Origin of the sequence: Paraflavitalea sp. CAU 1676, assembly GCF_029223285.1 — a bacterium.
In the GTDB taxonomy this organism is placed as follows: Bacteria; Bacteroidota; Bacteroidia; order Chitinophagales; family Chitinophagaceae; genus Paraflavitalea.
Window position 1 is genome coordinate 1 of record NZ_JARHUJ010000013.1, and the last position, 57,671, is coordinate 57,671.

Here is a 57,671-nt window from a genome sequence, read left to right on the forward strand (position 1 = left end):
CCGTGATCTTCAAACTGCTGTCATAAATCGAATCCCGGCCTTCTTTCTTTAGATTCATACTTGGGTAAATTTAAGTTACAGACTTACTACCCAAAACTGTAAAGCGATTTCAGGACGTGACAGAATGTACCAATAAAGTAACAATGTTCCGAAATACGACAAGCCGTATCTGCCACCTTCGTAATCTTGTATCCAACACCCGTCACAATAGCATTTATTCATTCATCTAAAAAAAAACTTGCAATGATGGTACGTCAAAAAGGTGACCGCCGCCTAAAGATGGCCGGTTACATCGCTGTCACTGGCGCAGCCGACACCTGTTCACCACTTTTCCGGTTACCAGGCGCTTCGCCAACTGGTTCATGGAAGTGAACAGTCTTTTTGGCGAAAAGTTCCCCGCCAGCGAAGGCTACAAGGTCAAAATAAAGATAAGGGCCGTAACAGTCGGCGAAGTGGACTACGAAGAACTGTTTCCCGATCCCGACTGGTGGAAAGCCACTGGCCCGGAAATGTAATGGGTGCACAGCCCCTCACCCCACTTTTATCACTACCTCAACAAGTAAACCATATGCACAACAACAAAGTACAACTAACAGGTCACCTGTTCGGTAAGCCCATCATCCACAAAAGCAAGAAGGGCGACACCTGCGTGCAATGCACGGTTATGCTCGATTCCGTTCATCGCAACGCCGCATGCAATCAGCATTTGGGCACCATGGCCATCAACGTAGTCGCTTACGACGATGTAGCCGACATGTGCGAAAAACACTGTAAGCATCGCGGCGCAGTCGTCATCGAAGGGATGCTTTCCCTGTACAACACGATCGGCGAATGCGGACAAAATGTAGCGGCCATCGAATTACCGCCACCAAATTCTCCCTGATTGGAGATAAGGTGAACCGCCGGTAAGCCTCCGCACACACGAAACCCCGCGTGAATACGCAGGGCTATTTTTCATCAAATGCGTTAACCGTAAACCTTATCCTTTCCTATAGAAACAACAAAACCGCGTTGGTGTACTAAAGGGATCTCAACTTTTTATTTTCACTTAAGATCACAAATTGTGATCTTAAGATTTTAGGGGTGCAGTTGGTGCCATACGGGGTGAGGTATCCCGTTGATCCTTAGTGAGTTGGAGCATGAGGCCGCTAGTCGAATGGCATAGCTTTTAAGCGTTGTGGGCGGCTGGTGCCTGCCCCGTGTTGCCTTTAAGGTCACAATTTGTGACCTTAAAGGTCGAGTGACAAGGTTAGCACACACCCTCCCATTGGGCCAACTTGTTTTCAATTGTGCTACAAACTAGTGTCACATTGGTAAATGAGCATCCTTACACATTGTTTTTCTAAAAACTCCACTACCCGTTCGGAGCACAACTTTAAACCCGGCCAATCTGTTTCCAGAAAGTCAAAATTGTCAAATCCCTTTTTTACGCGAAAGATTTTATCCTTTATTTCAACCCTGCCCTGCAGTAATTCGAGCTGATCATAATCAAGAAGAGAACTATTAGCTGCTTTTTTGTTATCTCTGTCGGGTGTCTTTTTTAATAAGTAATACTTATTCATGAAAATCATTTATTAATAACCCGTTATACCCTTTGGATATCACTGACGCATTTCAATTAGATAGTAAAGTTCTATATTTTTTGTGGAATGTCATGATGGGCTGAGCTGCTCTTCCAGGACATGACCATTCTGCTTTATCAACTTCTTCCGATAGTTACTTTGAAACAAAAAAACGCCTGGGTGTACTAAAGGGACTCATTAGTGGAAAGCCGGATTATTGCTTTATCAATGTGTCGGCCAGCTGAATTACTTTATCCTGTTCCTTCTCAAAACCTACGATCGGCCTGGTGGAGGGACGGTTTTCACGTTGATAACGTTCGATCAATGGAAGTGTCTTTACAATTTTGAGGACGGTATGAAGATCGGCAATGGATTTGTTTTTTTGGTCGACACTTGCCAGAAACACCTGGTGACGAGCAATTGAAACATTGTACTTATTCAAATTGGCTGTAATCAGCGCTTCCATTTTTTTCCGCAAAAGCGAATCCCCAATGGTTTCTATATGGTTGTTGGCAGCCTTTATGTAAGCATCATTCTTTTCCTTGAATTGGTTGAATGAAGCGATTGAGTCCGGCCAACTCTCCCGAATGGCCGTCAGTTTGTCTTCTAACTCTTTTAAGTCTTTGTCTTTGCTGATCAGTTCGCTGTAAAGGCTTTCGACCAAATCGTCCCCTCTGCTCTTTGAGACCAATTCGTACGAAGAACTTTTGGCTTCCAAAGCTTTGGGCGTTTCTTGTTTGGATTTGTCCTGGTGGCCGTTATTGTTGCAGGCTGCAAATGCACAGGCCGCGATGATGGGCAGGTATGTTTTGAGGGTCATAATGTAACGCTATAATACGTTGCTATTTGCACAAATCTATGCCATTAAGGTTTTTTTAACGTCGGGTGTATGGGGCCGTGATCGGGACCTGAGTTCGGGCAGCTGATGTACCTACCTGGTCAACCTCAGGCAAGCTGCACTTCGTCAGAGAGATGCGTTAATCATAGGACTATTCGGTTCTTCGTCAGATGCCTGCGGTACTGGATGGCAGCTAAGGCTAACTTGGTGCTTTGATTAAATTCCTTATGAAGTGTATGTTAGCCGCATTATTAACCTGTTTCGTTTTATGCAGCTGTTCTAAACCATCCAACGATCCTTCAACCGGCAAAGTATTGGTGACTGAGCAGGGCCAGCCCTATGGCCTGCTGGCTGAACAGGTGATCGGACCGCAAGGGGGCAGCCTCGCTTCGGCAGACAGCCGGCTACAAGTGATCATCCCTGCCGGTGCATTGACCGGCAATACGACTATCAGGGTGCAGGCGATCCAAAATACCAACCCAGCCGGCGTGGGCCTGAGCTACCGGATAAGCCCTTCCCTGTCATTTGCCAAACCGGTCACTATAAAAGTAGACTACAGTGGAGTGGATTCATTAGATATCGACCCCTGCAACCTGAGTTTGGGTTACCAGGATTCTTCCGGAGCCTGGAAGATGAAAATGAACCGGGTGATCGATGCCGTGAATCGTATATTAAGCATCGAGGCATCGAAGGGCGGCGACTGGTGCCTTTTATCACCCATCCGCCTCGTGCCCCTGGAAAGTTATATCAAAAAGAACGAACAGGTGAAACTACAGGTATTGAGTTTCGTGGGAGGAATAGGTTCGGAAGGATTGTGCGGCCTCTGGAATCCCTCTAATGATCATCATGGCGAACAGGCGTTGGTGTTTGGCGCCCCCGTGCTGCCGGCCCTGATAGATAAGTGGGAATTGCTTGCCACTGGGTATGGTGTGGGTACGCTGACCCCACAAGGAGCTACGGCTATTTATAAGGCTTCGGACAAGGACAATCCCATCATGAACCCCGCTTCCATTGCTGTGACCTTAAAAGGGTTCCCCCGCAACATGCTGGCACGCGTGTATGTAGAGCCGGAAGAAACGTATATTATGATCACCCTGGGTTCCAAAACCTATATTTATGCAGCGGCAGAAGCCGAGAGGATTGTCAGCAGCAACACGTACAGTATTTCCTGGGAAGAAAGACCTTCCCGTATCGAGCGCGGTTACATCGTCTGGGGAGGCAATGCTATAGGAAATCATGTTTGGGATATGAAGTTTAACCAGTTCCATTTTTCGCCGGAGGATTTTCCCAATGACGGCTTCCTGATCAGTCATGCCGGCGAATTAGGAAAATTCCCCAGTGACGGCTATGTGAAGATAGACCAGTTTGGGGCCGTTGGCCAGTTCGTAACTGGCACTTTTGTGGTTACCAATGCCGCACGTCATGATCCGGATCAGGGGTACCTGGGAAGCTCTTCGGTCTCCGGACGCTTTAAGGCAAGAAGGACGGAATAGCTCAAGTCTAATAAATATTGGCATTCTTATTTTTTTTCACCCCGTATTCAAGATCACAATTTGTGATCTTAAGATTTCGGCGTTGCTGTCGCTGCTTTGCAAGTTAATAGTATACCATTCATACTTAGTAAGTTGGATGTTAGACAGCAAAGTCGAGTGGCGTTGCTTTTAAACGTTACGGGCGGCTGATTCCTCTTCATGTCGTGTTCAAGGTCACAAATTGTGACCTTGAAGGTTCAGGGCTTCATACTAGTCCACTCTCCCCGCATACAATAGTAAAAGCCCCGCATTGAAATGCAGGGCGTACACTAATCAAATTCGTTAACCATTAAACCTTATCCTTTATTATAGAAACAACAAAACCGCATCTGTGTACTAAACGAAAGCAAACTTTATTTTGGGGAAATCTTTTCTGCAGCTGTCAAGATAGTAATTGGTGCCTGGGCGGCTTGGGTAAGGTTGATGCTAGAGGTGCCGCTTCGATAATAAAAAAAGCCACCATAAGGTGGCTCGATATCATTATTGTTTACAGGCTCATTTTACATGCCTGAACTTAGTTTTGGACAATATCCTATTGGCCTGCTCTAACTTTTCTGGGAAGTATACCTTTTCGGATTTCTCCTTAACTACCGTAAGGGTCATCCCCAGAGATGCTGCCAATTTAGAGGCCCGTTTTTTATTACTTGCCTTTACCTTCATATTACAAATATACTATTTTTTACTTACTAGAAAACCTAGATATTCAAGTCCTTTTTCGAAAGCAACTTCAATGTAATTATCCTTTTCGGTTAAAAGGCCAAGTATTTCAAACTCAATCGATAGTTCCTCATAATTCAGGCATATTGCCATTCGATACAATCTTGTCCTTTCAGGCGTGCTCCCTGAAAAAAATAACCTTTTTTCAGGATGTGTTATAAAGAAGTATCTAACCGCGGAGACGACCGTAGAAAGAATTTTATTTCGGTCTTTGTTATCATCCCTTGCAAGGTCATCTATGGTGCCATCTGCCTTTTTATTGCCGAATGCAAGCATCAAGGTTGACTCGTCAAGGGTTTTGGTAAACTGTATTATCTTAGGTATCTCGCCCTTGGGGCCCTTACTTGTGAATTCGTATTCCAGGTAATCGTCGCTGATCGATAGGTTGTCATACCTTTCATGTTTCATAGGATTCTTCTTTCTGCATCTGTGGCTCGACATACATCCTCATGCACGGATATTGAGGTGTATGATTCTTCCGCAAGGTCGTTTGATTAATTAAGTTCCTTTTTATTAGAAACAACTAATTGAAGCTTACGTACCAAAGAGGGTTCAACTTTTTTTCTGTCAAGGCATGTGCCTGGGTAACGGAATCGGCGCACGGTGTTTTTTTCTGGCACTCACCGCGTCGCCCATGCTTCCACCCTCCCCCAAAAAATGTCGCACTTTCAATTCATCATCTTAACAGTCAATTAAAGCATTTTACCACACCAGCTATCCATACATAGGGCCTGGCCAATAGTTTTGGCCGCAATAAGTTCAGGCTTCCTGGCATTTGCCGGGAAGCTGATCTTTAAAAGACCGTTTTATGAAGAAAACAGTAAAGGCATGTTGCTTATTCATATTGATAAGCTGTCTGTGGAATGTCGCTGGTGCACAGGATAAGAAACAAACCAGTGCAGAATATCAAAAGATGCGGGAAGAGCTATTGAAGAAGATGAAAGACCTGCCACCGGATGAAGCCAAGAAGGTGATGGACATGCTGGAGCAGGGCGAAAAGAACATGGCGAAAGCCGGGCCGGAAATGAGAGAGCGGGAAAAGGACACTGCTTTGTTTCCTGGCAGAAGCGGCAAGCTTTCTTCTATACCGGCTAAGGTCATGACGAAGGCGGAAGTACAAAAATACGTCGGTGCTGTGTATACCACCATCGTTACGAAAGTTCCGGCGGCACACAAAAAGGAGATTGACAAGATCATAACTACCACCGCACCCGGTAAACTATCGCAACTCGCGATAGCGGGCTGGTATTATAGAAAGGCGCCGGTTACCGCCGTTGCCCTGGCTGCCAAAGCGAGCGAACAAAATGTAGATGATGGACTGGCTTTGAATAATCTTTCGGCCTTGCTGAACATGGGTAATGTACCGGAGAAAGCCATTCCCATTTTGCTGTATCTCGTTCAGAAGCTGCCCAATGATCCGCTCGTATTAAATAACCTGGGGCAATGTTATGCAGCATTGGGCGACAAAGCCAATGCTAGATTATACCTGCTGCGTTGCGTAAAGATAAACCCCAAACATCCGGAAGCCAATAATACCCTTGGCCATATCGAGGCTGCAGAAGGCAATAATGCCAGGGCGACGGATTTTGCTAAAAACTCCCTGGAGGGAGGCTTTACCGAGGCCGCCAGCAACCTGTTGAAACGGGTAGAACCCAAAAAAGTATATGAAGCAACTATCCCCAAAGTAGAGTTGCCCGACGGGTTTAATGAATATAAAATTAAATTACCCCAGCTGCAGCTGTTGGTGACGGAGGCTGAAGCGGTCAAGGCAGATACGAGGGCTTTTGGTGATGCATTGGTGGCTACTTCCGGCAAGTTAAATAATCTGTACGGTCCGTTAGAAAAGGAAGGCCTCGCGCTGATGCAAAAAGAACAGCAGAAACTATTTGCCAATCCCGACAGGCTAAGCAACTTTGGCCGTACCTTCTCTTCGCTCGCCACTTTTAAATTAAGGCATTTCTCGAAAAATGTGCGGGCCGATACCGATGTGCTGAAGAAGATTGATGAAGATCATAGACTACAGGTAACACGACTGGACAGTAATTATAAAAAGAAGGCCCTGTCTATAGAGGCAGAGTATACTGAAAAGATAAAAGGGCTGAAATGTGCAGACGGCCGGCCGGGCGATTGTGCTCAATTGGAAAGGTTGACGAAGGAACGCTGCATCAAGCTCAATGATGCCGCCAATATTTACCTGAAAGACCGGGCCGGGGCTACGGAAAACTACCGCCGGAAGCGGCAGCACTTTTCATTAAGCGTGTTTTACGTTACTTCCTACTGGGGTTATCTTTCTGCCCAAAACAAGCAATTGGCCCAGGCTGCCTATTATAAGGCTGCACAGGAATATATAAACAGCCTTAAGATCTTCAACAACTCATTTACAATTAATCCCGCCTGCGGCTACCAGGACAGAAAGCCTGTAAAGCAGGAAATCGCTCCTGAATGGAAACTGGAATGTCCTGTTGATATTAAGATTCCTTTTGTTGTGGGCGAGCTATCTGTGAATTGTGAGGAGGCAGGTTTTAGTATGGGAGAAGGTGCTCAATTCAGCTTTACGCAGAACTTCATAACCCGTCAATCTACGTTTTCTATAGGCATTGGTGCCAGTGCCTCTACAGGTGCCTCCCTGCCGGGCGTTGAAGGCAGTTTGGCAGCAAGTGTTAGTCAGACCTTATACATCACCTACGATGGCATCAATCATATTTCCGACCTGGGCATGAAATTCGGCGCCGGTGTTTCTGCCGGGTATGAATTTTCCGGTAGCGTATCGAAAGGTGGCTTCGAAATAGAAGCGAGTAAAGAAGGAGGCAGTGTAAAAGCAGGAGTAGGTTACACGATCGGCATTAGTAGTGGTTATGGACCTCATATAGATTTTGAAGAAGGCCCCTTCAAGCAGCTGTTTGCCGGCGAAAAGCAGGTAAATCCGCAGGTGAACATTTATAAGAAATAACTTACTGTTTAATCCGCTGGTGAATTTCTACGTTGATAACCTGAATTCAACGGCATTTTCGAACACCTCAGCACGCTATTCGCGCACACCGGCCGTCAAAGCCTTATTCCAGGTTACCAGGCAGCGTTCTACCAACAACATAATGAATTTTGATGTCGTTTGTTTGCTCACGCGAACCCCTGCAATTCAGTCATCATAAACGACTTGTATGGACATCCAACTTATGTCCTGTACCGGTAAAAAAACGAAATCTGTATCTATGCAAATCAAATCCATTTTACGGCCACGTGCCAGACTGTTGTTTACCCTGCCAGTTATTGGCCTCCTGCTGGCCCTCGTAATAGGGTGCCACAAAAAAGACAAACCAGCGCAGGATCCTGGAATAACTTCATTTTCACCGGCTGAGGCAGCCGAAGGTGCTACCATTGTGATAAAAGGTGTTGCTTTTTCGTCCGACAAATCACAGAATACGGTTAAGTTCAATGGCACGCCGGCAACCATAAACACGGCCACCGCCACAGAGCTTTCGGTGACTGTTCCTGAAGACGCAACAACGGGAAAGATCACGGTAACCATAGGTGACAAGGTTGTTGCTTCTGCTACCGATTTTAAAGTAAACCCCACGGCTCCCATTATTTCGAACCTGATACCCGAAAAAGGCGATATTGGCCTGCTGGTGGAAATTACCGGCAACCGCTTCACCGTAAACAGCAAGGTGTATTTTGGCGGCATAGCAGCCACGGAAGTAACTTTCGTAAGTAAAACAAAACTTACTGCCAAAGTTCCTGCAGGAGCCTTGAACGGAAAGGTGAAGGTAACGGCTAGCAGCCTCGAAGCATTGAGCATGGCCGACTTCTGGGTGAAGCCAACCATCACTGGGTTTACCCCCGATAAGGCAACAGAAGGAGATGTCATTGAGATCAGTGGGACCAACTTCAGTACGGTATTAACAGATAACGCTGTACGCTTTGGTTCTATAGCGGCCACTGAAATTACAGAAGCTACCGCTACTAAATTAAAAGTGAAAGTGCCGGCGGCTGCCCCCTTCGATAAGATCAGCGTAACCATAAAAGGCCAGGAAGCTATCAGTGCTGAAAAGTTCACCATACTTCCTTCTATTACTGCCTTTTCACCCGACCACGGCCCAAGAGGATCGCAGGTATCGCTGACGGGGAAGAATTTTCTGGCGACTGCGGAAGTTTGGTTTGGGCCTTTGCAAATTACCAGCTTTACAGAGCGAACCCCTACAAGTATTAAGTTCGATGTGCCGCCGACAGCTTTAACTGGTAAAGTAGTGATAAAACAGGTGGGTAACACTGTAGAGGGGGGCTGGTTTACGGTGACCAATCTAATGGAGTTGCGCAACAACATGGAATATGGTCATTACCGGGATAACATTTCATTCGTGCATAATAACAAGATATATGTGGGCTTGGGTTATGGCAACGGTAGCAATACCAACCACAATCCTGGCTTCAGGGTATTTGATCCGGCTAGTAATACCTGGTCGGCCGGACCGGTACTGCCCTCCACTATGCTCCCACGCAACAATGGCACAGCTGCGGTTTTAAACGGAAAACTGTATGTTGGCGCCGGCAGCAATTGGATGGGGAGTACGCTTAACTATCTGAACGACTGGTGGCAGTATGATCCGGCCCAAACCGGAGATGCAGCCTGGAAAAAAATGAATGACGCGCCTTATCAACTGGACGCTACCGGTACATTTACCATTAACGGGGTATTATACACTGCCAGGAGCCAAAGCATTTACCAGTTTGACCCTGCCGCTGCTGCTGGCATGGGCACTTTTACCAACAAAGCGGTTGCAGGGGTACCCTATATCGAGAAGGCAACTACGGTTGTAATCGGTAATGATCTGTATTGGTTTGGTGGCTATTCCAAAACTACGTTTAGCTGGACCAATAAATTGTATAAGTATAGTCCGGCAACCAACAGCATCACCAGCAACCTGGCTGATTGCCCGGTAAGTCCGTATACGGAATCGCCTGGCTTTACGATAAACGGAAAATTATACGTGCTGGTGGCAGAAATTGTCGGAACCATTTCCCAGGTGAATTTGTATGAATATGATCCCGCCACCAATAGCTGGAGCAAGATGCTTACCCTGCCCAATACGTTTATGTCTGGAAATTACAACGCAGCCGTAGTGGCCGGGAAAATCTATGCCTGGACACCTGAGGGCATCGTGTATAGGTATAATCCCAATTATTAACAGCCAATCCATTATCTATTCTTTGTTCAAGGTCACAATTTGTGACCTTGAATTTTTAATGCCAGTTATGCCCGCACTACCTGCATCGCTTTGAGCGAGGTGCTACGATTTATTAGCGCAAAGACACAAGGACAGGAACTGGTAGCGCCGACAAGAGGTGTCCGCTGACCATTAGCGGCCTATTGCCTGGAAATTTTATCTATTGAGAATAAAACTCGTCCAGCCACTGGTTCCTATCTGAAAGCCATCTTTCACAATGGTAGTGTAATACTTGTAAGAAGTACTTCGGTATAAGACTGGGAAAAAGTTGTAGGATACATTCAACAGGAGATCGCTATAGTAGCCATAGTTATAGGTAGTGTTATCAAAGCCCGGAATAAAGTTGTAACTGATTGCGAGATTCTGAATCCTTCCGTAAGCGTCGTAGTAGGTGACAGGCGTCCCATTTTCAAAATAGAAATGGGCAACCAGTGACAATTGATTTAGTCTGGCGTTTTGTATGGTAAACTTTGGCATCACCTTAATGTTGAAATTGTCAAAGCTTTGTATGTTTATTATGGGAGATATGACCGGGCCATTACGGTACGTAAAATAGGCAGCTCCGGCTTGAGCAATTTCTCGTACCTGATCATCAAACACGGAAATAATTACTTTTAGATTGTGATTACCGGTTGCCAGATGCAATTCCTCATAAGGAATGAAAAGCTGGGTATTAAATAGTGTTGAAGCGTAGTTCGCAGTTACTTCCTCACCTACTACAACATTACCATTGTTCGAATAGTATTGCTGGTTAAAGTCTTTAAGCGGGGTGCCGTTTGCATTATAAAAAAAAGCGACAAACTTGCATTTCTTGCCTTGTGCATTTTGGATTTGATAGTTTCCATTGATACCTATGCCATATTTGCCATTGCGAAGCAAATTGTGCGTAATGGCCACGTTGTTAAGTTGGCAAGAGGCAGCAGCACTACTGCTGGTAACACCCGGTGATGTAATAGGTGGGGTATTGTAAAATGGATACATTTCTCCTATGAGCTTCTTATCTCCCGCCGAAAGCTCGGTATTCCAGCTTACAGAATAACCATCCATGGTTAAGGAGCCATCTATCGGATAATGCATGATCGAGGAGGGATCATATTCCTTGTTGGACATTTCTACGCTATAGCGATTCAGTACCTGTTCATCTACCTTTTGCTGGCTCCAGCCCTGGAGCTGCATGTAATGAGCATAGACTTTGGGTTTATTCCATTGTATACGACTTATCGGTGATTTATGCTCATGCAATAGCCCCAGCGCGTGACCAAATTCGTGAAGGATCGTCCTTTTTAGTACAATTTCAGGAGTGGATTCACTGAATCCTTCATAATTCATCGTCTGTTTGTTCTGCTCAATATTCTTAGAATGTGTACCCGCATAAGACCAATATCCTGAAGGATCAAACCCAATTCGGATATCTGCATTGCCATACGAAATGAAGTTGAATTTTATGTTGGCAAAGCTTTCCCACACCCTGGCGTATTCTTTGATCTTTTGATGAATGTGTGAACTGCCTCCAAGAAACCGGACAGTTAAAATTGATCCATTTGTCCATTTGGCGTTAGCATCAAGTACGCCATATTGCACATTTTCGAGGGAGGTCGTCACTGCTTTATCTATACAGGATGTCAGTTGACTAAAACAGGGAGAGGTTAATGATAAAAAGATAGAGAAAGCAGCTAGGCGTAAGAGGTTCACGACGGAGGGTTTATGCTAATATACTGAGTATTATTATCAAAATAAAACACTTTTTAATATCCAAAAACGCCTGTTTGCGGATGGCTAAATATGTTTTGGAAGAATGCCGGGTTAAAACAAATTATCAAAAAGTTTAAGCTATATTTAATGCATTAAACCCTTGAACGCTATGCGCTCACTTACTGCTAGAGCCACTTTGGCTGGATTGTTCTTTATATGTTCGTCCCACTTGTTATCATTAAGGTCCCATGCCGCCGAATTTCCTTGGTTTAAGGTGATGGATTCCTATCAGGGATATGTGGAGTTTGTGGAAGGTACCCAAACCTCCAGGAATATATACGTGTTGCCTGTGCTTGGGCTGCCTGGTACTGCCTATTACCACAATACTCCATGGGGCTTCGGCGCACCTACTGCCAACACAGGCATAGAAATAGCGGATAATGGAGATCTGTTTTTGAACTTTAAAATACACACCAATACCAGTCATTTACCATCCAGCTTTAAGCAAGATGTCATTAACTACATTGCCGGTAAAGGATTTAATTTCTCAAAATATGCCACGGTAGCCCAAGGCAACTATTTAGTAACTTTTGTTAAGCCCCAACAAACCAAAGTCAAGTTATATTTAGACAATGAGGAATTTGAGACATTAACTTTAACTGGCATCCTGGACGCCAACTTCAATGGGAAGTTCCGCATTCCCGCCAGTAAGGTAAATTTAATAAGGCTGGGTAAATTTGATGTGAAAATAGAATATGATTTCCCCTACCAAAACTTCTCATCAATTTCGATCAATATTAAGGAGGAACTGCTGACGAAAATTAAGATTGATGTTTTTAGAGAGATCATTCAATCAACATCAAGTTCAAGTGGAGGTTTTTTCATTTGGAAATGGCAACAGCAAACCCATAGAGTGGTAGAAAAGAACAGGGTTAACTTCGATGCTTCAAATTCCAATAAATCAGACATCAGTATAGTATACAGGGATGCCACCCCGGCAATGCTGGACAGGATCAGTACGGTTTTGGGGTTTTACGCTACTACAAAGCAGGACCTTGTGAAGGCGCATAATGAAGCCTATGCAAAGGCGATGAATAGTAAAAATCTTGCTTTGGGCGACATGCACAAGAAATACATAGAAGCTGTACAGGCCGATGATATCGGGAAGTCAATAGATGTGCTGAAAGCTGCTGCAGCCTTAAGTGATGGAAACCTATTTACATTTTTGGCCTCGGGAGTCGCATTTTCAGATGCGTCTTCTTCAAGCTACAGTTCTTTTCATGGGATTAAGCGTGTAAATATTACCACGACATCGCAGCTGGCCTATAATGAGATAATGATCAATACGGTTAACGCAAGGCTAAGCACTGCAGGCATGCGGCCTCCCTCTATGACTCAGGCCATCAATGATGCATATCGACATAAAAATGTGGCTATATTTAATGTGCAATCATATATGCCGCTCTATACGGCAAACTGGATCCCGGCCTATTTTCAGGCGGCGATCAATAACGACATGTCTACAATGAAATATTTGACTACCTATTTCACCCCCATAGCGCAGGTAAATGCCATAAATGGCAACAGTCAGAATACGGCTTTGCATATTGCTGCTCAAAATGGAAATGTTGAGATGGTGAAACTGCTGGTAGAGTTTGGGGTTAATTTGAAAATGAAGAATAGGTATGAAGAAACGGCAAGGGATATTGCTGTAGATAAAGGGTTTACTGCTATAGCGGACTATCTTAAATCGAAAGAGTCAAATCTGGGATCAGCGCGGGTTAAGTTTCAACTACCTCAGGGATTCACACTTGAATCTGTAAATTATTATGGTCTGGAGCTGCCGTATATGGAAGGGTTGGATTTAAGAGATAAGGTGAGAGTATTTAATAGTAGCGATATCTCCTTTGATTACCATCCGGGTATTTATCAAATCTCTTTTATCATAAACTACCGGAATTCATATGGAGTACAGCAAAGTTCAATGATTACAAATGTTTATAAGATAAGGGCCGGTGGTCTGATTAATTATACAGAGAACTTGATTTTTAAACCGGAAATTCAATCCCTGTCTAATAATGCCACAACTTATTTAGGGACCATGGTAGATCCCATCTATTTGGATAATTAAAATACTTTACCGGGTACTCAAGCAACAATCGCCAGGTTGTTGTTGAAGTTAAAAAGCCCCACGTTGAAACGCAGGGCGTACACTAATCAAATTCGTTAAGGCCGGTGGCCGGTTATGGGTATCTTGTTATCATTTACTGTTTCAAATAGGTCAAGGGCGGACCCACCTTTTCAAAGCCGTGTTCTTTTCGCATATTATTCCGTTGTTCTTCCGACATGTTGGCTGCCACTCCTTCACTGAGTTTCTTAAAATATTCTTCCATCTTGCCGGCAGGTTGATGTAGTATCAGCACCTTCGCTTCTCCTGTTCCAACTTTTGCAAATGTATGAGGTACCATTCTGGGACCATATACAAAGTCGCCTGCTTTGGCATTGTAGGTGGTGTCACCTACCTTAATAAGAAATTCTCCTTGTAAAACATACCACCATTCATCAGTATCATAGTGCGTGTGCAGTATAGGTCCCCCTTCCTTTATGCGTGTTGACTCAAACATATACATGCCTCCGTCTGTGTCTTCTGAAGAAACTTTACAGTAGAAAGTATCTCCCTCAAAAAGAGAAAGACTTTTTCCATGACGGTCTTTGCCCGCATCGACCTTGAATCCTTTGCCAACCTTTTTGCCGTATTTGTCCCCGGCAAGTCCGCCAAAGGGAACGCTGAGAAATGCAGCGATGGCCAATCCAGCCCTCAAGAATGAATTTCGGTTCATAGACTTTTGTTTTTAGCGTTTGTAAAATAGGGCGTGTGGATGGTGGTGGGGTGCGTATGACGATCGCACGTTGATATTGGAAAAGTTGGGGGATTTCGGTGCTATGGTTCAATAAAGGTACTAAAGCTGAATTACTTCCTCCCCGCTCCCGCTGCTCCTGCTGTTGGTCAATTCGAAGATACGGTGGCTCACAGGCGATTTCCAAATGCCCCGTGGCGAACCGTGGCATTTAGTGACTTTTTTAATTTTCTTTAACAGTAAGCATGCTGGCGACGGGTGTGGCCATGGAGGGGAATTGGTATTGTTTTGTTCGGTACTTGTTCGGTATTCGTTCGCTATTTCATTGGTAATTCTTCGTAAAATAGCGAAGGAGGTACGAACATGGTACGAACAAGGAGCGAACAAGGACCAGCTTAGGAAATAGTCAGGATCGAACAAGGAAAGGTGTCCTTTGCTAAAATAACTATACGGGTTTCCGGAGTTGTCTAAATGGGTTATACAGTAAACGGGGAGAAAGGACGCAACGCAGGGTTTTTGAAAAAAAAGTTTGCGTCGGCGTTAACGTTTACCTCGCCAACTTGTTTTAGTAAGTGAGAAGAGTCCTGAACATGCTATCTGTGGTAATTTTGCTGCTGCTCGCAGGCGCTGTTTCGGGAGGCTGTGTTAACAAACTACTTTTCTCTTTTTTAAGTCTCATGCGCTGTTTTGTATTGTGCCAACCAGTTTATTTAATCCAGCTTAAACAAGGGTGAATCAAAAAACTCTTTTAAACTGATGCCTGTATTCAGGCAAATATTACAATCGGTATTTCGTTGATAACCAGCCAAACCTAGATAGGCCTCCTGTTTTCTTCACATTGCCTACATATTGCCTGCACATTGCCTGGATATTGCCTGCGCTCTCTATGAAGAGAGGCCATATTCAGGCTATTTGTGTTGAATCGACAGGGAATTGGTGGGCCTGCTGCGGGCTTTGGAAGCCGGGTGCGCGATCTCATGGTCGTCGCCGCCTATCGAAGCTGGGTCAGACAGAAATGCCTGGTTCACTTTTTAGCTCTCTCTTCATCAGTAGCCGGGGGTATCTTTTCGTCGGCATGTTCTTCACCGCGCAGCACGGCGTCGTTGCGGACCTCTCCGTCGATGGGGAGGTCGGTATCGGCTGCGGGGGCGCCGGGATCTTCGGGAGCGGTATCGGGACCGTTGGCGGCGGGCAGCGGTGGCATAGTATCCTCGGGCTGGGTTCGCTTGGGAACCGGGGCACCTTTGTTGGGCTGCTGATTCATATGGCTTGCGATGGTAACAAAGAAGGTGTCGCAAAACGTATACCCGCAACAGGTCATTGAAATAAGGCGGATGCTGGTAAAAATATCTACATATTTGCCAGCTATTCCTCAAAACTGGTGATCCTGCCGGAAGGGCGTCTTCCCTACCCTAATGGGTGTAGGAATGAATGGTCGTTACCGGCGTTAAGGGATGAGAGAAAGGACGAGTACGAGGCAAATGAACAGGAAAGATTTGCGCAAGTAGCCGGGGGCGATAAACAAGTAGCTGGGGGCGATAAAGAGGCGGGCGTATGCGACGGATTTGTGCATCAGGGGGTATAGCCCGATGAGGTTAATGGTATAATCGCTGGATACGAGGATGAACCCGGCGCAAGCGCAAAAGCACCGGTATAGCCAGGAGGGCGATATGTGGGATGCTGTTTTCATAGGTATTGCCTATTGAAAGAACTGTGCCAAGGTTGAGCGTCATTTGAATGGCGAGGATGCAGGGCTTACTAAGTGCTGAAACTGACGGAGATGGGGTTTGGTGATGTGTTTTTAGGCAAAGGGGCAGTGAAGTTCCAGTGAAGTGGCAATGCGCCTCTTTCTGGTGCTGTGGGGGTATTGGAGCCGGTTTACGGGGAAATGGTCCGGATGGCCCGGAAAGGTGCCCGCAGGGTTGTCTGGGGGTGGTCACAGAGTGGTCAGGGAATGGCCTGAGGGTGGTCTTGCCTGCAGTACATCCCTTGTACTATACCTGTAGCACCCTTAGAGGACTCCCAGGCCACTCCCCTGGCACCCCGCCGGCTATTGGAGCAATGATAAGTGCGGGTACCCTTATTTCTTGCGCAACTGCGATATCCTGCCTATGGTCTTTTCGATCAGGTCTTTCGCGATGCCTTGTACTGGAAAAACTTTACAGGTGTTTGGTTTAATACTGAATGAGCTTTACAGGGTGCCCGATTGATACGGGTGTAGCTTTACAGGCTGCACGCTACAAAGGGGCGTCCGGTGGCCCGACCGTTGCGGGCCAATTGCCCGGAAATCGTACCCCATAGCACATGGTTTCGGGCAAGTGGCAGTGAAGTTCCAGTGAAGTGGCAGTGAAATGGCAGAAAACCGGGTGCCTGCAGGCTTTAGGTGCCGGGTTGGGGAGGTTGCCGGGAATTGCGCTTATTTGGGGCGTTTAGCAGGCTTAAAACGGCCAATCTTGCCGATGGTGGCAGGTTGGGTCGGTGGGCGGGTTCCTGTGGCCTAATGAGGCGCTAATGCGCGATCACGGGGTGCGGGCAACCTGACTTTCCTTGACACTAGAACGTAGATAGGCCGGGTCGGGCTGTTGAGTTGCGCATGGATCCAACCTGTGTGAGGCCTTTCATGTACTTTTTAGACCTGCATCACATCATCTTATCCATCAACAACACATTGAACTTATGACCATCAGGATCGGCAAAGACAAGAATAAAGTAGCCGGCTTTGTCCCTGGCTGCTTCATGAAGTATGGTGCCACCCGCCGCTTTTACGTTGCTTTCCCATTCCTTTACTTCCTGTTCCGATTCTGCAGAAAGGGTAAATATGACCTCGCTGCTTTTGAGGGTGCCGGCCGGCAGGTATTCATCTATTTGTGAACCCTGTTCAAAAAAGTGGATCACAAAGTCGTCATCTCCAAATGAAAAACTTGCCAATTGAGGCATGTCGTTGAATGGATTGGGCTTGCAGCCCAATGCGGTATAGAATTGCCGGGTACGGGTCGCGCTTTTTACGCTCAAATTGGCCCATATTTTTCTTCCTTTCATAAGTTGATCTTTTGGGAGGAGCCCAAAGCTACAAAACCTTCTTGGAGCAGTCAGCCTGTTAACCTCACCATCTGTACGCTGAAAAACGTCGTATAAACGCTTAATTTGGCGGCGGCTAAAGCGGCCTTTCACCCGATACACAACAAATGAGCGTAGTACAAAAGAAATGATCTAATACTTTCACCTTCTCTACCGCCTGGTGATACAATGCCGGCAGATCGACATCGTTCGTGCTGAAATTGGCGCGGTAAGAAAAAACGAGTTGGAAGAATGCGTCGATGCCAATTTGTTCAGTGGTGATCGGCACCAGGTCAAGCCGGAGGTTAGTATAGCCCGCACGTTTCAATAGATTCACCAGTTGTTTGCCGATGAGGCGGTTGCCCGATCTTTCCTGTTGCACCCCGATACTCTTCAAGATCAAGGATTGCAGTGGAGGAATCGCCGGATCCATCGAGATCCATTCATCGCATACATCGATGATCACGAGGCGGCCTGACTCCTTCAACGACGCTTTCAATTGTTGCAGGATGCCGGCCGGATCAGCCAGATGCTGAAAAACAAATTTAGCATACATGAGATCGTACGTAGTGGGTAATTCATCCGCTGCGGCCAGCGGGAAAAAATGCAGGTTCTCCACACTCCGATAGGTAACTGCATTGCCTTGAATAAATGCCGCGTTGTTATCGATGGCGTGCACAGTTGCATTGCCCGTTAGCATCGCCACCATGGCGGCCAGTTCGCCTTTACCGCAACCGATATCCAGAACTGACTGGCAGCCACTCAGTCCATGTTGTTGCAACAAAGCAAATTCCTGTTTGAGAAAAGTAGTGGCCTGCAATTGCAATCGTCCCTGCTCACCGATAAAATCTTTAAAGGCGGTTTCGGTATAAGATGGTTGGCTCATGGTATCGACATTATTTTGATCTAGGTGATAAGCTGTGGGGATCGTTGAACAAAGCCATCCACAATACTTGAAATACCTGGTATTTGTTTTTGATTCTCTCCCAGCAAAGACACCAGGGGCGATCGCACGGCTTCCAGCGAATGGGTATTGCTCAGGTCTGCCACCATGGGATATACATACATCCCTTCGGAGAACAATACCGGTTCTGCAGTATACCGGCGATAACCCAGCCGACTGTGAAAACGGTAAATGGCTGCTGTGGAACCTACAATAGAAAGGGTTTTGTGCAATATGGTGTACGTGTAGGCTGTGGCGGCTGTCACCAGCTGGAAAGCCACGCGGCTGTTGCGATAAGGAGTTGCTATCAGGAAACGGGTAACGGTAAAAGTTTCGGAAAGAATGCCCGTATCCTCAAACAGGTCGAGGCGGTAATTATCTTTTAGCAGGGAATAATCAGGGGGATGGTCGCCCGGGAAGTTGAGCCGGATACTTCCTATTACTTCATCGCCTTTCAGGGCTACTAAGGTCACAGCGTGCTTGTCCAATACATCCATTACCAGTCGTTGGCGGTGATCACAATGATCGACCGTTTTTTGTTGCTCCAGTACGAGGATATCGTATTTGAGACGGCACAAGGATAGGTATAATGGGCTGGACAGATCGGTTGCAGGAACCAGTACGATCTTGAAATCCATAACGATATTATATACCCTAATGTTAGCGATATTTTTCAGAACAAGTATCGTGACTGGACTGATATGCCTTTTCTAGGTCGCCAAATGTTCGATTTTGGATTTGAGCCAGGGCCTGCAAGCCGGTTGAAGCTCTGGTGTTTAATGTAAAGCAAGATACCTGGTATTCACAGACATCTAACGGTTACTTAAATTCTAGATAAGAAGTACTGATCGCATTAGCTTCCCAGGGTTGTTGTTTTAGATACTTCTTAATTTCATTCCATTCCAATGTTACATGGCTCCGTCAACCGCCAGACAGGCTGTGCTTAGTCCCCAATGGACCTCGAACCAAACCTGGTTCCCCTCAAAAGAAATTTCAAAATCATCCATTTTGAATACAGGAATTGAGTCTAACTCACTCAAACAATCCTCGAGGTGGGTGTTTGCTGTGCAGGCCCTGAAAGGCCATAGCCTTCAGTTCGGGTATATTGGGTTCCATGCGAAGTGCCTGCGTTTCAAAAATGCTATTTAAAGTATTGTAAATTTCCAACAGCTTTTAATTGTGATGCAGCGCATTTTTTGTTATTTAGCAAAAATATATCGCATTGAAAGATTGTAAGGCAAAATTTGGTGCAAATTTATATGTCGATACACTTGATGACTCTCCCGAAATCATTACTCGAATAACTGGCGTTGAATATTCTGAAATCTTAATAAGGGGAACCCAATTTTATAGTCCTTGGAGCAATAAAGCAATCCCAAACAAGAAAAATGAAAGGAACTTTTGGATTTACAGAACCCCCGAGATTCGCGATACAAAGGAATGGGAATTTGAGAACGGGATTGCGTCATTGCTCAACGTCCTAAATACCCAAAAAGAGAAGTTTAGGGAGTTGTTTTCGACTTATTCCAATAGCTACATGTTGGCGTATCTATCTGTTCATGATTTTCACGTGTCATTTTTACTTACAGATAAAATATATTCTGATCTTGCCTACTATGGTCTTAATATAAAGTTTGATTTGTATTCTCTTCCAGAGGACGCTGATGCAGATTCAGCGTAACCAGGCCCGGGATAGTCACTTCCTGTGTGATGTATAGCAGTGAGCAGGCCGTTTGATATAGCTCGTGCCCTCCCTGCTCAGGTCGTCAATAATAGTCCGACTGAAAAGATTGAGCCATACGCAAGTAGAAGTTGTCTGTAATTTCGCTATTCAGGTCGTCTACAAGTTTGGATAGGTCATTGCGCCTTTTAATTTTTTCGATTTCGCCGTTTATATAGGGGTCGATATTTACTTCGTCTTTAATAAGTTGTTTAAGCCCTGCTATATAAAATTGCTTTTGTTTTGTTATATCGTATGGTCTGTCGAAGTAATCTTCGTAGCGCCTGAACCAATAAAGGGAGAATTCTGCATAACCTTCAATTCGTGAATACTGGTGACCAAAGTAAGTGCCTCCATGATTCAGGTTTCCAAAAAGGCTATTCAACGTGTAGTAAATTTCAAACAGCTTTTTTCGTCTGGCTGAGTATTTGGCAATGCCATTTTTCTGTTTGAGAAAGTAAGCATACAGTATGTAATATTCGTCTTGTCCCGCCTCACTGTCAAATGTCAAATGCTTTTTGTTGCCTGAACTATCAACAAGGTCTACCCATATTTTTGAATAATAAGCGGTGTCTGGGTTTTTAGTATTCATTGAAGTTAGTTCGGGGAAATTATCGACTATGTCATTGAACTCTTCTTTTGAATACTTTAAAGTTTCTTTTGCCTGTGAGGATATATAGACCGTGTCCTTATCTGTATGATATTTAGTCCTTTCAGTTTTCTTCTCAGGCAATTCTATAATAACCTCTTGTGCTTTTTGGGCGGTGTCAGCGTTTGGGATTGTTTTGTCGTTAGTCTGTGGTTGAGCACAGCTGAAAAATAGAAGGGGCGTTAGGTATATCAGGGGTTTCATAAAACAGACTATTACTCGTAAATATACACAAGTTCATCACTATTGGTGATAGTGGCAAAGGGTTTATTGTTGTGGGGCGTAATTTGTTCAGGTATTTACCATCTGTGTCCTTTGCGACACTGACGACCTTCTTTGGTTCTTGCGATGCCTCCACAGGTGGGGCATTTATTGATGTACAGCTCGTCTTTATGCGTGTTCCATATTCTGATCGCGATTTCCTGGTTTAGCTTTAGTCTGTCGAGATTCGCCAGAAAATCCAATTCGTCGGCTGTTAGTTCATAGTCTTCCAGTTTATCTTTCATGACCTCTATCCCAGCCTTTTTAACAAGGAAATCCCACTGCATATAATTCGAATGCTTATTACATAGTATCATTTCCTCCTCGTTGCGTAGGTGGAAATAATTGCGGTAGATATATTCGAGAAGTTCTTGTGTCAAATTTTAGTTTTTTGCGCCGCAGCGTTTTTTTGTCTCTCGGCTCTTCGTACCCGATTTGTTCCTGGACCTTATGACATCCCTGCCACAGAGCCTGTCATGGAGTCGATATAGTAGTTGGAGGCGTATATGGCCAATAAAATAAGTAAGGTGTCCTGGGCCGTGTTGTCGAAGGTGATCTCGTAGTTGTAGTTGAATTTGCTCCAGTTAAAATGTGGGGCAATATGAATGATCTTTTGCCCGTCTTTGTTTTCAATGATAAATTTTTGTTGAAAAATACCTTTTGCTTTAAATAGGAATTCTTGCCCGTCCTCGAAAGCAATCACGATATGTCCATACCAATTCATTTTCAAATGTGCGATGTCTGTTCCGTTGGTGGAGACGGTAATGCTGGTTTCAAAAAAGCCATGCGGTTTTAAGGAATACACAGTCGAATTCGCCAGCTTGATCTCAGCCTTGAACGAGAGTAAACTGCTATAGGCCAGTTCGCCGAGTATTGTTCCGTTATCAATTAATTGAAAGTGTTTTCTGTCGGTCGATTTTGCTTCCATATTAATTAGTTTTCGGATTTCTCCTTTGCACTAAGTTACATGCTTTTTTCCACCTCTAAAGGTTAGTTAACATTGAATTCACCCCTGATCGCGCTAGTGGTTGGCTATAGAATGATATGCCCTGCCTTTAATACGCCTTCCTTCTTCCCGGTAATGGGGTCGTCGATATACGCCCCCATAACCGGGATTGCCTTTCCTCCCTCTATCTTGTAATATGGCTCGGGGTAATCTCGCTTTATGCTGGCTTCAGGTAGCTTGCTAACGTCAAACCAAACAGTGTCGGCAAACTGCATGTTTTGGGCTGTTAGTCCTTTCTTATGGTAGGCGTCAGTAGTATTATAGTGATGACTTGTTGCATGTATGAAGTGCTAAGGATGGTGGGCCTTGCTCTAGTCGGCATTTGTCAAATCGTCAACAATGTCAGTAGCGAAAGCTGAAATCTCACTGTTTGGATGGTTGGTTAATTTTTGGAAAAGCTTGAGATCTGCAAGGAGTTTCTGTTTTAACGCTCTCTCCCAATCGGCTGGTGTATGATTGGTTGCAGTATAATATTTGTCGCTCGTGCAGGTTGAAAAGCCCCTTATTATGTCCAATATCTCGATCCGGAGTTTGTTGTCAAGTTTTGTAAGTCCTATTTTTAGAATGTCATATGATGGTAGAGCGGCTGTAGAAATGTAAACATGTTGATGGCAAAGTGAGCACCATAGCTGATGGGTTGCGTCCATTGAAATTTTATTATCAGCACAAAACAGGTTCTTTAAATAAAAAGGGATGGTGTTTGTTGCACTTCCATATGCAGTATGGTAGCCTGTCCAATTTATTTTATCAATTTCATTCTCTATATCAGCCGGGATTTCTATGGGACAGGTTTTGGGGATCAAACTGGCAGCAAGGTTACTACCTGTATTGTCTGTTGTCTTCTTAAAAAAATCAAATAGTCCCATGTTATACTGTCTATGGAGTAATGCCCTTAAATATACACAAGTTTAGCGGCAAGGGAGGGGTTTTTAAGATAAACGGAATGTATAATCGATGGAGGTGGTTTTTCGCGTCAGGGGCTCCACCTGCGTTCTACCTATTGAACTGCCTCAGGTGGTGGTCATTGTGTTTGTAGGCAAAGATGCCGATCTGCTCTTTCGTCATCTTCCCGAAAAAGTCGTGGATGAAATGGTCGTTGGAGAAATGCTCGTAGGCTTTAATCTGGTTTACCCAGGTGGATAGGTGTAATTTCAAATCACCGGTTTTCTCTTTTACGGTAAACGCCTTCCCCGCCGGCATGTTCTTAGTTATCGGTTTATCGTCTTTGGTATTGCTTTTCAATGCAATTTTCCCAAATATCTTGCCGAGGAGGTCCTGTTTGTACACGAAATCTTTTTTGCCCAGTACCCATTCGTTCCAGATACAGCAATGGCGGGTCATCTGGAATATATTCATCTTGCCCCAGGCTGCTTGTCCGTTGTCGGGCAAAGAGTTGATCCTTTGCACCAGCTCATCCCGCGTTGCTTTGTCAAATACTGTTTTCATGGTCGATCGAAGTTGTTGATAGGTTGTAGAGAGAAATAGTTGCCCGAATCATCCTTGAAGAGCGCTTCGGTGCCATAAAATTCTTTGGTAGGCACTTTAATGAACTCCACTCCTTTTGCGCTCAACTCTTCGTAGGTCGCAAAGATGTCATTGCAGGTCAGTACGCCACATCCGAATATTCCTCTTTTGATCATGGCTATGAGTGCCTCCGCATCTTCTTTGGGAAACAATTTGCTGACGGTAACGGGAAATAATACCAGTTGCAGGTCGGGCTGGCCGGGAGGCGAAACGGTGAGCCAGCGGGTGCCTGGTCCCATAGGTATATCATCTACCAGTTTGAACCCCAGTTTGTTTACATAGAAGTCATACGCGCTATCCTGGTCAATAACGTGAATGTTCGTAACGGTCATCTTGGTGATCATTGCGTTTGTTTATTGGTGAAGCATAACGCAAAGATGGGGGGAGTTTTACTGGTGGGCGTCTTCAAAATTGCTATTCTCGTCCCAGCCGTGCATAAAGGCGTAGCATTTTGGGACGAATGCCAATGGATTGGCGGCTACCTGGTTTTTCCGTTGGGCGCATTCGGCGATGTATTGAGAGGGCGTTTTGCCTGCCAGTTTGGTAAATAAGCCGCTAAAGCTGCTAACGCTTTCAAAGCCAACCGAGAAACATACTTCACTCACTGATTTGCTTTGTTGAAGCAGTTCCCGGGCCTTATCGATTCGTACGGAAATCAGGTATTGGTGTGGCGTTTTGCCGTAGATCGATTTGAACAGTCGTATAAAGTGAAATTTAGAGAAGTAGGCTTCGTCCGAGATATTGTCGAGGTCGATTTTCTCTGCGTAGAATCTGTCAATGAAAAGCTTTGCCTGCACAATCCGTCTATACAGGTAGATCCTGGGATAATGGTCTGCTGCTATGGTCTTTACCGTTGACATGTGCCAGGCGTCTCTTTATCTTGATCGTCATCGTATTTGCATTGCTATATTATGACAATTTCTAATGTAAAACAAAAAGGAATAGCCCGGCAACTTATAAAGAATAGCAAGAATTATGTTGCCTCAGTACTTGATCGGGAAGCTATTATTCTTCTTACTTGAATAAAGAGCCAAATCAGGAGACAAACTATCGGGATGCCGAAGTTTATGTACAACCACTTTTGGTCTTCTGCCTGAACCTGGCTGGCTGAAATGATTACAGTCGATTTTCTAGCCAATTCAATCACACGTGGGCGTGCAGCAGCATCCTGGAGCTTCAATTCGTCTGGTTGCCTTATTTTAACTTCAATCGTGTCTCCGATTTCAATGAATTCGACGCTGTTTTTGATCAGCTCGTTGTCTTTGATCGTTTTTAAGGCCCCTTCTGATAACCAGAAACGACAAGGGTAGTTTTTGCCTTTGAAAGTATATCTGCTGGTTCCTTCGCCGTCATAGATATATTCGGGCTTGTCTTGAATATAAATTTGCCTGGCGATCAGGGGCTCTCCCAAGTAGTATCTATCATACTTATAGACTAAGTTAAACCCAATTCCACCAACTGCAATTAGTAATAATGAGGATGATAGGCTGATCTTTTCTTTGTTTTTGTTTGCCCGGTCACGATTCATGTCTATCCTGCTTTAATCTTATAAACCACCTTGATTTCCATGGGGTCATTGGGTGTCGCCTCCTTGGTATCTGTAAGCATGATGAGTTCCCCTTCCTTTAATGAAATGATGTTGGTGTTACTTCTTCCATTGAGGGTCAGCTTAATAGTTTTACTCTTTTTGTCATACACCCAGGTGCCTTTTGATTTGTCTTTCGGGTCTTTACCTGTTAGCGTGAACGTTTTGTCTTTGTTGAATTCGTAATTACTTTCTGCAGCACCGGGCATTCTTCCGATTTTCATGTTGCCCAGTATGGCATAGTCGATTTCCCATTTTTTGCAAAGGGCTATCTCAATGCTGTCTGTTGAGAGGTCAATGGTTTGGCTGAACGCTTGGGTAGTTGAGAAAAGGAATGCGATGATCGCTGTAAGGATGAGTTTGTTCATAAAGTGTTTAGGGTTGAGTTACTTTTACAGTTGTTCTATACCTACGATCCTTATTTCCCTGGAAGTATAGGTGAATTTGAAAACAGACCATAATTGTGTAGTGCGGGAACTGTTGGTTTAGTATTGGGTGGGCGATTTTAACGCATGATCACTGTTAAACTAAGCTCCCCATCTTCCAGTTTACCTCCGTTATGGAGGAATTGATTGATGGCATCAAACTCCGAACTTCTTCCGGCAATTTTAAACACTGTTTCTTTTACCGGAGAGTTTTGGAAATACTGCTGAGTGACTTCGTGAATGATCAGGTAAGCTTTCGTTTCGCTATACTTCCGTTCTATTTGTTTCTTCTTACTGTAGAATTCCAGGTAAGAGTCTTTCCAATTGAAATCTGGTAGTAAATGCCGCACAAAAGCGATCGGTAAAAACAGGAATATCTCTGTTGCTTCCTTGCCGGGGATGCCATTTGCCGTAAACAGCTCAAATACTGCCTCATTTTCCAACACTCCTTGCTCCCCCAATAATTGTATGGCTTTCTTTACATATTGCGGAAATTCGGCAGAGACTTCGATGGGGAAATTATCCTTAATTGGTTTATTGGTAAACAACGACTTAAAAAAAGACATGGTATGATGTAGTTTGCATTAAATATATTCAATTTGCCTACCTGCCGGCGAACAAATAGGCCTGTCTGTAAACAAGTGGCATCTTTTAGGCACCAACGGTTTAGTCAAGGACCAGGTGGAGGCTCCGGACCAATTCTTTACGCTCCTTGTCAACGATTTCTTTTGCTGCTTTCCCTTGTTCTCCTTCGAAGATATTTCCAGGCAAGTTGCCGTAAAAGGATTGTTGAAGTGCCGCTTTTTCTTCCTTGATGGAATTGAAGTACTTAATCATTCGTGGCGTGGCAACGAAATAATAAATGTCAGATGAAGGGATATTACCCCGTAGGAATTTATGCACTATTTTGTCGCATTCAAGGTCATTCAGTAGTTGGTATAGCTGTTTAGCTTTGGGAGAGTTGGCGAGTTGTAACTTATAAATATTCCCTTCTAGTTGCTCTCCGAATCTGTAATAAACGCCTGCTAAATATGAATACTTCTTTTCTTCGGTATCTAGTTTGCGATAGATGAAGCTCCCTTTTGCGTCGAAATATTCGTTGTGCATCCGGCTGGCAAGTGCTGGTGATAAAATGATTGAATTTCTTGATTCCTCAAATTGAGGGGCGGCTTGTATGCTGTAGTGCTTGATTATGTAATTACCAATATAGGTTGCCAATGGCTCCTCGTAAGGGTAATATTTGTCAATCTGTGTGGCCTTATCGATATATTGAAACCTGCCCAGGTAGTCTGAGAAGGTACCTGCCAGAAAATGGTCGGGGTTGATGGTGGCTTCGAAATTGGTACTATCCTTGGGCGCTCCATATTTCGGCTGACCATAGGTTGGTGTGCCAATCAGCGAAATAAGAACGATTGATAGAATGAATGTTTGTTTCATGGATGGGCTTGCAGGGGTTTAAGTAGTACGTATAAAGTCAAGATCGAAATAGTACTGATCGTTGTCTTTTTTGTTTACATAAAGGGATGTGTACTTCTTGCTTTCCAGTCTTAGTCGCAGAGACTCTATTGGCATTTCAATGCTGTCACTTATATATTCTCTGATTTTTCCCGTAGTGTCTTTTTGTATGCAAATGATAACAGAAACCGTCCTTTGCTCGCTATTGGAAGTTTCATTAGGCTGCAGGTCGGGAAAGTATTCATTGGTCCTGATTGCGCAGTCCTTGAAGTATACAACGATCTTAATACCTGTTTCTTTGAGCAATTCCTGACCCGCCCTGGTAATATTGTTTTGCCTGATCAGCTTTCTTCGACGGATCAGGCCCGAAACAAAATACCATACAAACGCCAGGGCAAAAATGATGATAAAAATGATAAACTTGGTCATAAGGGGCGGGTAAAAAAAGTACTTAACCGCCGTGAAGGTAAAGAGCAATACGGCATGTAACCAAACACAAACCCGTAACTGTGCCGTTTTACCCCAAAAGCGTGTCAAAATGACCGATAAGTGTGCAGTGCGAGTCACCCTATCACATCCCTTGCTCAATCAACAATAGATTAAACTTGTGGCCATCAGGATCGGCAAAAACGAGCGTAAAGTAACCGCCCTTGTCCCTCCCTGCTTCCTGCAAAATGGTACCTTCTGCAGCTTTTACGCTGGTTTCCCATTCCTTTACTTCCTCCTCGGATTCTGCAGAAAGCGTAAATATGACCTCGCTGCTGGTTGTGGAACCGGCAGGCAGATATTCATCTATTTGTGAGCCTTGCTCAAAGAAGTGTATCACAAAGTCATCGTCACCAAAACAAAAACTCGCTAATTGAGGATAGTCGCCGATTGGATTGGGTTTACACCCCAATGCAGTATAGAATTGCCTGGTACGGGCTACATCCTTCACGCTAAAATTTGCCCAGATCTTTTTTGCTTTCATATGGTTGAATGCTGGTGTTAATTTTATAAGATTCCCATTGATGCTGGCTTGCCTGTTATTTGTACGCAATTGCTGCGCTGGAAGGCCCGGTCAATGGCATGATGGCGGTCGATTTGAAGCCGGTTTGCTTAGCCCACCGGTTAAAATCGGCAAATGTATAATCGAATCCATCTGCCGTTTCAATGAGCATATTCAGGCTCATCATCAGGCCAAATGCATTCTGCTTTCGTTCGTCGTCTATGATGGCCTCTATGGCAATGAAAGCGCCTCCCGCAGGTAAGGCATCGTAGGCTTTCTGCATAAGCTTGATCTTGTTGTCTTCGTTCCAATCATGCAAGATATTTCCCATGGCGATCACATCGGCCTTCGGTAACGGTTCATTAAAGAAATCGCCGTTGATGGCTTTTACGCGGTCTGCCAGCTGAAATTGTTGAATGGTTTTATTGGCAATGGGCTCCACGGCAGGCAGGTCCATCGTAGTACAGGTCATATGCGGTTGATGTTTGGCAACCATGAGCGATAGCACACCAGCAGAGCCGCCGGCATCCAGGAATGTTTTATACTTCGAAAAATCGAACTTGTTGGCGAGGGCTATGAAATTGCCCATCTGAATGCCCGTCATCGCATTGACAAAGCCGTTCAATCGTTCCGGGCTTTTATACAGTGCTTCAAATACCGGTTCACCACCATCTTTCACTTCGTTTTGTGCTTCTCCGGTTTGCAGGCCCTGACCAAGATTGCCCCAGAAGCCATACAGCCGGTCGTTGAACATTTCCAGGATACCGCCCATGTAGCCGGGCTTTGCTTTATCCAGAAAGGTTTCGGTATCGAGGCTGTTGGCGTAAACGGCGGTGTCGAGCACCCCTTCTCTTTTTAGAAAGCCAAATGCACAAAGGGCGTCCAGGAAATCGTATAGGTGCCTGTCGGTACAATTCAGGTTCAAGAGTGATTTGATCTGCGAAGCGCTCATGTTTGGCCGCTTTGCTAAATGTGTAAACAGCTCGAATTGTACTGCGGTGAGCAGGATCTTTGAAGCCCAGAATCCGGAGCCAATTTGCATGATGGTAGCCGGCGAAGCCTGGGAAGTTTGTTTCTCCATTGTCGTTAGATTTATTGCTTGTGCAAAAGATTATGGGTGCCGAAAGGTAAGGTGGTGAGTAAGCCGGGAGATCTTCAAAGGGAGGAGATTTGTGGGGGACGTCAGCAAAAGTAGAATAAATATCCCATGCAGGGCAGGATATTCCTGGCCGCTGTTGGATAATGGCAGTAGAGGGGGCTACTTCGGCCTGAGATTATTTGATGTTGGTCAACGGAAGTGAAGCTTTTAAAAGATGCCTGGCTGCCACGGGATGGCCTTCAACGGTCCAAATGCGGCATTGTAGGTAGCTTCCGGCATGGTCTGGCTCCCGGTCAATAATAAACTGTCCGCTCGCCAGCTATACTTATTGATGGTTATTGCATCACGGGAGCTCTGGTAGCGGGATATTACTACCTTATCCTGGCTGTTAAATTGGGGGTAGCTAACAAACTGGCGAAGCTCCTTGAAACCATCTTTTGTGTTGAGGATGATAATGCAGTTCTCTTCTGTGATTTTGCCGGTCATACCAACATTGATCACCATATCCCTTATTGAATCAAAATTGCAGTCTATGAATTTTGCCTCCAGGCTTTCATTGCCACCTACAAACTGAAATACCACATCGTTTTCTTTTCGGGCGCTATCGAAATGGGAAATGACATGGACCCCGCCTTGCGCCCGCCAGGTGTATTGGTAAATGTCACTGGTGTCCGAAAACAGCCGTCCGGACATGGTGCTATGGCTCGTGTCCTTGAACGTTTTTGAGGTAGCGGCTGTGGTGTTGTTGTCGCTGTTGCAGGAATAAAAGCAGGCGATGAGGGCTACGGACAGCATGGTCAGGATAAGTTTCATTGTTTTGTTTTAGGCATTTGGCTAATGCCGTAAAACTACAAATCCTTTTTGGGGCGGGCAGTCTATACGTATTGCATTCTGTACGTTGAAAAATGTCGTATAGACGCTTAAAAATGCGGGGGAGTATTTCCTCCCGGCGATGGCAGATGATGGCTGAATATGTCAGGCACTCATTTCTTCCAGCTTTTTGGCGATATGGTTCATCACCTGACCAAATTCTTTTTCGGGGCTGAATTCCACGAACTTCAGGTCTTTCTTTACGATGCCGGTGTGTCCGGGGGGCAAATAGAACATATCGCCAGCTGCTAGCGTTTCTTCGGTGCCGTTATCATATTTTATCAGTATCTCCCCTTCCACCACATATCCCCAATGCGGGCAATGACAAACGTCGTTTTTGAGGCCCTGCAGCAAGGCTGAAAAATCGGTACCTGCGGGCACTTCATTAAAGGCGGCTGTGAGTCCGCCAAATCCTGTCATATTTCTCATGGTGGTGCCGGGTGCCTCCATGATTACCGGGATGTCTTCCTTCTTGATCTTCATATGAATTTATTTTATAGGTTAAAGAATACCGATAAAGGCTAAATTCTACTACTTGAAGGTGGGTACATTTCCTGGGGGGAAGTTGGTATGCGTTATAAAGGTAAGTATTTTACTTCTTCATAAATTTTAATACTGCCGGCGCTTTCCGCTGGCGATTCAGTACTACATAATAAATACCGGGCTTGAGGCCTGCGAGCGGAACCGACACCTGGGTGCGACCTGCCACCGACAATATGGGCTGTTGCCTGCGGCCATCGGGTGCTACGATGTACAGGGTTTCCCAGGCATCCGACAAACGCAGCGTTTCAATGTATAATACATCATCGGCCGGTATTGGATAGGCCCGTACACCCAAGCGCGCGCCATCGATAGCGGTTACCGCAGTATAGGCATAGTTCAATTCTTCGGAGCTTATCCAGCAGTCCTTCGGCCTGGCCTGCACCAGGTAGGTACCACTTTCGCGGGTGGCGAACGTAGCGCCAGCCGCACCGGTACCGGAAAACACTTCTGTTTTTCCGCTGCCCGTTACTTTCATCCATACGTACAGCGTCGAAGCATCGACGTTGGTTACCCGCATCGATTGGCCGTCCATCTGTACCAGCGGACGCGGCGTAGTGAATACTTTCACCGAATCGATATTTGATGATGTAGGTACCGGACAGGCAGCGCCCTCCACCGGCGTCATACGGAAATAATATTTACGCTGACCGGCCACCTGGTCAATGGGATAACTGAGGATCTGAGGATAACTTGTCGTACTGGTGTTGACCACCTTATACGCCCCATCGTTGATGCTCTCCATCAATTCGAGCTTCGTTTCGCTGGGGAATAAAGCAGGCCTTTCCAGCTCAACCCGGATAAACCCGCCTCCGCACACGATATCCTGTTCCACCTTTAAGGTTCCGAATGGTCGCACAGCGTTCACCACCAGGTTGCTGCGCACCCCCGCCACTCCGTCTGTGATGCAGCGGTATTCGTAGCTATCCCAATTGTAGGGAATAGACACAATCTGCAGGTTGCGCGTATGTGTGCCCTGGTAAATGGCATCGTCGGCAATATCTTTGAATCCGGATCCATCGTTTACCTGCCATTGGTAGGTGTTGCCAGCCACTTCCCCCTGCAGCTGTACTTTATCATTGGCACAACGTGTAATGACTGCCTCACCGGCCTGGTTGCGCAGGATGGTAAATTGGTCACCCGGATTATTGTGTGCGATCATATCAGGCTTGCCATCACCGTCCACATCCCCCACCGATACAGTGGTTATCCACTTGTAGAGGGCTTTATCGGTAGCAAAATCTACACCGGTTCCCCACGCTACTGAACTGCCGTTTGATTTGTTCTGATACAGTATGGTTGTCATGCGCGATGCCGGCATAATGCCTACATCGGGTATACCGTCACCATCCAGCTGGCCGATCACGGTTCCGTTCACCACTTCTGGCATCGGCAAGGTCATCGATTCGGTGAAGGAAAGCTTGCCCCCGCCACTGGTATTCCGGTAAACGGTCATCAGCTTTTGGTCTTGCTCAGAAATCAGTACTACGTCGGCTAAACCATCGTCGTTGATGTCACCAATAATATTATAGTAATATCCGTTCAGTACCGGCTGGCTGGCTGAGGCGGTGAACTGGAAGTTGCCAGGGGTGCTGGTATTGCGGAAAGCGGTAAGCAGGTCATTGTTGCGCATCAGCAGGTCTATTTTACCGTCGAGGTCCAGGTCAGCGGAATACTTCAGGCCCTGGGTATTGTCGCCCCCGGCAATATCCAGCGTTGGTGCAAAGGCTATCTGGCCGTTGCTGCCCACGTTGCGCGATACGCCCAATCGGGACTTGTAGTTGGCATCTGCATAACCATACACCAGATCCTGTCGTCCATCGCCATCGAAGTCTGCGATGAGTACATTGTTTGCACTATTAGCGAGGGGGTATTCCACATAATCGGCAAATGCGATCTTTGATGTTGTGCTATGGTTTTTGAACACCCGTAAAGACGATGCATAATTCACTACGATCTCGGGCCTGCCATCGCTGTCCAGGTCGCCCAGCAACATGGGGTAAGCACGATAGCCCATATCCCCAGGCAACGGTACCGGCGCCTCGAAACTGACCTTGCCGTTAACACTGGTGTTGCGCAAATAGGCAAGCCCCTTATTGAAATCGGCCATGACCAGTACATCCAGGCGCCCATCTCCATCGAGGTCGGCGACTATCGATTGCGTTGGATCGCCTGGTGTTGAGAAGGCGCCTGCCCAGCCGTAAGATTGTTTTGAAATACCCGCCTGACCATTGTTGTAGGTTTGCAAGAATCCCCTGGGATAATAACCCGTGGTGCCATGGGCAACAACGCTCAGCGGCCCCAGCGTGGCTGCCGCAGGCACTTCCACCGTGAGCAGGTTGTTGGAGGCATTCACTACTTTACCGCGTGTGGTACCAAAGAAAACCAGGTTACTGTCGGACACGTTACTAAAATGCTGGCCGGTGATCTGCACCAGGGTGCCGGCAGGCCCCCGCCCGGGCGTGATGGACTGCACCACCACCGGGGCAAACCTGAAGATGCCTTTGGTAGCGACACCGCCCGGCGTGCGCAGGCGCACATCACCATAGCCACCATCGGCCATAACTGCCGTTAGCTGTGTATTGGATTGCACTAGGAAGGAAACGACGGGATAACCGCCCACGCTGAGTGTACGGGTGCCCAGCAAGTGTTGACCGGTAATGGTGAGTACAGTGCCTTTGGCTCCGCTTTCCGGTGTAAAAGAAGTAATGACAGGCTGCTCGTAGTAGGTGAAGGTGCCATGATCGTAGCTGCCAAAATCGGTGGTCACGGACACGGGGCCTGTGGCGCCGCTACCCGCTATGGCGCGTATAACCGTTGGCGAAACTACAGTATAGGAGGCAACGTCCACGCCGCCGATCTTTACTGCCTTGAGGTGTATAAAATTGGTTCCGGTAATGGTAATGAGGGTATCCTTGCCTCCAAGCGTCGGCGAAAAGCCCCCGATAACAGGAGGTGCAGCAAATTCAAACCCATCCTTGCGGCCGGTGCCGTATGCATTGGTGACGGCAACGGCGCCGGAGTTGCCTGTGCCTACAACGGCACGTATCCGTCCATCCGAATCGATGGTAAAGGAGGCCGCTGGCACGCCACCAAATGAAACCCCGGTTGCCTGGGTATACCTTGAACCTTCAATGGTGACCGTCGTGCCGGCCACCGCTGATGTTGGCGAAAACCTGTATACAACAGGCTCATTACCCTGATTGCGCCATATCGACAGCTTGTGGTGGGTAAAGTTTACAGCTGCTACGTCTGGTTTGCCATCGTTATCAAGATCGCCCGAGGCCAGCTCGTAGGGAGAAAAGCTGCTGAGGTGGTAGTACATGGTAAGGTTCAGGTTGCCCGGGGTACTCAGGTTGCGGTAAAGGTTTACCGAAGTGCCAGGCCCTGCTACCATCATATCAAGTTTGCCATCGCCCGTGAGGTCATCCATTTTGAGGTGATACGGTTTGTAGAAACCAGGTGCTTCGATGATACCCCAGCGAATGGGCGCCGCAAAGCTGATGGCGCCGCCTGTAGTCGTATTGCGGTACATAGACAGCTTCAGACTGTCCGGTTCGATACAGGGCACATCGGCAAGGCCATCCCCATCGAGATCACCCACCGCAATACCTTTCAGGGCGCCGAAACTTTGTATGGCCGGCAATGCCTGCATGGCTACTGCACCGGGTGTGCTGTTGTTTTTCAATACCACGATCGCGTTGCCCAGCTCATGGGTTACTACGACTTCTGGTTTACCATCGTTGTCCAGGTCGCCCATATCAACATCGGCCGGCCAGATACCCGTATAAATTTCTGTTTTAACAAAAGATAGTGTATTGCCTGTGGTCGTATTCCGCAACAATGAAACGTTGCCCGATAAGTTATTGGCACTAACAATATCCGGCCGGCCGTCCTTGTCGATATCGCCCACCACCAGGGCATAGGGACTTGCCCCTACACTCAAGGTTATTGGTGCCGACAGTTGAAGGTTGCCCGGTGTGCTCTCGTTGCGGAACACCTGTACAATTCCATGATCAACGATATAAGAAACTGCGAGGTCTTGCTTGCCATCACCGTCGAAATCGCCCGTCACTATATCGCGCGGCATATCGGGCACGGTGATATCCTTGCGCGTGGCAAATGCGATATCGCCTTTGTTGCTGGTATTCAGGAACAGGGAAATGGAAGACGCCGGCACATTTCCATTGTTGGTATTCACCAGGTCGATCTTTCCATCTCCATCCAGGTCGGCCATCGCGACTGCATAGGGATAAGGGCCGGTGCTGCTATCGAAGCGGTCGCCCCAGAATCCATAATCGAAATTGCCGCCATCCGGAAAAGTAACAATGAAGGGCCGGTTCGACCACGCGGTTCGTTGATTCACCGTAACGGCAATGCGCCTGGCGGATGCCCCTCCGGGTACTTTTACCGTGAGTGAAGTAGCATTGGCTGCTTCCACAACGGCCCTCACTGGCCCAAAGTAAACGATGTTGTTGACTGGCGTGTTGCTGAAGCCGCTGCCGGTGATGGTCACCGTAGTGCCCATCGGTCCTTTTTCGGGCGAAAAGCTTTGAATCGCTGGCTGTGCGAGCGCGAAGTGGACTGAAAAGATACATAGCAAACTAAGCAGGAGCGGGCGCAGGCGCCAATAGATACATTGGGTGGGGTGCATGGGGGTAAGGCCGAATACCATGCATTAAAGATAATAGGCGGAAGTTATATTCCCAAGCGGTTAACCATCCGGTAATACAGGGCTTGTTTTAATGGCTTATTACTGAAAAGAGTCCCTCGGTTACACTGCGACTTGTCCGGCCACATCTACCGGTACAGGAGCTTTCTTACCCGGCAACACAAAATACTTCTTGAGCCCCAGGATGGGCCGTTCAATGAGCATCCAGGATAGCCAGGCGGTCAGGATTACCAGGCAATTTTGTTCAATGAAAAGCAGGTGATTGCCGATGATGGGTATGTGTTGGTTGATGGCATTTAAAGTCGGGAGCGTATAGTGCGGAATAATGGGGTGATACAGGTAGATGCCATAGCTGATCTTTCCGAGGAAGATCAGTGGTTTGTTATTCAGTACCCAGGATAGCGGCCAGGCGAGCTGGTCTCGTTTCAATAAAACGCAGGCGATCAGCCAACCGGTGATGGCGGCAGTTAACAACCGCACCGGTGCAAACTGCCAGTTGCCGATCATGATTTCCAGGACGAGAATCACCACAGCCGCCGCCCCGAATATTCCCAGTACCTTGTAAGCGCCGGGAAGGGCGGCCGGGCGAAAGACCATTATCCAGGATAGCAGGGCCCCGGTTCCAAAAGCATGCAGGCAGGTATGGGGCAGCAACTCGCCATAAGGCGGCGTTACGGCATACTGGCTGACAATGCCGATAACGATGCTGCCGATGATCAAGGGCAATAGCAATTTCCGGTTCAGGAACAACATGATCCAGGGCCATACGAGGTAGAATTGTTCTTCGATCGATAGTGACCAGGTGTGCGACAGCAGGCCATCCCATCCCTGTATCCGGAAGAAATAGAAGTTGGAGGTGTAGGTAAGGAAGTAGCCGATATTGGGCTCTATGTTGGAGTTCGCAAAGCCGTTGGCCAGCCACAATGCAAAAACGGTGAGGTAGTAAATGGGGAAGATGCGGAGTGCCCTGCGGAAGAAGAAATTCTTGAAGACCATTAGCCGGGGGAGGTTGGTTCTTTCGGCTTTGAGCCGGTCTTCCATCAGGATCCGGGTGATCAGGTAGCCGCTGAGCACAAAGAACATGTTGACCCCGATGGGGCCGTTGGGAATGTGGTTGATGAGGTGCGTGACGGGAAAGCCATGCCAAACCAATACAAGCAATACGGCAATTGCCCGGATGGCGTCCAACTGTTTGATGTGCGTCATATGGTTTGAATATTAATCAATGACCATAGGGGCCGGAGCGGATAAAAAACGACAGGTTAACCAAACATTGCCTGGTTTCAGTGGGATGTGCGTGAAGAATTTGGTGAAGGGTGGGATGATTAGGGGGAGTGATACTAATTTAAGATATATTCCTGAAAGTACAATGTTGTAAATTTTGGTCTAATCAGCTTCCCAGTCAATCGCTTCAATGAAATAGGTAGAAGCACCAGGGAGGAAGTACCTCCGCCCACCGAATCCGCCTCCTTTTACCTGGCATCCTCCTTTTTGTCGCACGACTGAAAGATGAATTTGTCCTTTCGTATCGACGATGGTGCATCGATTCTTATCTATCATTGCGGGAAAGAAATCAATCAGATCACCCAGGTCTGCAGATCTGAAGCTTTTCCTGGAGAGAAACAGTGTGTCCTTAGCGCGCAACCGGGTGTCCATGATGGCACGTATTGAATCGAGAAAGCGCCAGGTCTTTAAGGTGCTGCCTGCCTGATCAGACTTGTGTTGGGTGTGCCACTTAGATTCCCTCTTATAGGTATTCCAAAGGTCATCGAATGCTATTCTGAAATCGGCTAAATGCACAAACAAGGTTACGGAGTCAAATTTGTATGCCACCAGCGTGGTGGCGGATTGAAAAGTGGTTAAGGTAAGCGTGTCATTTTGAGATCCCATGTTGTAGGGAATTTGTTCCCGCTCCTGAGCGTACACATTTACGCATAAAAGCATCAGGAAAGTATAAACATGCCATTTGGGTTGCATTATAGCCATTTCAGATTTTGGTTTAAGGACGTAAAGCTTGGATGGTATCGTTTTTGGACGCCTCAATGATCCCTTTCATTCCCTCTTTTATCTTTTTAATCGATTCGTTGATTTTTTTACGCTTTGCAGTATCTGTTGTAAGGTTGTCGAATAACGCGTTTTGATTGAATTCTCCCAACACCGTGTCTTTCGATAAAATATAGGTTGGATCTGATGAAGGTTCGATGGAGATATCCGCCGAACCCAGGAGAGATGGATTGAGCACAAACGTTGACCCAATTGGAATCCGCGCGCCTTCTTCTAATTGAATCTTAACAGCGATCTTGTGTTGAACTTCGTCAAGATCTATTACTTCGCCAACGGGCTTTCCCTGACAATAGACTTTTGCTCCCACCTGCAATACGTCAACCTTGTCAAATAAAATAGTGATGGTAGGATTGTCCGTACGGCATCCGAAAAAAACTATGGTGAACATGGTGACGATTATAGATCGCATAGTAGCATTTATTGCCCTCAACAAGGGCTACTGCTATAATACGACAATTCCTAACAGGAAACAATAATGGACAAAGTTCCTTTGGTTTGGCGCAGCAGACTGCCGATATTCTGGGCCGTTCAATCATTTAACGGTGAAGGGTTCCATGAGTTCAATTCGGGTACCATCTGGGTCATAGAGGTTAAGCTGCCAGCGGTTGTTGCGGCCTATTCGTGGGGCGGCAATCTTAAACCCCAGCCTGGAGGCTCTATCCTGCAGGCTGTCGAGAGACTTTTGCATGTCTGGGGTCAATAAGGCTATATGGTGCAGGGAGCCTAACTGCTGGCGGTTGGGCTTTCTGTTCAGCAGCAGCATGTACTCGATATAGTCGGTACTTTCGGGCAGGCGCATATTGATCCAGTGGGTGACGGAGTCGTTGGCCCCGCCCCGCCATATTTCAGAAAAACCGAGGATAGTTTCGTAGAAACTGTTGGCAGTGGCTGGGTCTCCGATGGTAAGTCCGACGTGCAGAATGCGGTCGGATATCGGGCTGCCTCCGTGGTTTTGGACTGTTGCCGCCGGCTTTTCGTTGTTGCGTTGAATGAATTGTGTGGGGTGACCGTCGGGGTCCTGGATGGTAAAAGAAAGGGTTCCTGCTTCACTGGTTAGTTTGGCTGGCACAACGATGCCCTTGGCCTTCAGGTAGGCTCTCATAGCTTCGGCGTCCGTTGTTTGAAAGCCTGTGGTGAGCAGTCTTTCGTCTTGCCCTTCGGGGAGGCCGCCATATATCCTGATGGTTTGGCGGTGGTTGACCTGGATGGAGAAGGCTTCGCCTCTTCCCTCCTTCTTTACTGGTGTGCACCTGTAACCTAGTAATCCTTCGTAGAAGGTCTTTGCTTTCTTGATATCGCTCACCTGTAGCTCTACCAATGCGATGCCCAGGATGGATGGTCGTTCGGGTTGTTGGGCGTGACTGATGATCGGTGCATATGCCAGCAGGAGTAATAGGATGAGCTTGAAGGGGGTAGCCATGATGTACTAATATACAAAGATTTGGTTGGTTGAAATATGGGATATATAGTTCCCCAAGCCCTACCCTACTTTTTTAGAAGAATCTTTAGGTGACTTTTGTCAACCGGTGTTTTCGACAACTGAAACGAGGAAAAGGTCAGTTGAGCAATAAGTCCCTTTACCCGGCGGGTGGATTGTTGTTACTTTATGATCGTGGTGTGTCTGCAATACGCGCTACAACTTAATTATGAAACTCAACGCCATGACCCGCAACCGGTTCTTCCCCGTCATTCTCCTGTTACCGTTCTTTGTGTTAGTGCTGGCAGGTTGTGGCAAAAACGATCCCCTTTCAAACGTATTGCTCAATATAGTTGCCATCCGCCCATTGGAAGCATCAGCCGGTGATACCGTCGAGATTACGGGAAATGGCTTTTTGTTGGACAAAACCTTGAACCTGGTTAAGTTCAATGGGAAGTCTGCTACAGTCACTACAGCCGGCAAAAATGGGTTGAAAGTGCCGGTGCCGGTAGATGCCACCACTGGTAAGGTTACCATTACGGTGGCGGGGATTACTGTAGCGTCTACAGATGTCTTCAAAGTAGTTCCTTAATGTGTTAATACCCACCACGGATAATCCGGTCCCTTAGACTTTGGTCAGTCTCCAGGTGCCAAATGGATTCCCAAATACTTCATCACCCTGGTAGGGGTGATAGAATTCTTCTGTGATCAGGTAAAGGGGTGATTCACTACTTGTGGCAAACGTTTGCCCGTTATGTATAGTTGGTTTGTCGACGATCTGGTAAAAGCCAAAGATCTTTATCAGATCAACCGCCTGTTGTAACTCCTCGCCCGATACGATGGTGTCTTTTAAACCCAGGTTTTGCATACCGCAAGAGAAAACGGTGCCACTTTCGTCCATGATCGAGTCAAGCACAAACATAGTATAAAGTGTAGCTTCATCGAACGATGCCAGCAGCTCGCTCCAATGGGCTTTCTCAAAAGCTTTACCCACTGTCTCAATTTTGACACCCAATCCGCCGGCTTTTAAGATGGCGTCAGCAACAAGAGCCATTTGCCTGGCGTCTTCGAAATTTCCTGTGGTGCCGGTGATATACACAACATGTTTGTGCCGTTCAATGTCATCCAGAAAGAGCTCGGTTACCCCCGTAGTCATGCCCGCATATTTGAAGGAAGCTTTCATCCTATCGTCCGGTGCGAATAATTCAATGGTGTAATGTTTGTTATTCCCGGCATGCATCAGAATATTCCCGGCTGCCAGGTACTCGCCATTGGTTGCTGCTACGATCTCCACTATTAATTCATCCCAGCTATTCCAGTTTCCGGGGATGCAGATAATTGTCTCGAAGGTTGTTGAGGTCATGGGTTCCTGCACAGTTTTTTATTTAAGTGGTCACCTGGTAATTATTTTGCATTCGGTGAAAATGACGACAGGATATTACACTTATCACACTTAAAGTCGTAAAAGTCAAGAAGCCTTTCTTTTAAAAGCCACTTTCCATTGCAGGACGGGCATTTTCTTGCTTTGTCTTGTTCTGGCGACAGGTATCTGTAATTATACAAATAGTAATAAGCTGGAATGCCTGTCAGTTCTTTTAGCCTGTTGCAAATTTTTATCCCTTGAGCCGAAAGTTGGGACTTCGGGTCGCTCATTTGCCTGGTGGCCCATTTTTCGCCAACGGTGCACCTCAATTGCAAATTGTCACACGCTTTGTAGTTGGTTTCCCAGCCCAGCATTTCATACCTGTCATTGTAATTGAGATGTTTCAATTTGTAAAACGGAACCACTTTCTTGCAGGTACCACAGTCAATAAATCCCGAGTCATTCAGTGCATAAGTGAAAAGAATGTAAAATGCCGGCTTTTTACATTTGCAAACTCCTTTATAAGCCGGAATGGTTTTCCCGACAACTTCTGTTCTTAACTTAGCATTACACCATTTTTCAAGATTTCTTTTTCGCTGAATAACATACTCGTCAAAGTATTTGCGGGAAAGCGATCCTCTTTCTAATGTAGTTTGAAATGCAATCAGCTCATCGTCGTTAATGAAAGGAGTTTCGTAGTTGCCAATTATTTGTCCTGTTTTACATAAGTTGCCCATAAGCGTTTCAAACTCGCTGAAAAGTTTTTCTCTGGCAAACGTTGTGTTGATCGTTATGGAAATTTTCTGTTTGAACATAAGTGTCTTTAATTACCGTATGGGTGGAAGTGGCACGTCTTCTGGAGTGCCGGCATCGGTTTTTTCAAATTGCTTATGGGCCTTAGTGACGGTGACTATTTTTTTATTGTCTTTGTCGTATTTCACCGTGTACATGGTCCTCTTTTCGTAAGGATGCTGCTCCGTAATAAAAGCAAGTGAGATATTTTTCCCTTTGTCTTCATCAAAAAAAGAGGTGTCAATAATTTCAATAGAAACCGTAACAGGAAATGCAGACTTTTTATTAATTGAGTCGATTCGCTTTTGTTCCTGCTTAAATTCGTCAAGCTGGGTAACCAGCTTAGCAAAGTCCTCCGTTCCTGGATTAGAGGTGTCCTCGCTTTTGGGTGAGGTTTGACATGCCATACAAGTTGCGATAAGTATGGCGACAGAAAGGTAAATAGTGTGCCTTGTGGTCATATAGGAGCCAAAATAGGGATTTGGATTCAAAATAAAGACTGTTTCTCAATCTTCAATCGCCTCTATCCCCTGCTCCTTCAATCGAGCGAGGTGATCTTTCATCGTCTTCAGTTGTTCGGGCGAATGCCCTGTCCAGTTCCTGACTTCGTCTACCACCCTCAGCGGACTTTTAGTACGGTATGATTTGGTGGGATTGCCGGGGAATTTCTTATCCGTTAGGTTTGGGTCGTCTTCGAAGGGGCCTGTAGGTTCTACGATGTAGATCCTTTCGGGGGTGTCGCCAACGGCCAGCTCGGCACCCCAGGTGGCGGCTTCCAATGTAGCGGCGAAGTAAACGTAACTGGCTTTTTTCCGGCTACCGTAGTTGGAACTATACCCGGCTTCGATCAGGTCGCCCGTCTTCAGGTCGGCCCTGGTGCCATGGTAGAAAGGTTCTGCGGCCTGTTCTGTCTGGGAGATAGTTTTGCCTGTGTTCATATGGGTTATTTAAGCTTTCGCTGATGAATGATTGGCAAAAGTTACAGCGATTTAGTATCATTCCCCCAAGGACTACAGTATTTTATGATAGAATTTTTTTTCTCATTCAAGGCGTGAACAAAGGCCAGGGTAAAGCTGTTCTACCTACAACGTTTCCTGTCTTTTACAGGTCAAAACTGCCTCAATCAAGCAGTACTTCCGCTGTCTTATGGTGGTCCATCGTTTGTTAGCTTTTGTATTTTCATATTACTTTTTTGGGGCAAGCTGATCTATTGCTGGTTCAGTATTGCTTTTTATGTCAAATACAACGCCGGTAATAACCGCTACTATTGAATATGCCAATGTCAAGGTTGAAAACGCTTCGCCCATGGTTAAACCCAGGGTCGCTGCAATACTGATAATCGAAAAGCATGTTAATAAAGTCTTCGATACTACAGCCGGGACAGCACCTTTTTCCAGCGCCTGATATATCAGGCAATAGATCAGGAAAGCTGGCAGGGATAATACAAGGCTTACGATAAGTACTATGAGGTAAATTTCGTGGAACTCTATACGGTTCTGATTACGGGTTGCGAAAAGTACAGTAACGAAATAATGAACGAGTGGACCGGCCAGTAGCGTGAGCAGCCATTGCTTGAGCGGGTATGAATATTTCATATAGAATTTTTCTGCAGCATAATACAACAAATCCTAACGGAAAACAACCTTTCCAACAAGACTTTCTGCCAGGATCAACCGGTCGATCTACTTAGCGAGCTTTTCGATCATATAAGTCCAATGCTGATTTTGCGGATCCAACTTACGCGCCATTTCAAAATACCGTAGGGCATTGGGCTTGTCCTTCCATAGTTTATGAGTTTCCGCCAGACTTTCATATACCAAAGTCGAAGTTGGATATTCCCGCGCATTCAGTTCGTAGATACTGATGGCTTCCTTTACCTTGTTGGCTTTCCGGAGTTCATTGCCCAGGTAATTCAGCTGCAATTCATTAAATATATACGCTGTGTTTTGGGATGTCTTTAATTGGTTATACAAGGCAACTGTAGCATCCACTCCCCTGTCGCTAAGCGTGCTTCTCAAGGTATCCAACAAAGCCCATGGATATTTGTAGGGATCAATCTTGCGCCCCGGATCGAGTATATACCTGCCGATATCCGTTACTGAATTGTTGTTGTTACACAGAACCACCACCCCGAATTTGTTGATTTTGTCTATCCCCAGGAAGCTCCGGTAACCCGGCATGCCACCATCTTTGAATAGCAGGTATTTGCTGCTGTCTTTGGAAAGCGTCCAGCCCATGGTGGTGTACGTGCCTTCCCCATCTTTTGGGGCTCGTAATAGATGAGTCTCCTCCATGGCAGGCAACAGGTTGGTTGCGGTGGGGCCCAGGTTGGCTGCTGCAAAGGTGAGCAGGTCGTTGACGTTCGAGCACAAGGCTCCGCCGGCGCCGATGGCCCCCAGTTTGGTGAGGCCAACGACCGCTCCTGTCTCAGCATGGCCCACAGCCAGGTTGGCCCGCTGCTGCGCATTCAAGGTGACTGTGGTGTTAGGCATATGGAGCGGCTGGCAGATCCTTTGTGTTACCAGCGCCTCAAAATGGTTGCCGGTTATTTTTTCCAGGATCAAGCCCAGTAGTCCATAAGCTACATTGGAATATCTCCATCTCGTATCAATATCCGGCGGTTGAAAGGGCGAAACGTATTCATACAGCCTGGCTGGTGTATAATCAGCATAGGGATTGTCAGGGTCTTTCGGAGCCACGTTGTAAGGGAAACGGGGCATGCCCGACCGGTGGGTTGACAAAGAAAGCAGCGTGATCTCCCGCCCGTTAAGCTGGGGTGCTTTAACATTGGGGGGTAAATAGTTTGAGATCGGGTCGGTTATATTCAGTTGATGCTTTACGCTCATGTCTGCCAGTAGCAGGGAGGTAAATACCTTGGTGATCGAGCCAATCTCATACAGCGTATAGCCATCTGGTTGCCGGCGATCCCTGTCGCTGAGCACGCCGGCGGCAAAGACCTGTCTCCTGCCGGTGGAGTCAATAATTCCTACGATGATGCTTTTGCCTCTTTTGGCCGCTACCTCCCGGGTGATGATGGCCCGGATGCTATCGGGCGATACCTGTCCGTATGTAAGGTTAATGGATACCGACAGCAAAAAGAATACAAGTAACCTTTTCAAAATCGTAAGATGTGTTTATGATTGTACTTTGTTGATACAATAATTGCTTCATGGAAAAACTGCTCGCCTCCACGGGAAGCAGACCCTTCAAAAGGATTTCGCGATAATGCCGCAATAATCCTTGTACTCATTTTGTTGGGAAGGTGGGTAACTGATCCGGACTGTTTGAAACACCTCCGTGCCAGGATCACCCATATAATTGACTGCCTTCTTCACTGTTTTCTGGTAAATGATGTTCCCGGCGGTGTCTACGCCCGAGAAAATAAACCACGAGCCTTTCATCACCTTATAGTGAATTTTTATCTTGTCCGTTGCGAAACCAAACTCCTGTTCCAGCTTATCAAGGTCCTCTACGACCAACCTTCCATAGGCCAGAATTTGCGCGCGTTGATCTTTGCTGGTAAAAGTAGCTCCGTCATTGTTTTCAGATTGCTGGGTATTCTTAAAGGTAGAAGGATACTTGATGCAGAAATCAAATCGTGGGTTGCAATAATCTTTGTATAGCTCTACCCTGCTGAAGGAAGTGCTGATAATGATCAAAAGAAGGCAGAGGCCAGCTATGCGCATGGTGTATTGAGTATTGTGGAATAATGCTGCTATTATACGAAAAAATTACTGCAGAGAACAAAATGGGCTATGCCGGTATATTCGGCAATTACGCGTCAATCAGACAGCCAATAGATGGCTTTGCCTAATGGGGTGCATAGATTGAACAACAGATTATTGCTATTCAGACATCCCGTTTGCTGGTTAAGCCCGTTTGAGTTGTCTGGAAATTACGAGTGTTGTATATTCAATATCAGAAAGTGATCCAGCAGAAGAATAGAAGCCAGCAGCCCGCATTGAAGCCCAACAGACAGTCTTTAAGTTCCCTTTAGATATTCATAAGTATTACCGAAAGTCCAATGTCCTGAGTCCTTTGATCCGTATCCTATACGTCCAATGTCCATGTCCAACAATCCGTATCCTGAAAAACTGGTTATTATGTCCAAATCCAATGTCCGGATGAAAAAACTGTCCGTTAAAGTCCAATGTCCGTCGTCCTCTAACCAATTCCAATGAAAGATCAGGGAAAATATGTATGACCCCTGAAGGTAGAAGACCTTATTTAGTTACAGCGGCCGCCCCTCCCGGGCGGCCGTTTTTTGTTGTATCCTGTCTGTAACCGTCTCACAGCCATAAAAAGGGCGCCTGCTTCCTGGTGTAGTGGGCGCCCTTTTTTACAGTAGCATTCTTCTCAAAACGAAGCCAGACGCACCCATGGAAGCAGGTAGCCATTTCCGAAGTAATTAAGTATATTTAACAGGCCCCAACCATTTAAGCCATTGTATGAAACCCTTGATCTTTTTGAGCATCCTTTTTTGTTTTGCCTATTGCTCCGGACGCAATAGCGACAAACAGCGTGAATCTACTTCGGAGGCGGCAAAACCGCCTATGCAAGCCGTACATGCTTTTGGGGTGATCGCTATCGACACGTCATTGTTTACCCCGCTCCCCTGCGGGCTCTACTTAAACGACAAAGGCACGCTGGCCTTCAAAGCGATGGACAGATCATATCGGTTAGACCGGGATGCCGGTACCCAACTGATAGATGTTTACATCACTACCGTTTATTATGCAGACCTTGCTGATTCGATCAACGGCGGGCAGAAAGAAATGAGGTATGTAGTGGATACGCCATCCTTCAGGATAGTGGGTGCTTTTAACTGTATTGACAAGTACCACGTATATAATTTCAACCCTATGTCCGACGGTGGAACGATCTCCATCAATCACGACGCAGATGTAAACTCTTTCATGATTTTAGAGAGTGATTATTTTTCAAAAGACAATAAGCATTGTTATTACAGAGGGAGTATCATTAAAGGGGCCGACCTGTCAAGTTTTAAGGTCCTGGACACCGGCTATTCCCATAACATCGCCTACGATAAAAACAATTATTACTATTTGGGAGAAAAGATGACGGCTGCAGATGTTAAAGAAGAAAACCTCGACTCTATCCGGCGAAGTGTGACTGGTTTGTAACGATACAGGCACCGACCGGCGAGCCCGTCGGTTTAACCTGCATCGTGAAGCGAATAAGTACTCAGGAGGGAGTGCCCTGCCCGGTTTCGCAGTAAGATTTCAGGCTTTTCATGAACAATGCCCATTGGTAATTGCAGCCTGCAAATGTGTCGGTAACCTCTCGCCAGCCGTCGTGCGTAAACCGAACAAGCGTCTTATCCTGCCTGTCTTCCAGTTCGAAGGCGATCGTGGTGCCGATCCATTCTTCGATAGATTTTTCACAATCCCACTCCGTTCTTTTATTGGGTGAAAGCGCTGTTACCTTCATCTCGTTCCGGATATCTCCGAATATAAAGACGTTAGTAAACCCCAGTTCCGGTTTGGCGGTAGTTTGCTTGCACCACCACGCTTCAATGCCTTGTTGCGTGGTGATAGCCCTGTATACTGCATCGGCCGGGGCTTTAATCACTACATTATGACGGATGTTTGTCATGGATATACTTTTTGATGAATAAAATGAATGGTAAAAGTAACGTCCGGATGCTACCCGGCCGGGGTGGTAAATGGACTTTGGAGGTGGGTGATCTGGACAGGATCGAAGAAGCGGCTACAAGTTGGAGCGGTAAAAAAGTAAAAGCCCCGCGTTGAAACGCAGGGCGTACACTAATCAAATTCGTTAACCATTAAACCTTATCCTTTATTATAGAAACAACAAAACCACCCCGGCGTACTAAAGCTTTGTTAACTTTTTTTTAAATTCCCTCATCTTTTGACTTTCGTCAACCCGAAAGCGGCCGTTTGCCCGGAAATTTGGCGGGATGCACTGCTCCGAGGTGTTTTGTGTACTAATTGTCGATGGGTTCCCACAGCTGAACCTTGTTACCCTCCAGGTCCATGATGTGCACAAACTTGCCGAAGTCGTAGGTGGCAATCGTATCCACAATGGTTACACCTTCCTTTTTAAGGTCCGCCACCAGCGCCACCAGGTTGGCAACCCGGTAGTTGATCATAAAGTCTTTCGTTGAAGGCTCAAAGTATTTCGAGGTTTCCTTAAAAGTCGTCCATTGGGTTTGACCCTTCCTGGTGCTGTCGAAACCCTCATACCAGTCAAAAGTGGCTCCATAAGCATTCGTCTTCAAACCCAGGTGTTGTTGATACCATTCATTCACTTTCTTCGGGTCTTTGCATTTGAAGAAGACGCCGCCAATGCCGGTTACTTTTTGAGGGGCTGCTGCATTATCAGGCGTAAGGAATGTCTTTGCGGCAAAGCCCAGGCAAAAGGAGGCTGCCGTGATGAGAGTTGTTATGGTAAACTGTTTCATGGTGGCTGTAAGCTAGGATTTATTATCCTATTGACCATGCGCCATGTATTGGCTTTTTAGGGGGCGATTGCTGCGATTCAAACAAGTCAATCGACAGTTTGGTAAAGTTGCACTGCTAATAACCCGAAACGAGCGTTTCATGCTTTCATACTATTGTGTTATCACTAAAATTTAATGATCTTATGAAAGCCGTTCACCTGGGATCTATTTTATTTGTGCTGGCGATGCTATTGGCCAACTGCCGTAAGAACGACAAACTGGTGCCAACACTTGCTGCCGACAAAACCTCGCTCAATGTTTCGGCAGGTGCCGGTAAGGAGTACCTGCAGATCGATGCCAATACCGATTGGGAATTGACAGGTGTGCCAGCCTGGCTCACCGTTACGCCGTCCAGCGGTAAAGGCAACACAAAAGTGGAGCTGTCGTACACCGCCAACACGACCACGGCCGAACGTTTGGCAAACCTTACCCTCACTGTTAAGGGTGCAACGGGAAATACCATCACCATTGCGTTGCAACAGGCTCAGGCTGACGTGATCATCACCTCCTTTACGGGTCATGCTATAGGTGGTGCATCCATAACCATCAACGGATCGGGTTTTGACGGAACCGTTGGCGGAAATACTGTGACGATCAACGATAAAGCGGCAACAGTAACTGCTGCCACTCCTACTGCCCTTACAGTAACGGTGCCAGTCAAAGCAGGTACCGGTAAGATCAAGGTGACTGCGGGCACCAAAAATGCGACATCTGCCGGCGACTTTACCTATGATTGGGTGTACCATGTAAGCACGCTGGCGGGCGATGGTACTTACTCCATATTCAACCGGCCTTATGGCCTGTCAGTGGATGCTGTTGGCAATGCCTATGTGGCGGATTTCGGAGCGAATAAGATATTTAAGGTTACACCGGCAGGCGTGGTTACCACCATAGCGGGTAGCGGCAATGCCGGGGCCGCCGACGGTAATGGCGCCAACGCTGAATTTAAAGGACCTACGGATGTTGCACTCGATGGCAATGGCAATCTGTACGTCGCAGATTATTTCAACAATAGTATCCGAAAAATCAGCCCTGGGGGTGAGGTCACGACCTGGGCTGTGGATGCCGGCGGAGCACAATTGAACTCACCGACCGGTCTGGAAGTAGATGGCGCAGGCAATTTACTGGTTGCTTGCCACGGCACGCATAAGGTCATAAAAATTCCGCTTGCTACAGGTGGGGCTGGAGCCATTACAACCATCGCCGGTACCGATGCTGGTTATGTTGACGGACCTGTAGCTACTGCTAAATTCAGGTATCCTGCGGAGGTATCTATGGATGCTCTTGGAGATATTTATGTGGCCGATCAGGAAAACAAGCGCGTCAGGAGAATAACGGCTTCGGGCAATGTGTCTACTATCGGTGGCAATGGCACTGCTGCTGTTTTAGGTACTGTTACCGGAGTAGCGGCCGACGCCAAAGGGAATGTATATGTAGCAGATTTCGGCAATCACCGGATTCAAAAAATTACCCGGGCTGCAGATGGCTCCTATTCAATGGCGGTAATTGCAGGTGGAAGCGCTGAAGGATACGCCGATGGTAATGGTGCGAGTGCGAAGTTCATTAATCCGGTGAAGGTGGTATTGGGTAGCAACGGTATACTCTATGTAGCCGAAGAGGCTGGCCGCCGGATACGGAAAATGGAGTTGCAGTAAAGGCGGGTCGATCTGATGAATTTATACACAGAGCCGGCGGGATGCCGGCTCTGTTATTTGCAGGTTCGGGGCATGGTGGTTGCATCAGCTTACTTGCTGAAATTGATCACTTCATAGTGCTAACACCGCCAATCCCAACGCGCTGACCAGGCATTGCCTCGAACAGAACGCTTAGTATTCGCTCACCAGTGGCGGGTGGAATGTTGATGATCATATCTGCCGAAGCCGGATTGTTTTTTGTTTCAACCAATTTGTTGTCTACATAAAGGGATGCTTTACCTGTTACATTTTTCAAGGTAAGCACCCCACCCTTCTTTTGCTGCGCTGCAAATGGCGTAAATACCGTTCTGTAAACCACAAAATTGCCGCCTTCCATAGGCTGCAACAGTCCGCTCTTAATGGGCGCCCAGCTATTCATATCATTGGCATCGATCGCTTTATTGGCATCCGGCCGCTGTACAGTAACCTGAGAAACCCTCCACCCATCCAACACCAATGCGGGATAGACCACAGGAACGCTTTGTACCGCATCCCTTGCAATCACAGGTATGGTGATGTCCGCCATTTTTAAGCCCTTCGATCTTGCCATTAAACGCAATGGCGCCGACGCAGCTTCTTCGGTTTGCACAATCACCTGGGCCAGGCCATTGAATAAACTACGTTTATTCCCTTTCTCTACTTCATGAGAATTAGGGTCTCCATTACCTACACCAATTATGTTTGCGGGTCCCGTCAGTTCAAACTCAATAGGGATATTGGCTGTAGGAACAGGGCGCTCTTTGGCATCCAATACCTGAACGGTTACCGGCATGGCATCCCATCCATCTCCATACATGGCCGCGCGGTCGGCGAGCAATTGAATACTTACAGGCGCACCGGTAGTTTCCACTTTATACCGTGAAACCTCTTTCCCCTGTTTATACCCAATGGCTTCGAGTTTGCCTGGCCGGTAGGGCACTTCCCAGCTATTCATTTCATAAGGATCAACCTTTTGTTCACCGATCAATTTACCATTCAATAACAACTTTACTGTTTCCGCATTACTCATGACCATCACTTTGACCGGCCTTCCCACACTATCGGCAGGCCAGTTCCAGTGCGGTACTACTTGCAAAACAGGCCGATCGTGTACCCATTGCGCCTGGTGAATGTAAAAAGCTGTTTTGGGAAAACCGCAAAGGTCCATAATGCCGAAGTTTGATCCCGCTGTAGGCCAGTCATAAGGGGTCGGTTCGCCCCGGTAGTCGAACCCGGTCCAAACAAAACAACCAGCCAGGTATGGGCGTTCGGCAACGGCTTTCCAGGCTACCCGGTGTGTGGCTCCCCACGCTGGCTTCTGCGTATCATAAGCGTCGAGCAGGTGCTTGGCCTTGTCGGTCTTGAATTCACCACGCACCATCAGTCCGGATGCGTCTTCCGAACTGGTTAAAGGCATGGTGGGGTTTGCGGCGTGAAAACGGTCGTAGCTGCCGATCTGGTAATTGAACCCAACCACATCCACAGCCTGTGATACATTAAGCGGCGCAAACAAACCTCCATTCATAGCTGCTGTAACCGGGCGGGTTGTATCCAGTCTCTTCACTTCGGCACTCATACGGCGCACCATTTCATAACCGATCTCCGTGCCCTGCATGGGTTCTTCATTAAATACCGACCATAGGATAATGCTGGGGTGATTACGGTCACGACGTACCATCCATTCCAGTTGCCGTACGTACGCGGGCGATGCATTGAAATTGCGGTTTTCATCCATGACCATGATCCCCATACGGTCACAGGCATCTAAGAACGCAGCCGAAGGCGGATTGTGTGCACAACGGTAAGCATTCACCCCCATCTCTTTCAATTTCCGCAACCGGAATTCCCAAATGGAGTTGGGAACAGCTACCCCTACCCCGGCATGATCCTGGTGGTTACAAACACCTTTCAGTTTCATGTTTTTATCGTTGAGGAAAAAGCCGGAATCGGCCTCAAACCGAATGGTACGGAAACCACAGGTAGTAAGGAGAGAGTCCACTGCCTGCCCATGTTGTTTCACGCGCGTGATCACCTGGTATAAAGTAGGATTGTCGGGCCACCAAAGCGCCGGGTTGGCAACAGGTACCGTTAGTTTTACAACCGCATTATCGAGTGGATTCACGGCAACCGTTGCTGTTCCACCGGTTACCTTTTTCCCGTTTTTATCCAATAGCGTTAGCTCCACCTCAACAGGCGTTCGTGCCTGCCCCGAATTCTCCAACGTTATCTCTGCCGGTATGCTCCAATTTCCTGCAGCATCTTTAACAGGGTGAGCAAATACGCCGTCTGTCATGATATGCACCGGCGACCGCTTCACCATCCAGGCATGGCGATAAATACCGGCACCTTCATACCACCAACCTTCCTGGGCATCTGCATCTACCCTGATAGCAATGTTATTGAGCTCTTCACCGTATTTAACCAAGGCAGTAATATCGATGTAAAAGGAGGTATAGCCGCACCAGTTGCGGTGTACTACTGTGCCATTCACCCAAACGGTAGCGTGCGTGGCAATGCCCTCAAACTGGAGCTCCAGGTGTTTTCCCCGGTCCGACGCATCCAACCTGAAATGCCGGCGGTACCAACCAATACCCCTTTTCCGGAAACCCTGTGAAAGGTTTTCACTGGAGTCAAAGGGTGATTCCACAGCCCAGTCATGGGGCAACTGCACGCTGGCCCATTTGCTATCATCATAGTTCGGCGCAGCAGCACCCGAAGCCCGCCCGGCTTTTGCGTTGTTGTAGCTCATGCCGTGTCCTTTTATAATAGGAAAGGCATGATCGCCCGGATAAAATCGCCAGCCTTTATCCAGTGATAACCGTTCCGGACCTTTATATTGGGAATATGCAGGACGCAATTGAATCAATAAGGCAATAGTTATAATAACACAGTACCTGATCGTGCTATATTTTTTCATCATTCTATATTTTCCGGCAAGAAATAGCTGTCCATCGATGTCTTTGGTAGACAACGATCCTCCCACGAAGTACGATGAAAAATGACAGGAATTGATTGTAGGCAATGGGAACGATTGCATGTCACGAGACACATTCAATAGCGCATAGCCAACTAATATTGATATTACTCAGTATCCGTTAAACTGGTCATGAAATGTTTTGTTGGTAGCAAGGTCTTTGAGGGAAAAGTTATTGACGGAACCGATCCCGGAGAAGGAAAGGCGTACACCATATAGTTGACCGATTGCCTGGTTATAAGCTGTTCGGTAGGCCAAAGAATCATTGAACCAAAAACGCACGTTCTTGTTCTCCACCTGCATTTTCACCCGGCCTCCGGAAGAGAAATCATATCCAAGCCTGCTCAGGTCGCTCGACTTGCCCTCCTGCCAGTTTTCAGAAAGCCGCAATATAGCCCATCGGGTACAGTTGGGCTTGATCAACATGATTACATGTTTCCCCTTTTCACCAAATAAGGTCACGATCACCTGCGAGCAGCGTACACCCGGCCTGAGCGCTGAAGTGGTAAGACTGGTTTGAAGTTCGAGGTTATCGCCGCTGATATCCATGGGGGTGGTATGCGAGAAATGTACATAGAAGGTTTTATTAGTATCTACCCCCGCATGAAGAACATCCTCAACAGATACTTCCATTTTGTCCTGGTGAAACAAAGGCCGTTCGATGGGCCACACCCGCGTGGTATCTTTATCGATCGTAGCGGTTGCCGTCCATCCGGGCGACTTTAAATAAACAACCGCCGTGTCGATTACCACCCCCTGGTAGCTAAGCAGGGCATAATAACGACCAGGCATTTCATAATAATGTGTCAACAGCGATCCTGCAGTAATGGGCTCTATTCGTTGGGCGTCGCCGAAGTCAATGTCAAAGTTTTCCTTTTCCAGCTGTTTATCTACGGTCACCAGTTTAAAGATGGCAGAATGCGGGTTATTTCCTTCCGGGTTGTTGCAAACCAGCGTTACACTGCCCGGTTTGAGTAACGGCAAGCTGTCTTGTTTGGGATATAGCCAGAAGCCCAATGCGATCGATGTGACCATCAGGAGCACCAAAACCGGCCATCGCCATTTTACGGCATTACTTTTTACCGGCTTCGTCGCGATCGTTTCGGCCCTTTCGCCAGAAATGATTGCGGCGGGAATCACTTCGGCTTCCTGTGCTTCCTGATTACCCGCTTCTGGCTGCGCTAACGGATAGGTCTGTGTAAAATGATCCCAGTCCGCATAACCTGCGAACACCGCCAGCGCATCCCGGGTAGCTTTTTGAGGATAGTAACGATCGGGGGTCTTTAATTTTCCAAAGATCCTTTTAAGGGTGTTGTGGCTGATGGAGACCTGGGTCTTCTTCAACAGGGCGTTGCTCAGCTGTAAATAATCTCCATTGGTCCAATCTGCGATCTTCTTAGCGCCGGCTTCCTGTTCTATCAGCTGGCAGCAGATATCGAGATAGCTAAATTCACGTTCTCTGGGCAGTTGTACATTTTCATTTGGCATCTCGGTAAAATCTTGAAAGTCAGATCGATGGGTTGTACAAAGTTTTGTACGGGCATTGGGTATCCTGTTTTTTGGAATACCCCTTCGCTCAAAATTACATTTACAACATTGCTTGAACAAATTCTTCACTCCTCCAAACGGAAATCAAAACTACTCTCCAAGATGAAACAACGAATGCTTGCCTGCCTCCTATTATTTTGTTCGTTTGCCATGGCGCAGAACAAAACGATCACGGGTCAGGTATTTGATGCTAAAACAAACGTACCGCTGGCTGGCGCGAATATCCTGGCAACAGGAAGCACAGGCGGTACTGCGACCGACAACAACGGACGTTTCTCACTCCAGGTGCCGGCTGCTACCACAACCATCCAGGTGTCGATGACCAATTACCTCGGGCAAACCATTGCCCTGAACAACCAAACCAACCTCAGCATTGCGCTGGTGATGGTGGCCAAAGACCTCGACCAGGTAGTGGTAGTAGGTTATGGCACCCAAAAGAAAAAAGACCTCACCGGCGCTGTGTCCACCGTTTCTGCCAAAGACATCGGTGGCCGGCAAACCGTCCAGGTTTCCGAAGCTTTATCCGGCAGCATTGCGGGGGTGTCCGTCACCCGCAGCAGCGCCGAACCCGGCGCTGGCTCCAGTATCCTCATCCGGGGCATTACCACCATTGGTACCAACAGCCCCCTGGTCATCGTCGATGGCATTCCGGTGAGCTCCATCGACCTGGTAAACCCCAATGATATCGAAAGCCTTTCCGTGCTTAAAGACGCCGCCTCTGCCGCCATATACGGCTCAAGAGGAGCGGCTGGGGTGATCCTCGTCACCACAAAAAGGGGCAAATCGGGACAAAGCAGCCTCGAATACAATTATGAATACGGCATACAGCGCGCCACCGCACAACCCCAATACGCAGGCGTTCAGGATTACTTCAGGTATTTCAACGAACAAGCTATCAACGACGGCGCCAGCAGTCCTGTGCGTACCGATGCTTTTATCAATAGTTACCTCGACAGCAATCGCGCCAACCCTGACAAATTTCCCAATACCGATTGGCAAAAAGCCGTATTCACCAATCCCAATGCACCACGCGTTCGGCATGATCTTGTATTTACCAGCGGTACCGATAAACTGCGCACAAAAGCTTCTTTTGGTTATTCCAAAGTGGGCGCCCTTTACGACAACTTCGATTACCAGCGCTACCAGTTCCGCGTAAACAACGACCTGCAGATATCAAAGATCCTGTCCGCCAATCTCGATGTCGCGTACCGTCGTACCAATAACAATTCACCCGTTTACAATCCGATCTTCGATAGCAGGATCTATCCGGCCTTTTATGACGATTTTTATGACGATGGCCGCTATGCGCCCGGTAAAGATGGCGCCAATCCCATTTCGCAGTTGAGAGAGGGTGGCACCAAGGCCGACAAATACAATCAGTTGGCCGGCCGCATCGGCTTGCAGTTAAAACCTTTGCCCGGATTGCAGATCAGCGCCATGGTGGCGCCTGTTTTTGATTGGAACAAAACCAAAACTTTCAATAAACAGCTTAAATATTACGACAAGGCCGATCCTGCCCGGGTGATCGCGGTAAATGCCACGCCCAAAACAACGCTGAATGAAAGACGGGAAGAGAACTTTGCCATTAACGGACAATTCCTGGTTTCCTATATTAAGAATATAGGAGCGGCCCATCATTTCGATCTGCTGGCCGGTTATGAAGAGAATTACGCATCTAATGAAACGGTCAACGGCCAGCGTACGGGTTTTCCGCTTACCAACTATCCTTACCTCAATACCGGCTCCACCGAGATCATGGAAAGCTATGGCAATGCCAGCGAATTCGGACTCCATTCCTTCTTTGGCAGGTTGCAATACAATTACCAGAATAAATATTATATCCAGGGCAATTTGCGCTACGACGAATCCTCCCGGTTTGCCAAAGAATACCGCGGTGCCACCTTCCCATCCATATCATTGGGTTGGACCCTATCAGAGGAATCTTTCCTGAAAGGTATCGACTGGTTGTCCTTCCTCAAACTAAGAGGCTCCTGGGGTGAAGCAGGCAACGAGCGCATCGGCAACTATCCCTATCAGTCAACACTTGATTTCTCCAGTGCCCTGTTCTATCAGAATAATGCGGTAACACCATTGCCCGGCCTGGGTCAACAGGTATATGCCGTTCCCAACATATCCTGGGAAACCACCCGCACCGGCAATATCGGCATCGATGCAGCCTTGCTTAACAACCGGCTTTCTGTAACAGCAGAATACTATGAAAAACGCACCACGGACATTTTATTACCGCTCGATATTCCGCTCTTCCTCGGCTATGAAAAGCCCAACCAGAATGCCGGCACCCTCGATGTAAAAGGATGGGAACTCGAATTGGCCTGGAAAGACCGCATCGGAAAAATTTCCTATACCATTGCTGCCAACCTTTCCGATGCCCGATCAAAGATCGGCGACCTGAAAGGCACCCAGTATCTGGGCGATCAGGTCATCCGGCAGGGAAGCGAATACAACGAATGGTTTGGTTATCTCTCGAACGGTATCTTTCAGAACCAGGCAGAACTGAACGGAGCGCCTGTTTTGAATGCCAATACCAAACCCGGCGATATCCGATTCATCGACATCACCAAAGATGGTAAGATCACACCCGACGACAAAGTATTGTTGGGTGGAGCCTTACCCCGCTACTTGTATGGCGGCAACATCAGGGTTGAATATGCAGGGTTCGATTTTTCTACGGCGTTCCAGGGTGTGGGTAAAAAATTATCGCGCAGGAATGGCGAGTCCATCCGTCCCTTCCTGGCGGCTTTCGGCAATGTACCGGCCAATATGGTGGGCAAATTCTGGAGCAGGAACAATACGGAAGCACAAAACCTACAGGCCTCCTATCCACGCTTGTCTGTTACAGCCGCTGGCAGCAATTACAGCCTGTCCGATTTCTGGCTCATGAATGGTGCTTACTTCCGCTTGAAGAATATCACGGTTGGCTATACGTTAAAACCCGAATTGCTGAAAAAAGCCGGCGTGCAGACATTGCGGTTCTATGTATCGGCCAATGATGTGTTTTCCCTCAGCAAGTTCCCCCGCTACATCGACCCCGAAGCAGGCGACCTGAGTTATCCCATTGTAAAAACCCTGTTAGCAGGCGCCACCATCCGGTTTTAAGCAAATCACACACTGAGATCAAAAATGTAAACATGAAAAAGATCATCCAACTCACCATATTCACGGCGGCCCTAGCATCTTGTCACAAGCTCGACCTCAATCCGCCATCCGAGCCCTCTACCGGCACCTTCTATTCCAATCAAACCGAACTGGAGCTTGCCGTCAATGACCTCTACCGGCTTGATTACTGGGGCAATGACAATGAACTGTACAGCGACAATGACGTTCATCGTGGTCAGCAATTCCAGAATGCCGTCATCAGCGGCACCATGACATCTGAAGATGCCACAGTACGCACTTATTGGCTCAATTGTTACAAGGCCATTGCCAGGGCCAATTCCTTCCTGGCCAACAAAGACAAAGCCGCCGCCAATACGCCGGCCAGCGTGATCAAACAATACGAAGCCGAAATGCGCCTCATCAGGGCTTATGAATACGCCAGGCTGATCACCCATTTTGGAGATGTTCCATTGCTCAAAGCGCCCATTCCGCTGGAAGAAGCTTATGGCATCGGTCGTACGGCGAAGACCGAAGTGTTCGACTTCCTCAATGCTGAACTTGATTTCGCTGCCGCCAACCTGCCTGCTTCCTGGCCCACCGCTTCTGTAAAGCGATTAACAAAAGGAGCTGCCTTTGCCATCAAAGCGCGCACCGCGCTGTACATGGGCAAATGGGCCATTGCCAAAGCAGCGGCCGATTCTGTGATACAATTGGCCAATGCCGGTGTATACAGCCTGCATCCCAACTTCAGCCAATTGTTCCTGAAAGACGGAGAACTAAGCAAAGAGATCATCTGGTCGATACCGCGCGATGAAAAGCAAAAAGTATTTGGTGCGGCGGAAGGATGGGTAAAAGAGCACATGCTGCGTACCGCAGGAGGTTATGGCGCCATCATCCCCTCGCGCGATGTGGTGGATGCTTTCGAATGTACCGACGGGTTACCCATCGATGAATCGCCCCTGTACAATCCACGCCAGCCCTTTAAGAACCGCGACCCGCGCCTCACGGCAACAGTGGTGGAATT

54 protein-coding genes (1 of these 54 running past the window's edge) are annotated in these 57,671 nt (G+C 46.9%); 12 read left to right on the forward strand and 42 right to left on the reverse strand.

The annotated features are described in order from the left end of the window. Positions 1–362: 362 nt before the first annotated feature. On the forward strand, positions 363–515 hold the full coding sequence (locus P2H89_RS33560) for a hypothetical protein (protein ID WP_275835604.1): 153 nt from the start codon (positions 363–365) through the stop codon (positions 513–515). A gap of 53 nt (positions 516–568) precedes the next feature. Continuing rightward, positions 569–883, forward strand: a complete 315-nt coding sequence (locus tag P2H89_RS33565) for a single-stranded DNA-binding protein (RefSeq protein ID WP_275835606.1) — start codon at positions 569–571, stop codon at positions 881–883. A 409-nt stretch (positions 884–1,292) separates the two neighbouring features. On the opposite strand, the gene P2H89_RS33570 is transcribed toward P2H89_RS33565, so the two are convergent. Together P2H89_RS33570 and P2H89_RS33575 are read right to left on the reverse strand one after the other, a co-directional pair. Then, positions 1,293–1,562 carry a hypothetical protein gene (locus P2H89_RS33570; RefSeq protein WP_275835608.1) on the reverse strand — a complete coding sequence of 90 codons (270 nt, stop codon included), beginning with the start codon at positions 1,560–1,562 and terminating at the stop codon, positions 1,293–1,295. A 214-nt stretch (positions 1,563–1,776) separates the two neighbouring features. Then, entirely contained in the window at positions 1,777–2,382 is a 606-nt protein-coding gene (locus tag P2H89_RS33575) for a hypothetical protein (RefSeq protein WP_275835610.1), read from the reverse strand. Between the two features lie 254 nt (positions 2,383–2,636). Between P2H89_RS33575 and P2H89_RS33580 the strand changes: the two genes are divergently transcribed. After that, complete coding sequence (locus P2H89_RS33580; protein WP_275835612.1) at positions 2,637–3,893, forward strand: hypothetical protein; 1,257 nt, start codon at positions 2,637–2,639, stop codon at positions 3,891–3,893. A 711-nt stretch (positions 3,894–4,604) separates the two neighbouring features. Here P2H89_RS33580 and P2H89_RS33585 read toward each other — a convergent pair. Further along, positions 4,605–5,057, reverse strand: a complete 453-nt coding sequence (locus tag P2H89_RS33585; protein WP_275835614.1) for a hypothetical protein — start codon at positions 5,055–5,057, stop codon at positions 4,605–4,607. Between the two features lie 400 nt (positions 5,058–5,457). Between P2H89_RS33585 and P2H89_RS33590 the strand changes: the two genes are divergently transcribed. Together P2H89_RS33590 and P2H89_RS33595 are read left to right on the forward strand one after the other, a co-directional pair. Further along, positions 5,458–7,599 carry a tetratricopeptide repeat protein gene (locus tag P2H89_RS33590; protein ID WP_275835616.1) on the forward strand — a complete coding sequence of 714 codons (2,142 nt, stop codon included), beginning with the start codon at positions 5,458–5,460 and terminating at the stop codon, positions 7,597–7,599. Positions 7,600–7,858: 259 nt separating this feature from the next. After that, entirely contained in the window at positions 7,859–9,832 is a 1,974-nt protein-coding gene (locus P2H89_RS33595) for an IPT/TIG domain-containing protein (RefSeq protein ID WP_275835618.1), read from the forward strand. A 195-nt stretch (positions 9,833–10,027) separates the two neighbouring features. Here the strand turns inward: P2H89_RS33595 and P2H89_RS33600 are convergent, their stop codons facing one another. Next, complete coding sequence (locus tag P2H89_RS33600; protein WP_275835620.1) at positions 10,028–11,563, reverse strand: M12 family metallopeptidase; 1,536 nt, start codon at positions 11,561–11,563, stop codon at positions 10,028–10,030. A 169-nt stretch (positions 11,564–11,732) separates the two neighbouring features. On the opposite strand from P2H89_RS33600, the gene P2H89_RS33605 reads away from it, so the two are divergent. Further along, positions 11,733–13,694, forward strand: a complete 1,962-nt coding sequence (locus tag P2H89_RS33605; RefSeq protein WP_275835622.1) for an ankyrin repeat domain-containing protein — start codon at positions 11,733–11,735, stop codon at positions 13,692–13,694. 133 nt (positions 13,695–13,827) lie between these two features. Here the strand turns inward: P2H89_RS33605 and P2H89_RS33610 are convergent, their stop codons facing one another. The 6 genes from P2H89_RS33610 to P2H89_RS33635 form a co-directional block, all read right to left on the reverse strand. Continuing rightward, on the reverse strand, positions 13,828–14,403 hold the full coding sequence (locus tag P2H89_RS33610; RefSeq protein WP_275835624.1) for a cupin domain-containing protein: 576 nt from the start codon (positions 14,401–14,403) through the stop codon (positions 13,828–13,830). Between the two features lie 1,042 nt (positions 14,404–15,445). Continuing rightward, positions 15,446–15,685, reverse strand: coding sequence for a hypothetical protein (locus tag P2H89_RS33615; protein WP_275835625.1), 240 nt, complete (start codon positions 15,683–15,685; stop codon positions 15,446–15,448). A 183-nt stretch (positions 15,686–15,868) separates the two neighbouring features. Beyond that, positions 15,869–16,111: a hypothetical protein gene (locus tag P2H89_RS33620; protein ID WP_275835627.1), complete on the reverse strand. Its 243-nt coding sequence runs from the start codon at positions 16,109–16,111 to the stop codon at positions 15,869–15,871. 950 nt (positions 16,112–17,061) lie between these two features. Next, positions 17,062–17,460: a VOC family protein gene (locus tag P2H89_RS33625; protein WP_275835629.1), complete on the reverse strand. Its 399-nt coding sequence runs from the start codon at positions 17,458–17,460 to the stop codon at positions 17,062–17,064. Between the two features lie 115 nt (positions 17,461–17,575). After that, entirely contained in the window at positions 17,576–18,364 is a 789-nt protein-coding gene (locus P2H89_RS33630; RefSeq protein ID WP_275835631.1) for a methyltransferase, read from the reverse strand. 20 nt (positions 18,365–18,384) lie between these two features. Continuing rightward, positions 18,385–19,059 carry a GNAT family N-acyltransferase gene (locus tag P2H89_RS33635; RefSeq protein WP_275835633.1) on the reverse strand — a complete coding sequence of 225 codons (675 nt, stop codon included), beginning with the start codon at positions 19,057–19,059 and terminating at the stop codon, positions 18,385–18,387. A 584-nt stretch (positions 19,060–19,643) separates the two neighbouring features. Here P2H89_RS33635 and P2H89_RS33640 point away from each other — a divergent pair. Continuing rightward, positions 19,644–20,102 carry a DUF4279 domain-containing protein gene (locus P2H89_RS33640; protein WP_275835634.1) on the forward strand — a complete coding sequence of 153 codons (459 nt, stop codon included), beginning with the start codon at positions 19,644–19,646 and terminating at the stop codon, positions 20,100–20,102. Between the two features lie 85 nt (positions 20,103–20,187). Here P2H89_RS33640 and P2H89_RS33645 read toward each other — a convergent pair whose 3' ends face one another. The 21 genes from P2H89_RS33645 to P2H89_RS33745 all read right to left on the reverse strand — a co-directional run bounded on the left by P2H89_RS33645 (position 20,188) and on the right by P2H89_RS33745 (position 38,699). Then, on the reverse strand, positions 20,188–20,994 hold the full coding sequence (locus tag P2H89_RS33645) for a hypothetical protein (protein ID WP_275835636.1): 807 nt from the start codon (positions 20,992–20,994) through the stop codon (positions 20,188–20,190). A 95-nt stretch (positions 20,995–21,089) separates the two neighbouring features. Beyond that, the gene (locus P2H89_RS33650) at positions 21,090–21,431 is read right to left on the reverse strand and encodes a hypothetical protein (protein WP_275835638.1); all 342 of its coding nucleotides are present in this window, start codon (positions 21,429–21,431) and stop codon (positions 21,090–21,092) included. A gap of 68 nt (positions 21,432–21,499) precedes the next feature. Then, positions 21,500–21,979 (reverse strand): hypothetical protein, encoded by a 480-nt coding sequence (locus P2H89_RS33655; RefSeq protein ID WP_275835640.1) that lies wholly within the window; start codon positions 21,977–21,979, stop codon positions 21,500–21,502. 389 nt (positions 21,980–22,368) lie between these two features. Further along, positions 22,369–22,923, reverse strand: coding sequence for a hypothetical protein (locus P2H89_RS33660; RefSeq protein ID WP_275835642.1), 555 nt, complete (start codon positions 22,921–22,923; stop codon positions 22,369–22,371). 127 nt (positions 22,924–23,050) lie between these two features. Further along, positions 23,051–23,503, reverse strand: a complete 453-nt coding sequence (locus tag P2H89_RS33665) for a DUF1569 domain-containing protein (RefSeq protein ID WP_275835644.1) — start codon at positions 23,501–23,503, stop codon at positions 23,051–23,053. Continuing rightward, entirely contained in the window at positions 23,500–23,925 is a 426-nt protein-coding gene (locus P2H89_RS33670; RefSeq protein ID WP_275835646.1) for a VOC family protein, read from the reverse strand. Before P2H89_RS33670 ends, P2H89_RS33665 begins: the two co-directional genes overlap by 4 nt. Positions 23,926–23,970: 45 nt before the next feature. Then, positions 23,971–24,441 carry an AraC family transcriptional regulator gene (locus P2H89_RS33675; protein WP_275835648.1) on the reverse strand — a complete coding sequence of 157 codons (471 nt, stop codon included), beginning with the start codon at positions 24,439–24,441 and terminating at the stop codon, positions 23,971–23,973. A 113-nt stretch (positions 24,442–24,554) separates the two neighbouring features. Continuing rightward, entirely contained in the window at positions 24,555–25,109 is a 555-nt protein-coding gene (locus tag P2H89_RS33680) for a hypothetical protein (protein WP_275835650.1), read from the reverse strand. 2 nt (positions 25,110–25,111) lie between these two features. Further along, positions 25,112–25,534, reverse strand: a complete 423-nt coding sequence (locus P2H89_RS33685) for a hypothetical protein (RefSeq protein ID WP_275835652.1) — start codon at positions 25,532–25,534, stop codon at positions 25,112–25,114. 137 nt (positions 25,535–25,671) lie between these two features. Beyond that, positions 25,672–26,157, reverse strand: coding sequence for a hypothetical protein (locus P2H89_RS33690; protein WP_275835654.1), 486 nt, complete (start codon positions 26,155–26,157; stop codon positions 25,672–25,674). A 100-nt stretch (positions 26,158–26,257) separates the two neighbouring features. Continuing rightward, entirely contained in the window at positions 26,258–27,028 is a 771-nt protein-coding gene (locus tag P2H89_RS33695; protein ID WP_275835656.1) for a hypothetical protein, read from the reverse strand. An 18-nt stretch (positions 27,029–27,046) separates the two neighbouring features. Beyond that, positions 27,047–27,475 carry a hypothetical protein gene (locus P2H89_RS33700; protein WP_275835658.1) on the reverse strand — a complete coding sequence of 143 codons (429 nt, stop codon included), beginning with the start codon at positions 27,473–27,475 and terminating at the stop codon, positions 27,047–27,049. 142 nt (positions 27,476–27,617) lie between these two features. After that, entirely contained in the window at positions 27,618–28,016 is a 399-nt protein-coding gene (locus tag P2H89_RS33705) for a VOC family protein (protein ID WP_275835660.1), read from the reverse strand. A gap of 55 nt (positions 28,017–28,071) precedes the next feature. Beyond that, on the reverse strand, positions 28,072–29,115 hold the full coding sequence (locus tag P2H89_RS33710) for a methyltransferase (protein ID WP_275835662.1): 1,044 nt from the start codon (positions 29,113–29,115) through the stop codon (positions 28,072–28,074). 225 nt (positions 29,116–29,340) lie between these two features. Continuing rightward, entirely contained in the window at positions 29,341–29,946 is a 606-nt protein-coding gene (locus P2H89_RS33715; protein ID WP_275835664.1) for a hypothetical protein, read from the reverse strand. Positions 29,947–30,108: 162 nt separating this feature from the next. Further along, positions 30,109–30,486 (reverse strand): cupin domain-containing protein, encoded by a 378-nt coding sequence (locus P2H89_RS33720; RefSeq protein ID WP_275835666.1) that lies wholly within the window; start codon positions 30,484–30,486, stop codon positions 30,109–30,111. 109 nt (positions 30,487–30,595) lie between these two features. After that, positions 30,596–35,218 (reverse strand): FG-GAP-like repeat-containing protein, encoded by a 4,623-nt coding sequence (locus P2H89_RS33725; RefSeq protein ID WP_275835668.1) that lies wholly within the window; start codon positions 35,216–35,218, stop codon positions 30,596–30,598. A gap of 99 nt (positions 35,219–35,317) precedes the next feature. Next, positions 35,318–36,421, reverse strand: coding sequence for an acyltransferase (locus tag P2H89_RS33730; RefSeq protein WP_275835670.1), 1,104 nt, complete (start codon positions 36,419–36,421; stop codon positions 35,318–35,320). A gap of 180 nt (positions 36,422–36,601) precedes the next feature. Beyond that, on the reverse strand, positions 36,602–37,201 hold the full coding sequence (locus P2H89_RS33735; RefSeq protein ID WP_275835672.1) for a hypothetical protein: 600 nt from the start codon (positions 37,199–37,201) through the stop codon (positions 36,602–36,604). A 13-nt stretch (positions 37,202–37,214) separates the two neighbouring features. Beyond that, positions 37,215–37,667: an MlaD family protein gene (locus P2H89_RS33740; protein ID WP_275835673.1), complete on the reverse strand. Its 453-nt coding sequence runs from the start codon at positions 37,665–37,667 to the stop codon at positions 37,215–37,217. Positions 37,668–37,811: 144 nt separating this feature from the next. Then, positions 37,812–38,699, reverse strand: coding sequence for a VOC family protein (locus P2H89_RS33745; protein ID WP_275835675.1), 888 nt, complete (start codon positions 38,697–38,699; stop codon positions 37,812–37,814). Between the two features lie 226 nt (positions 38,700–38,925). Between P2H89_RS33745 and P2H89_RS33750 the strand changes: the two genes are divergently transcribed. Continuing rightward, complete coding sequence (locus tag P2H89_RS33750) at positions 38,926–39,288, forward strand: IPT/TIG domain-containing protein (protein ID WP_275835677.1); 363 nt, start codon at positions 38,926–38,928, stop codon at positions 39,286–39,288. A gap of 33 nt (positions 39,289–39,321) precedes the next feature. Here the strand turns inward: P2H89_RS33750 and P2H89_RS33755 are convergent, their stop codons facing one another. From P2H89_RS33755 to P2H89_RS33785, 7 genes are all read right to left on the reverse strand, one after another. Then, the gene (locus tag P2H89_RS33755; RefSeq protein WP_275835679.1) at positions 39,322–40,059 is read right to left on the reverse strand and encodes a hypothetical protein; all 738 of its coding nucleotides are present in this window, start codon (positions 40,057–40,059) and stop codon (positions 39,322–39,324) included. A 41-nt stretch (positions 40,060–40,100) separates the two neighbouring features. Continuing rightward, positions 40,101–40,874 (reverse strand): DUF2310 family Zn-ribbon-containing protein, encoded by a 774-nt coding sequence (locus P2H89_RS33760; RefSeq protein ID WP_275835681.1) that lies wholly within the window; start codon positions 40,872–40,874, stop codon positions 40,101–40,103. A 12-nt stretch (positions 40,875–40,886) separates the two neighbouring features. Beyond that, on the reverse strand, positions 40,887–41,342 hold the full coding sequence (locus tag P2H89_RS33765) for a hypothetical protein (protein WP_275835683.1): 456 nt from the start codon (positions 41,340–41,342) through the stop codon (positions 40,887–40,889). A 15-nt stretch (positions 41,343–41,357) separates the two neighbouring features. Continuing rightward, positions 41,358–41,789 (reverse strand): NAD(+)--rifampin ADP-ribosyltransferase, encoded by a 432-nt coding sequence (arr, locus tag P2H89_RS33770; RefSeq protein ID WP_275835685.1) that lies wholly within the window; start codon positions 41,787–41,789, stop codon positions 41,358–41,360. 246 nt (positions 41,790–42,035) lie between these two features. Further along, positions 42,036–42,446, reverse strand: a complete 411-nt coding sequence (locus P2H89_RS33775; RefSeq protein ID WP_275835687.1) for a hypothetical protein — start codon at positions 42,444–42,446, stop codon at positions 42,036–42,038. 87 nt (positions 42,447–42,533) lie between these two features. Beyond that, the gene (locus P2H89_RS33780; RefSeq protein WP_275835689.1) at positions 42,534–43,970 is read right to left on the reverse strand and encodes a beta-lactamase family protein; all 1,437 of its coding nucleotides are present in this window, start codon (positions 43,968–43,970) and stop codon (positions 42,534–42,536) included. A gap of 87 nt (positions 43,971–44,057) precedes the next feature. Continuing rightward, positions 44,058–44,537 carry a hypothetical protein gene (locus P2H89_RS33785; protein ID WP_275835691.1) on the reverse strand — a complete coding sequence of 160 codons (480 nt, stop codon included), beginning with the start codon at positions 44,535–44,537 and terminating at the stop codon, positions 44,058–44,060. Positions 44,538–45,299: 762 nt separating this feature from the next. Between P2H89_RS33785 and P2H89_RS33790 the strand changes: the two genes are divergently transcribed. Next, positions 45,300–45,995 (forward strand): DKNYY domain-containing protein, encoded by a 696-nt coding sequence (locus P2H89_RS33790; RefSeq protein ID WP_275835693.1) that lies wholly within the window; start codon positions 45,300–45,302, stop codon positions 45,993–45,995. Positions 45,996–46,056: 61 nt separating this feature from the next. On the opposite strand, the gene P2H89_RS33795 is transcribed toward P2H89_RS33790, so the two are convergent. After that, the gene (locus P2H89_RS33795) at positions 46,057–46,467 is read right to left on the reverse strand and encodes an SRPBCC domain-containing protein (RefSeq protein WP_275835695.1); all 411 of its coding nucleotides are present in this window, start codon (positions 46,465–46,467) and stop codon (positions 46,057–46,059) included. Between the two features lie 352 nt (positions 46,468–46,819). Next, on the reverse strand, positions 46,820–47,296 hold the full coding sequence (locus tag P2H89_RS33800) for a VOC family protein (RefSeq protein WP_275835697.1): 477 nt from the start codon (positions 47,294–47,296) through the stop codon (positions 46,820–46,822). 182 nt (positions 47,297–47,478) lie between these two features. Here P2H89_RS33800 and P2H89_RS33805 point away from each other — a divergent pair, with 182 nt between their 5' ends. After that, a complete protein-coding gene (locus P2H89_RS33805) occupies positions 47,479–48,990 on the forward strand; it encodes a BACON domain-containing carbohydrate-binding protein (RefSeq protein WP_275835699.1) in 1,512 nt (503 codons plus the stop codon). Between the two features lie 106 nt (positions 48,991–49,096). Here the strand turns inward: P2H89_RS33805 and galA are convergent, their stop codons facing one another. Together galA and P2H89_RS33815 are read right to left on the reverse strand one after the other, a co-directional pair. Beyond that, positions 49,097–52,045: a beta-galactosidase GalA gene (galA, locus tag P2H89_RS33810; RefSeq protein ID WP_345799384.1), complete on the reverse strand. Its 2,949-nt coding sequence runs from the start codon at positions 52,043–52,045 to the stop codon at positions 49,097–49,099. A 48-nt stretch (positions 52,046–52,093) separates the two neighbouring features. Continuing rightward, on the reverse strand, positions 52,094–53,470 hold the full coding sequence (locus P2H89_RS33815) for a hypothetical protein (RefSeq protein WP_275835703.1): 1,377 nt from the start codon (positions 53,468–53,470) through the stop codon (positions 52,094–52,096). Between the two features lie 162 nt (positions 53,471–53,632). On the opposite strand from P2H89_RS33815, the gene P2H89_RS33820 reads away from it, so the two are divergent. Both P2H89_RS33820 and P2H89_RS33825 read left to right on the forward strand, forming a co-directional pair. After that, positions 53,633–56,647, forward strand: coding sequence for a TonB-dependent receptor (locus P2H89_RS33820; RefSeq protein WP_275835705.1), 3,015 nt, complete (start codon positions 53,633–53,635; stop codon positions 56,645–56,647). Positions 56,648–56,679: 32 nt separating this feature from the next. Beyond that, positions 56,680–57,671, forward strand: the 5' portion of a protein-coding gene (locus P2H89_RS33825; RefSeq protein WP_275835707.1) for a RagB/SusD family nutrient uptake outer membrane protein. The gene runs 697 nt beyond the window's last position; 992 of the gene's 1,689 nt are visible here — the first part of the coding sequence; the start codon lies at positions 56,680–56,682; its stop codon lies off the right edge, out of view.

What these genes read in the sequence shown, in the direction of transcription:
- P2H89_RS33560 (WP_275835604.1), top strand. Translation starts at nt 363, where the DNA reads ATGGAAGTGAACAGTCTTTTTGGCGAAAAGTTCCCCGCCAGCGAAGGC.
- P2H89_RS33565 (WP_275835606.1), top strand. Translation starts at nt 569, where the DNA reads ATGCACAACAACAAAGTACAACTAACAGGTCACCTGTTCGGTAAGCCC.
- P2H89_RS33570 (WP_275835608.1), bottom strand. Translation starts at nt 1,562, where the DNA reads ATGAATAAGTATTACTTATTAAAAAAGACACCCGACAGAGATAACAAA.
- P2H89_RS33575 (WP_275835610.1), bottom strand. Translation starts at nt 2,382, where the DNA reads ATGACCCTCAAAACATACCTGCCCATCATCGCGGCCTGTGCATTTGCA.
- P2H89_RS33580 (WP_275835612.1), top strand. Translation starts at nt 2,637, where the DNA reads ATGTTAGCCGCATTATTAACCTGTTTCGTTTTATGCAGCTGTTCTAAA.
- P2H89_RS33585 (WP_275835614.1), bottom strand. Translation starts at nt 5,057, where the DNA reads ATGAAACATGAAAGGTATGACAACCTATCGATCAGCGACGATTACCTG.
- P2H89_RS33590 (WP_275835616.1), top strand. Translation starts at nt 5,458, where the DNA reads ATGAAGAAAACAGTAAAGGCATGTTGCTTATTCATATTGATAAGCTGT.
- P2H89_RS33595 (WP_275835618.1), top strand. Translation starts at nt 7,859, where the DNA reads ATGCAAATCAAATCCATTTTACGGCCACGTGCCAGACTGTTGTTTACC.
- P2H89_RS33605 (WP_275835622.1), top strand. Translation starts at nt 11,733, where the DNA reads ATGCGCTCACTTACTGCTAGAGCCACTTTGGCTGGATTGTTCTTTATA.
- P2H89_RS33610 (WP_275835624.1), bottom strand. Translation starts at nt 14,403, where the DNA reads ATGAACCGAAATTCATTCTTGAGGGCTGGATTGGCCATCGCTGCATTT.
- P2H89_RS33615 (WP_275835625.1), bottom strand. Translation starts at nt 15,685, where the DNA reads ATGAATCAGCAGCCCAACAAAGGTGCCCCGGTTCCCAAGCGAACCCAG.
- P2H89_RS33620 (WP_275835627.1), bottom strand. Translation starts at nt 16,111, where the DNA reads ATGAAAACAGCATCCCACATATCGCCCTCCTGGCTATACCGGTGCTTT.
- P2H89_RS33625 (WP_275835629.1), bottom strand. Translation starts at nt 17,460, where the DNA reads ATGAAAGGAAGAAAAATATGGGCCAATTTGAGCGTAAAAAGCGCGACC.
- P2H89_RS33630 (WP_275835631.1), bottom strand. Translation starts at nt 18,364, where the DNA reads ATGAGCCAACCATCTTATACCGAAACCGCCTTTAAAGATTTTATCGGT.
- P2H89_RS33635 (WP_275835633.1), bottom strand. Translation starts at nt 19,059, where the DNA reads ATGGATTTCAAGATCGTACTGGTTCCTGCAACCGATCTGTCCAGCCCA.
- P2H89_RS33645 (WP_275835636.1), bottom strand. Translation starts at nt 20,994, where the DNA reads ATGAAACCCCTGATATACCTAACGCCCCTTCTATTTTTCAGCTGTGCT.
- P2H89_RS33655 (WP_275835640.1), bottom strand. Translation starts at nt 21,979, where the DNA reads ATGGAAGCAAAATCGACCGACAGAAAACACTTTCAATTAATTGATAAC.
- P2H89_RS33660 (WP_275835642.1), bottom strand. Translation starts at nt 22,923, where the DNA reads ATGGGACTATTTGATTTTTTTAAGAAGACAACAGACAATACAGGTAGT.
- P2H89_RS33665 (WP_275835644.1), bottom strand. Translation starts at nt 23,503, where the DNA reads ATGAAAACAGTATTTGACAAAGCAACGCGGGATGAGCTGGTGCAAAGG.
- P2H89_RS33670 (WP_275835646.1), bottom strand. Translation starts at nt 23,925, where the DNA reads ATGATCACCAAGATGACCGTTACGAACATTCACGTTATTGACCAGGAT.
- P2H89_RS33675 (WP_275835648.1), bottom strand. Translation starts at nt 24,441, where the DNA reads ATGTCAACGGTAAAGACCATAGCAGCAGACCATTATCCCAGGATCTAC.
- P2H89_RS33680 (WP_275835650.1), bottom strand. Translation starts at nt 25,109, where the DNA reads ATGAATCGTGACCGGGCAAACAAAAACAAAGAAAAGATCAGCCTATCA.
- P2H89_RS33685 (WP_275835652.1), bottom strand. Translation starts at nt 25,534, where the DNA reads ATGAACAAACTCATCCTTACAGCGATCATCGCATTCCTTTTCTCAACT.
- P2H89_RS33690 (WP_275835654.1), bottom strand. Translation starts at nt 26,157, where the DNA reads ATGTCTTTTTTTAAGTCGTTGTTTACCAATAAACCAATTAAGGATAAT.
- P2H89_RS33695 (WP_275835656.1), bottom strand. Translation starts at nt 27,028, where the DNA reads ATGAAACAAACATTCATTCTATCAATCGTTCTTATTTCGCTGATTGGC.
- P2H89_RS33700 (WP_275835658.1), bottom strand. Translation starts at nt 27,475, where the DNA reads ATGACCAAGTTTATCATTTTTATCATCATTTTTGCCCTGGCGTTTGTA.
- P2H89_RS33705 (WP_275835660.1), bottom strand. Translation starts at nt 28,016, where the DNA reads ATGAAAGCAAAAAAGATCTGGGCAAATTTTAGCGTGAAGGATGTAGCC.
- P2H89_RS33710 (WP_275835662.1), bottom strand. Translation starts at nt 29,115, where the DNA reads ATGGAGAAACAAACTTCCCAGGCTTCGCCGGCTACCATCATGCAAATT.
- P2H89_RS33715 (WP_275835664.1), bottom strand. Translation starts at nt 29,946, where the DNA reads ATGAAACTTATCCTGACCATGCTGTCCGTAGCCCTCATCGCCTGCTTT.
- P2H89_RS33720 (WP_275835666.1), bottom strand. Translation starts at nt 30,486, where the DNA reads ATGAAGATCAAGAAGGAAGACATCCCGGTAATCATGGAGGCACCCGGC.
- P2H89_RS33725 (WP_275835668.1), bottom strand. Translation starts at nt 35,218, where the DNA reads ATGGTATTCGGCCTTACCCCCATGCACCCCACCCAATGTATCTATTGG.
- P2H89_RS33730 (WP_275835670.1), bottom strand. Translation starts at nt 36,421, where the DNA reads ATGACGCACATCAAACAGTTGGACGCCATCCGGGCAATTGCCGTATTG.
- P2H89_RS33735 (WP_275835672.1), bottom strand. Translation starts at nt 37,201, where the DNA reads ATGGCTATAATGCAACCCAAATGGCATGTTTATACTTTCCTGATGCTT.
- P2H89_RS33740 (WP_275835673.1), bottom strand. Translation starts at nt 37,667, where the DNA reads ATGTTCACCATAGTTTTTTTCGGATGCCGTACGGACAATCCTACCATC.
- P2H89_RS33745 (WP_275835675.1), bottom strand. Translation starts at nt 38,699, where the DNA reads ATGGCTACCCCCTTCAAGCTCATCCTATTACTCCTGCTGGCATATGCA.
- P2H89_RS33750 (WP_275835677.1), top strand. Translation starts at nt 38,926, where the DNA reads ATGAAACTCAACGCCATGACCCGCAACCGGTTCTTCCCCGTCATTCTC.
- P2H89_RS33755 (WP_275835679.1), bottom strand. Translation starts at nt 40,059, where the DNA reads ATGACCTCAACAACCTTCGAGACAATTATCTGCATCCCCGGAAACTGG.
- P2H89_RS33760 (WP_275835681.1), bottom strand. Translation starts at nt 40,874, where the DNA reads ATGTTCAAACAGAAAATTTCCATAACGATCAACACAACGTTTGCCAGA.
- arr (WP_275835685.1), bottom strand. Translation starts at nt 41,789, where the DNA reads ATGAACACAGGCAAAACTATCTCCCAGACAGAACAGGCCGCAGAACCT.
- P2H89_RS33775 (WP_275835687.1), bottom strand. Translation starts at nt 42,446, where the DNA reads ATGAAATATTCATACCCGCTCAAGCAATGGCTGCTCACGCTACTGGCC.
- P2H89_RS33785 (WP_275835691.1), bottom strand. Translation starts at nt 44,537, where the DNA reads ATGCGCATAGCTGGCCTCTGCCTTCTTTTGATCATTATCAGCACTTCC.
- P2H89_RS33790 (WP_275835693.1), top strand. Translation starts at nt 45,300, where the DNA reads ATGAAACCCTTGATCTTTTTGAGCATCCTTTTTTGTTTTGCCTATTGC.
- P2H89_RS33795 (WP_275835695.1), bottom strand. Translation starts at nt 46,467, where the DNA reads ATGACAAACATCCGTCATAATGTAGTGATTAAAGCCCCGGCCGATGCA.
- P2H89_RS33800 (WP_275835697.1), bottom strand. Translation starts at nt 47,296, where the DNA reads ATGAAACAGTTTACCATAACAACTCTCATCACGGCAGCCTCCTTTTGC.
- P2H89_RS33805 (WP_275835699.1), top strand. Translation starts at nt 47,479, where the DNA reads ATGAAAGCCGTTCACCTGGGATCTATTTTATTTGTGCTGGCGATGCTA.
- galA (WP_345799384.1), bottom strand. Translation starts at nt 52,045, where the DNA reads ATGCAATCGTTCCCATTGCCTACAATCAATTCCTGTCATTTTTCATCG.
- P2H89_RS33815 (WP_275835703.1), bottom strand. Translation starts at nt 53,470, where the DNA reads ATGCCAAATGAAAATGTACAACTGCCCAGAGAACGTGAATTTAGCTAT.
- P2H89_RS33820 (WP_275835705.1), top strand. Translation starts at nt 53,633, where the DNA reads ATGAAACAACGAATGCTTGCCTGCCTCCTATTATTTTGTTCGTTTGCC.